A 57,671-nucleotide genomic window follows, 5' to 3' on the forward strand; every position below is an offset into this window, starting at 1 on the left:
ATCCGTACGTTGGATATTAGTATTTGCCTTTCCAAATGTTATTGTTTTCTGTATCGCGCAAACATTGCATGCATGCTCATTTGCAATGGGGCATTATGCCTTTATGAAATATTTAATCAAAAATATTCCACATGCGCAGATTCCAAAAGCACAAGGCATGTATTCAGCATTGGCACTTAGCTGGAGTACTGCGGTGTTCACGATGTTCGGCGGTTATTTATACGAAATCGAGCCAAGATACGCCTTTATCGGGATGATTGTTTGTACCATACCGTCGATGCTGCTTGCACTTGTTTATCGGAATTTGGAACATAAAAAGAAAGCAGCAGTTTTTATTTAGTTTGTTTATTTAAAACTATACGAAGCTAAACCGATCTTATATGCCGCACAAATCTTCGGATATTCAAACAGCGACATATTTTCGTATTACCTAATGCTTAAGATCATCATAGAGCATTAGGTAATACCGAGTTATTATAAAGCAGGCTTGTCCATTTTGGACAAGCCTATTAACTTACCATCAATTTTATCCCGCTATTTGTGGGCAGTAAGACCCCCACTGATGGAAGTTTCACTTTATTTAATGCATCCTTTCCTACATAAATCCTAGATCTCTTTTTTATCACTAAAAAACGCATACCAACACGCAACCTCATTTAGACAAGAAAAAAAGTGAAGCCATATTGTGCTCCACTTCACTCTTTATCTTTTTGAATTTTAAGGCTAACTTATTTTCTTTTGTTTCTGCTTTTCTATATCATGTATTTTTTCATATTTGCTATACATTAACCATGCAACAACTGAGAAAATAACGGGTCCAGCCACACTCCAAATGGTTGTTTGCATATCCCCTTCTAAAGCTGGCTGTACGATACTAAAGAAATTTGCAAGTCCAACTGTTAGAATAACAACCCATGCCCAAAGATTTGCGCTCAATTGCGTTTTATATACGATAAACGGCTTATTGATTTCCACTTTTTTCTTAAAATACGGGAATGCAAGTGCGATAAATACATACGGTATTGTCATAGCCACGTTAGTCATCGAAACGAGTATGTTAAAGAATGCGGCCATTGTGCTTCCACCGAAAGCGATTAGTGCGATCATTACACAAACAATAGCAGCTTGAATCCACATAGCATTAACAGGCAGCCCATTCTTTGTTTCACCGATTTTTCCGGGCCACAATCTCTTAGGTGTTCCTTCAATCATCTGCTTTAACGGTGAAAACATCAAGGTAAAGAACGCACCGGACAGTGCTAGGAACATTGAAAGTCCAATGTATCTTGCAACCCCAAATCCCAAATCCGTAGCTGTAGCATGGCTTGCTCCAAAAGCGGTACCTAGTGAGTAGCCTAAATTGGCCATAACTATATAACTTGCATTTCCTAGGTTAACATTCGCAATACCCATTACAGATGCCCAGTTTGTGAATATTCCAATTAATAGTATTCCTAATGAATACCCTACAGAGATTATGGCTGCAGATAAAAGAATTCCTTTCGGAAATGTTTTTTCTGGATTTTCTGTTACATCCACTAAACCGCCTACTGCTTCAAGTCCACCATAAGCGAAGAGGGCATATACTACAAATGCTAACGAAGCAATAATATCTCCTGCATATTTAGGATTTGGTGTTTGAGTAAATGAATGTAACCCTGTAATCGGCTGCGCCAAATGTCCATGATTACCTATAAGTACTACTATTGCACCAACCCAAAGAAATACATTCAATAACAAGACTGCAGTACCACCTAAAGAGGTTACTTTTTTAATTTTATCCAGACCCTTAGTTGATGTATAGGTTACTATAAGAATCCATACAATTCCTAAAACCCCCAGAACCTGAGGTCCTCGAAGATTAAATAAAGTCCAGCTTTGTGTTGTATCTTGTCCAAAGATAGCATTTGACACCGGAATCCACATACCGGATGCAACATTGACCATCCAAGTTATATAAGAAAAATACCACATGAACGTCCCTATAAATGCAAATTTTGGACCGATGGATTTTTCCATCCATGAGTAGATACCACCCTTTTCCTCTTTAAAGGCGGAACCAAATTCAGCTACCATTAATGCAAAAGGAACAAAGAAGGTTATGGCTGAAAATATGTACCAAGGAATAGCGGCATAACCCATCTTATAAAATGATCTTGGAATGTTGTTGAATCCATAAACAGAAGTAAAAATCATTAACACTAGGGATACTAAAGTCAACTTTTTGGTTATGTTTGTGTTTGACACACATTTCCCCCCTAATTATAGTTATCATATAACTTCAACACGGAATGTTTACTTCGTATAATCATACTTAATCCTACATTTAAAAATGGAGAAGCATTTCCAGCCAACGTAAGTAAACGATAAAATCGCTTTCTTTCCTTGATTTTTTATTATATCCAAGTTGCACTATAGCTACTATAATCCACTGCTCCAATCATATGAACACATTCTAATACTATTAACCCTCCCCCCGAATTCCTTTACATAGGCTTAGCATTTTTTAATTCAACAATGATTTTAGTTTTCCTGTTCTTCTCTTCTTGACGTTGAAACTAGTCAATAAAAAAACTCATTTAGATGTGTTATGGTAAGGTTCACCATAACATATCTAAATGAAGTTACTTATTTGAGTATAAATATGAACCATAATAGTGCGATATAAAAAACACTGATTATCCAGTGTACTTTATATGTAGTTATGGGATTTAATATTTTTTTTACTTAATAATACCCGTCCCTGTTATTTCTGTTTCGATTTTAGTGTTAATATTAATAGTGGGAAACGTATCTGCCCAATCAATCTCCTTCCATGTCTCAGGATGATACGCCATCACTTTCCTGCCTATTCCAAAGTAATCACAATGTGCTTGTTGTAGTTCCTTTATGACAAATTTAGCTCTTTGTGTTAATTGCTTGGAGATCTCTTTATTCAATTTCTTTATTACAGTTTGCTTGGAAAGCCTCTCTAGCGGATATTCCATTGCCGTGATATTAATTTTTAAGGTAATTTCAGCTGAGATTTTATGAAGTTTATCTACTTTCACTTTTAAAGTATGATCCTTTAAAAAAGCGATGGAGGATTTCCAAAAAAAGGATTGGCCCATTTAATCTAGTTGATTACAAAAAATGCCTGTCACTGCCTGGAATACCGAAGGTTCGATCAATTACCAGGAGTACAGGCATTTTATTTAACTATTTAATATGCATAGGAATTAATCTTTGTCCAAATACCTACACTCTTAATTTCTTTATACTCAGGTTTCCACATAGCATCTTCAATAGCATTCTCAACATCTTGAATATCTACTCTTGCAATTCCTTCGTGTATTGCAGCATGGGCTACTTCAATGGCTACGTATTTTGAGACTTCATGAAGCTTTTCAATGGATGGCAGCAGGGATGCTCCAGGTTTACTGGTATCAGACATTCTTGCAACCGCATAAGCAGCAGCAGCAAACATTCCTTTTGAGATCACTTCAGCTTTTGCAACAATCGCTCCCAAGCCTAGGCCCGGGAATACAAATGCGTTATTTGACTGCCCAATTTCATAGGAAACACCTTTGTATTCTACATTGGCAAACGGGCTGCCGGTTGCAATTAGAGCCTTGCCATCGGTCCACTTAATCAGGTTTTCCGGCACCGCTTCAGTCAGTGCCGTCGGGTTGGACATAGGCAAGATGATGGGACGCTCAACGTGCTTGGCCATTTCTTTAACAATTTCCTCAGTGAACGCGCTGGCTTGTCCGGAAGTACCAATCAGGATGGTTGGCTTCACCCTTCGAACTACTTCCATTAATGAAATGATCCCTTCCTTATTCTTATCCCAGTCCTTAACTTCATCCACCTGTCTTGTATAAGGCTTCTGGAAGTTCAGAACATCTGGTGTTTCATCTGTTAGTAGACCCCGATAGTCAACAGCCCAGAAACGATCATGGGCTTCTTCTCTAGTCAACCCTTCTAGAACCATGGCATCTGCCATTTGGTCTGCGTTACCAATGCCGGCAGCCCCTGGTCCAAAGACAACAATGCGCTGGTCCTTCAGGGATTCTCCTGTTACTTTCAAAGCAGACATAATAGCAGCAAGAGTAACAGCACCTGTTCCCTGGATGTCATCGTTGAAGGTAAGAATTTTGTCACTGTATTTGTCCAAGATTTTTCGCGCATTGACGTTGCCAAGGTCCTCCCAGTGAATGAGAACCTCTGGAAAGAACTTTCTTGCAGTCTGAATGAATAAATCAATGAATTGATCATAACGCTCACCGCGGACACGTGCGAATTTGTTGCCGATATACATAGTGTCTGCACTCAAAGCCTGATTGTTCGTGCCAACATCCAACACGACTGGCAGAACACGGCTCGGATCAATCCCAGCTGCAGCCGTGTACACGGCAAGTTTACCAATCGCAATATTAATACCGCCTATCCCTTGGTCCCCAATACCAAGAATGCTTTCAGAGTCGGTAACGACGATTAAATCAATACCATTTTTAGGCTTTTCTAGATTATAAAATGCCTTTTCAATGCCCTCAGGATCATCAATGGAAAGATATAAGCCACCTGGGCGACGGTAGCTATGGGAGTATGACTGGATTGCATCACCGACAGTAGGAGTGTAGATGATAGGGAGCATTTCTGCCAGGTGTTCTTTCAAAAGACGGTAAAACAAGACAACATTGCGGTTATATAAATCATAAAGCAACCCGTTTTTGAACAGATTCGTCGTCTGCATCGAATATTGTTCATAGATCCTATTAACTTGTTCATCAAGGGTGAGTACTTGTGGAGGTAACAGACCCTCAAGTCCAAGGTCTTCCCTTTCCTCTTTCGTAAAAGCTGTTCCTTTATTCAAAAAAGGATTGGAGAGAACTTCTTTTCCTTTTATTGTAGTAATAATAACATTCTCAGATACATTCATGGTGTTTCCTTCCTTCTATCTTAAAATAGCTATTCCGACAATACCGCAACCATGTTAATAAATTTTTCCTTATCCCACTAATTTTTTTAACTTAATGACCCTTTTTTGTAACTAAACAAAGTAGACAGTGAAATCGCTTACTGCTTTTTCTGTATTTCATTTTCAAATTGGCTTAAAAGCTTCAGCAGCATGATGGCCAGGATAACAGTAGATTTTTACTTTATCCCGCATTAACGGGCAGTAATACTCCCACCTCAAGATTCGGCGAAAGCAAAGAAGTTAGGTGGGAGATAAACTGCCCGTAAAAGCCCGATTGGTGAGGGCTGATAATCAGTGGGGGATGAAAAAAAACCCCACTGATTAAAGTTTCACTTTATTGTCATGCTGCCCCTGCAATTGATTTTTTAGCTTTTTTCTTTTCGGACATTTTAAATGCATAACTAACAATAATCGGACAGACTATTGCAGATATTACACATGCTGCTGCAACTTGTGCAGTAGCTCCTGGTGCTATTGAAGCTAAGGTTGGATCTGCTGCTGCAACAACAGCTGGTGTAGCTACAGCATTTCCGGCAGTTGACCCTGTTGCTAAACCAACGATAGGATTTTCTTTAAATAACTTCAAAAGTACGTAAGCTCCAATTCCAGTGAATGCAGCTACTAATCCTAGTAATATGCCAGGACCTCCCGCTTTTATAATAGTTGAAAGATTCATTCCTGCACCTAATGGGAATGAGAAGAATGGAATTAATAATAATTTACTGCTTCCAAGGAACTTTCTCATATCAGAATCAATATTTCCTAAAATCATTCCTATTACTATTGGAATTAATACTCCTACAAGTGTTTGAAGAGGAATTGAGGCAAGGCCGGATGCACCCAATGCAACTAATGTGAAAAATGGACCATCTTTTAAAGAAAATAAAGCATATGCGCCTACATCAGTTTCGTCACCATACGATGAAGCAAGAGATGCATATAATCCACCATTAGCATTTAATAACGCTGCAAGGATGGCTAATGGTGATAATCCTAGTACTCCGGCAGGCCCAAAAATCATTGCTACAGTTAAGCCTATACCAGCACCTATTATAAATTTTCCTGTTAATAATATTGCACCTTTTTTTATTGCCTTTGGTGCTAATTTGAAATTAATTTGTGAACCAATTAAAAACATAAAACATGCCAAAATGGTAGATGATGCTTCTTTACTGAATAATGCCGTTGTAAAACTTCCAATTTTTAAAAATTGCGGAAAAAATGTATTCGTTAATACTCCTAAAAAAAGTGGAACAACCATCAGACCACCTGGAATTTTATCAAGCGTTTTCTTAATTGGAATTTGCATTTTTAACCCTCCTAAAGTAGTTTTTATAATCTCGAAAGGAATCCGTTATTTTACCAATTATTCCGATAATTGAAGAAAGCGGTTCCGATTTTCTTGCATCTTGTACTATGTTTTAATCTCCCTTTGTTTTGTTACATGTCTATCATATTCAGAAAGAAAGCGTTTTCATAGTTTATGAAAGTTTAATAATCCTTTTTGTAAATAAAAAAAGTAAGCAGTTTCAAAAACTGCTTACAAAAAGTTTTTTATTAGGTGTTCCTTGTATTGGTTATATTCATGCTGATATACAGGCCGTCCGATTGTTCCATAGATGACTTTGACTTCAAGTATTCCTAAGTCCTTTAGGAAGTTAAGGTACTTTCTTGCTGAAACCTTTGAAATACCTACAACATTAGCTACTTCATCAGTGGAAAAAGGCCCCCGCTTCAACTCTTGAACCGCATCCCATATCTGCTTTAAGGTATCCTTGGTTAATCCCTTTGGGAGTTCCTCTGCGATTACTGCTTCTTCTCTGTGCAAAAGTAAGTGATCGAGCTCCTGCTGACTTACCGAATCCTGTTTATCAATTAACCGAGCTTGCTCAAGGTAGGCAGCAAGTGCAGCGTTAAACCGATCAAACTCGAAAGGCTTAATTAAATAGTCGAAAACACCATACCTTAATGCCCTCTTAATTCGTTCAAGATCTGAGGCTGCTGAAATAATGATGACATCACTTTCAAGATCATTTTCCCGAAGGTACGATAACAGCTCCAGGCCCTGTTTTCCCGGCATAAAAATATCCAGAAGAATGAGCTGAATATCATTCTTCCCTAAAAGTTGGATGGCTTCAGCAACTGAATTGACTATTGCAACTAAACGGAACCCGGCAATTTTAGAAAGGTACTGCATATTGATTTTCGCTACCATCGGGTCATCTTCAACAATCATTACATTAATCATTTCCATACATCCTCCGCTTTATAAGGTATATATACAGCAAAATTCGTTCCCTTTCCAGGCTTGGACGAAATAATCAGGTCCCCCTCCAGTCTTTCAATTGCCTGCGCCAACAGGTATAATCCGAACCCACGGTGATTTCCTTTCGTTGAAAAGCCTTTATTCAATATTTTGTTTTGGAGTGAATTCGTCATTCCCACTCCTGTGTCTTTAACCTCTATTGTTAAAATATCCTCTGCATAATCCAGTATAAGGTCGACTTTTTTGTTTGGACTGTCTGCAATTGCCTCCATTGCGTTATCGACGAGATTTCCAATTATCGTTATTAAATCATGTGTAATTTCCGAGTTGGCAGGCTTGGGAAGTATATTTGCGCTATCAAATGAAAGTAAGGCCCCTGATTCTCTTGCAAAGCTTAGCTTGCCAATCAGAAACCCGGCAAGAACCGGATCTTGGACTTTTTTCGTTACAAAGCCCACTTCCGTTTCACGGTGGTTAACGACTTCGCTCACATAGTTAGCAAGTGTATCGTATTGCTCAGTACGAACCAGGCCAAGAATGACATGAAGTTTATTCATGAATTCATGAGTCTGAGCACGAAGAGCTTCCGCATAATTGCGTACACCTGTAAGCTGTTCAGCCAAAACTTGAACCTCGGTTTTATCACGGAATGTTGCGATTGCTCCCACCGACTGATTTTGCACAATCACTGGTACCCTGTTTACTAGAATGGTAACCCCATGCAGGTTCTGTTCTTGGTCGATCTCTGTCTCACCCGATTTGATAATGCGACTTAACCGGGTCTCTGGCAAATAATCTTCAATGTTCTTCCCTATAGGATTCTCTCCAAGTCCGGCTTTTTTAAAAAGCTTACTGGCTGCCCTGTTTACAAGTGTGATATTCCCTTCTTGGTCGATGGCTATGATTCCCTCACGCACAGACTGAAGCATGGAACTACGTTCTTCAAGCAGCTTAGCAATAGCGATCGGCTCGAGTCCTAAAAGGATTTTTTTGATGTATCTTGCTAGGCACACTGCACCGATTACACCTATTAGGGTTCCGATTAACGTCCCTATAACGATCCCCAGTCGTCCTTTCTCTACCGCCTTTGTAACGTTCTCTAAAGTAATTCCTACAGCAACCGCACCCACTTGTTTTCCCTGTGAATTTTTTATTGGAGTAAATGCCCGCATGGATCGACCGAGAGTCCCCTTTGAAATGGACACATACTCCTTTCCTTTAAGAACTGGCCCTTCATCTTCTCCCATGAAGGGCTTTCCAACCAATTCGGGGTCCGGATGGGATTGACGGATTCCTTTCATGTCCATCACAACAACGAAGTTGACATTGATCTTTTCTCTAATTTGATTACTAAAAACTTGGACATTTTTCTTGTTTGCTTTCCCTTCAAGGGCTTCAATCACTTGCGGATTAAGGGCTACCATCTTTGCAGCATTGAGGGCCTTTTCTTTCTCTGTTTCTCCCACACTGGAAGTAATTCTTTTGCTTATTATTAAATCAGTTATTCCAAGTGATAATACGACGACAATGCAAACAAATATAATAATAATGGCTTGTAAACTAAGTTTGCCCTTCTTCATAATCTCCTCCAGGTATTATCAAAATTATAGTATGTATAAGACTTATCCCAAAAATGACAAAAGGCCGCTAAGCTCATAAAAAAGTTGTAAGCAGCCTTTATCATTAATCATCGAATTAGCAAAATGGCACCTGCCATAATTAAGGTGAGAACCATTGCATTTTTTAAAATTGACAGTTGAACATCCTCCGCTCCCAATAAACCCCAGTAATAACATAGTAGGTGTGAAATTCAAAGATGTCGCCCCCAAACACACTTTCACTTCATAAAAAGAAATTTACCCAATTATATTGTAGTACTTGAAAATGGCAGGACACTTTTTGTAATTAAAAAAAGTGTTTGGGCAGGGAAATAAAACAGAATAAAGCATATCCTTATTGGTCGACTTAATCTCCATAAAAAGTCCCTCCAATAAATTTCTTAATGGAGGGATTCATCTAAGATAGTTAATTTCACCGGTGGTTAGCTCAACTTAATGAATACGGGATCTGTCTCCACTTAGTGATGAAACCCATTATCACATTTCGTATCATGTGGCATAGGCCCGTCCAGGGAATCCAGAAAGGCAACGGCCTGTTTGAGGTTCCTCAAAAATAAATGCGCGAGATCCATGGAAAATCCATTTCGAACCACAACGCGCATAATCGTCACCGCTTCCATATCTGGAGGCAATGGATAGGCGGGTACTTGCCAGCCGAACACACGCAATTGTCGAGATAAATCATAAAGATTCCAGTTTAATGTGTAACCATCTTTCAGTCGCCAAGCGAAAACCGGAATATCCGAACCATCGGACAAAAGTTCGAACGGTTCCATCTTCTGAATCGCCTTGCTAAGAAAAAGAGCGACTTTCTGAGAAGCCCTTTGGACATCATAGTACCCACTTTTCCCCAAACGCAGGTAATTGTAATATTGCAGGAGCACTTGTGCACCAGGACGAGAGAAATTCAGGGCAAAAGTCGGCATGTTCCCGCCCAAATAGGAAACGTGGAAGATTAGATCCTCAGGGAGATCTTCAGCTTCTCGCCAAATTATCCAACCCAACCCAGGGTAGACTAATCCATATTTATGTCCGGATACATTGATGGACTTCACCCTCGGTAATTGAAAATCCCAGACTAAATCTGGTTGAAGAAACGGTGCTATAAATCCCCCCGAAGCCGCATCCACATGCATGGGAATGTCGAGGCCCGTCCTCTCCTGTAAATCGTCCAACGCTTTCGCAATGGCGGCAACCGGTTCGTAAAGCCCGGTATAAGTCTCACCGAGAATCGGTACCACACCAATCGTATTTTCATCCACGGCAGCGAGGACCCCCTGAGGATCCAATCGGGGATGCTCTGGGCTAACCTTCACATAGCGTGGTTCAACCTCCCAATAGTTCGCGAATTTTTCCCAAACGACTTGAACAGCAGAGCTAAACACAATATTGGGCCGATCCACCGGCTTCCCTTCGCTTTTGCGTGCGTTTTGCCAGCGTCTCTTTAACGCAAGCCCCCCGAGCATACATGCTTCCGACGATCCAGTTGTTGAAACGCCCATAGTCGTAAGGGGGGTGGGCGAATGCCAGAGGTTGGCTAAAATGCGGACACACCGCTCCTCAATTTCGGCTGTCTGTGGATATTCATCCTTGTCAATCATGTTCTTGTCGAATGATTTGGCATATAAGTGCTCTGCGGCAGGCTCCATCCATGTGCTAACGAATGTTGCAAGATTCAAGCGGGCATTGCCATCAAGAGCAATTTCATCATGGACGATTTGATACGCTGTTTCTGGTAACATGCCTTCATCAGGCATGTGAAAGCGCGGAACGACTAATTCTCCTTCGCGGGCAAACAGAGGATTTACAGAAAATTCGTGAGGCAGCTCCATTTGCACGTGACGCGGTAGATATTGTGGATTATCTGGCATGATCTCTTTTCCTTCGTATGCATCGTTTTGAACTTCTGCTTTTCGATCCTGTGGCATACAAGTCCCCCTTAATTAATTGTTTAACAAACATATTATTTACAAAAAAGCATTTGTTAAGCAAAGGGGACAATTCTAATAAAAGGTGCTGCCACCATTCGAATTAAAGGAGTATATTAACGTAAGCCATTCAAATAACAAAACAGCACCTCTCCAGCAAATTAGAGGGTGCTGTTGTTTTTTTGCTAAAACCTCATTTACTTATGATAAGGTTCACCGTAATGAATCCTAAATAAAAAATAGGCCTTATCGTTTTTTCGATAAGACCTATCACTCACTGCTACATTTTTAATTTTCTTTTTTAACAAGCTTCACAACATTCTCCACATGCGCCGTATGCGGGAACATATCAACTGGCTGTATATACTCCACGTCATAACTCTTCATTAACGTTTTCACATCACGCGCTAATGATGACGGGTTACAAGATACGTACACAACCGTTTCCGGTTTTACTTTTAAAATCGTTTCAAGTAGTTTATCATCACAACCAGTGCGCGGCGGATCCACAACGATGACATCTGGACGCCAGCCTTCTTTTACCCATTTTGGCAGCCATTGTTCTGCTTTTCCAGCCTCGTACTTTGTATTTGTGAAACCGTGACGCTTTGCATTTTTCTTCGCATCTTCGATCGCTTCTGGAATCACATCCATACCGCGTACTTCTGCTGCATCTTTTGCAAGCCACAGTCCGATTGTTCCAACGCCGCAATAAGCATCTACGACTTTTTCTGTCCCTGTTAAAGCAGCTGCTTTTTTCGCCTCGTTATATAACACAACGGTTTGCTCCGGATTTAACTGGAAGAATGCGCGTGCAGATAATTCAAATGATAAATCCCCGAGTGTTTCTTGAATCACTTCTTTTCCAGCTAAACGGAATGTTTTATCACCGAAGATGACTGATGTTTTACGCCAGTTCACATTTTGCATAATCGATTTTACAGATGGCATTTGTTTCTGCACTTCTGCAATAAACTGTTCTTTATTTGGCAATTCTTCTTTTGTCGTAATTAATGTAACTTGCACTTCGCCTGTTTGAACAGCAGCACGCGTTACAATTGTACGTACAAGACCTTTTTGTTTTCTTTCATTGTAAATAGAAATGTTCAGTTTTTCTAATATACGTCTGACAACTTTTGTTGCTTCGTTCGTTGCTTTATGTTGGATCATACAATGCGAGATATCAATTAAGCGATGTGAGTTTTGTTCGTATAATCCTGTGATGACCTTTTCATCTTTACGACCAACTTGTAATTGACTTTTATTACGGTAATGCCATGGATCTTCCATTCCAAGTGTTGGACGAATCACAGCTTCCATACTTCCATTCATATACTTCTCAAATGCCTGCACAACAATATCACGTTTTTGATTTAATTGTTCTTGATAATCTAAATGCTGAAGCTGACAGCCGCCGCATTTCTCATATACAGCACATGGCGGCTTTACGCGATGCGGTGAAGCTTTACGAATTTTTTTCACTTTTGCTTCTGCAAAGCCACGCTGAATTTTCGTTGTTTCTGCAACAACTTCTTCTCCTGGTAGTGCTCCTGGAATGAAGACAACCTGGCGCTTAAAGTAACCTACGCCCTCTCCGTTAATCCCAAGACGCTTAATTGTCACAGGAAACGTTTGACCAACTTCTAACTTACTCTCATGTTGTTTTTGTATCATTGTTACACCTCTACTCTATACTTTTCCATAAATATAATGATGCATAACTGCAATATGGTTCACACTCTTGTTTCATTCGTTCTAAAAATACGTCATCTGGCTTTTGTTCTAATTGAAATAGCTGTTGAAGCGCACGTTGAATCCCAATATCAGCTTTTGGAAACATATTTTGACGTCCAAGAGCAAACAGCAAGAAATTTTGTACAGTCCATGCCCCAATACCTCGTATTGGTAATAGCACCCCAGTAACTTCTTCGTCTGTTTTCTCCTCTAACTCTTCTAAGTTTAACTTTCCGTCCACAATATGCTGTGCAAGTCCAATGATATACTCTGCTTTACGCTGACTAAATTTTTGATTTCTTAATTCTTCTACTGTAATATTTGCTACTTGTTCAGGCGTCGGAAAAAAGAAAACGCCTTTTCTTTCTGTTCCATATGTTTTTACAAATTGTTCTGTAAGTGCTGTCGCAAATTTCAGGTGAACTTGTTGATGAATAATACAACGAAGAAGACAAGCAAAATAATCGAACTCTAAAATAATTGGAGTATATGCAAATGTTTCAAAAAGCGGCCGTAATGATGTGTTTAAAAAATGATGCTGAATCTCATGAAAAGGTTGATTCCATTGAAAAATAGAAGAAATACGCTTCATAATTTCGTCTTGTTTATCGCTTTGACTAGAAATCCAAAATTGCGGCTCTTCAGTTGTCCCCTTTCCTTGTACACGGACAATAACTTGCTTTCCATCTAGGGTAAGTGGGACATGAATGGTTTTATCTTCTAAATGAATGATATGTAACGGGTCAAAAGATAAACGTTTTAATACTTCTTCAAAACGATATGGATAATCTAACGTAATTTGTTCGCTCCACATGCATTCCTCATCCTTTTTACACATCATTATAGCATGAGAAAACCGCAAGCATACATGCTTACGGTTGATTGCCTTTTACTAAATCATCTAAGCTTTTAAAATGATACCCCTTCTCGCGTAAATCATCAATGATTTTCGCAAGTGCTTCTGTGTTATCTTTCGAAATAGAGTGCAGCAAAATAACCGCTCCAGGGTGAATCATATTCATTACATTATTATGAGCATATTGCCATCCTCTTTGCTCGTCTACTTTCCAATCGAGAAAAGCAAGTGACCAAAAGACATTATAGTAGCCCATATCTTTTGCAAGCGCTAAGGTACGTTCACTAAAAATACCGCGCGGTGGCCTTACATATCGTACTTCTTTTTGTCCTGTCACCTTTTTAATTTCGTCTGTTACAATTTGCAATTCTTCACGAAGCTTTGCATCATGTACCGTTGTAAAATCGGGATGACTCTGTGAGTGATTTCCAACAATATGTCCTTCATTCACCATTCGTTTTAATAAATCTGGTTGCGTTTTAATATAGTGTCCTGTCACAAAAAACGTTGCTGGGACTTTCTTTTCTTTTAACACATCGAGAATTTTTCCGGTAAAACCATTTTCATACCCATTATCAAACGTTAAATAGATATCTTTTTTCTTTGTATCCCCTAAATAAAATCCTCCGTTTTTCTGCAGCAGCTCTGTAAATTTTTGACCAGCATCCGGAGGAGTTTCATTTTTCGCGCGTGGAATTCCCCAATGATTTGGTGTATTCACATAAGCAAGCACAGAAGCCGGAACAAGTACCATCATAATTGAAAAGATAATACCAATGTATAACCAATTACGCTTCATTGTATAAGCTCCTTTTCCTATATAATCGTACTTGTAGTTTCTGTGTCTATAATTTTTTCATGCCGAACACGTTTTTCCATTTATACCAATACAAAGAAACCAATATATCAGCGCTTTTTAAGATATATCGGCGCTTCGACACAAAATAAAGACACTTCGACAACATTCGACTATCCAACGCACAAAAAAAGAGCTGACAACAGTCAGCTCCTCTTTCTTATTTAAAAACTGGTTCTTTAAACGTTGCTAACTTCTCTAAAGATGATTTATCGACATCAGCATGTAAGCTATTGCCATGAGAATCCATTGTTACAACTGCTTTAAATCCGTCTACACGTAAATGCCACATTGCTTCTGGAATACCAAATTGTAAGAAATCAACATCTTTTACTTCTTTAATGCACTCTGCATAGTACTGCGCCGCACCGCCGATTGCATTTAAATATACGCCGCCATGTTCATTGAGTGCCGCCAACGTTTTCGCGCCCATACCACCTTTACCGATAACAGCGCGAATACCAAATTTCTTCATAATATCGCCTTGGTACGGTTCTTCACGAATACTTGTTGTCGGTCCTGCCGCTTTAATTTTCCAATTGTCGTTTTCATCTTTTACAACAACTGGGCCGCAGTGATAAATAACTTGTCCATTTAAATCAACTGGGCAATCGTTATCCATTAAATGTTTATGAATTGCATCGCGGCCTGTATACATCATACCGTTAATCGTTACAACATCCCCAACGCGAAGTTCGCGAATTTGTTCCTCTGTAATTGGAGCCTGTAAGACGATTTCACGTTGCGTATTTGCTTCTTCATTTGCTTCCTCTTGTTTTAGCGTATCTTCACCTTCTTGGTATAACCGGTCAATAATTTCACCTGTTTCTGGGTGAATCGTTACACCTAGGCGGCGATATGCCCAGCAGTTATACGCAACAGAAACATAGAAGCTAGCTGGAAGACGGTTGTATACGCCAATTTTGCAGCCAAGTAATGATGTTTCGCCGCCAAATCCCATCGTTCCAATGCCAAGCTTATTCGCATTTTCCATAATATAGTCTTCAAGCTGCTTCAATTCTGGGATTGGATTTTCATCATCTAATGTACGGAATAATTGGTTTTTCGCAAGCTCATAACCAGACGTACGATCTCCTCCGATACCAACACCAATTACACCAGCACTGCATCCTTGCCCTTGTGCTTGATATACCGCATGAAGAAGGCATTTGCGGATTCCTTCTAAATCGCGACCAGCTCTTCCTAATCCTTCAAGTTCACAAGGTAAGCTGTATTGAATATTTTTATTTTCACAGCCACCGCCTTTTAAAATAAGACGTGCATCAATATAATCTTTTTCCCATTGTTCAAACTTAATCACAGGTGTTCCTGGTCCTAAGTTATTTCCGCTGTTATCACCAAAAAGAGAATCAACAGAGTTCGGACGAAGCTTCCCATCTTTCGTCGCTTGTTCAATCGCTTTGTAAATTGCTTCTTTAATTTGCAGTTGGTTTACACCAACTGGTGTGTATACTTTAAAAGTTGGCATCCCTGTGTCTTGGCAAATTGGCGAAATATTATCATCTGCCATTTTAATGTTATTTGTAATTGTGCTAAGCGCCATCGCTGAACGAGTCCCTGCATTTTCTCGTTCTTTTGCTCGTTGAATCACACGTCGAACATCTTTCGGTAAATTTGTTGACGTTTCAACAATTAGTTGATACATGCTTTCTTGAAGCTTTTTCATAATTACTTCCCCCTCAATTGTGAACGCTACCAAAACGCATTTCAAAATTTCACAATTTGATTATACTCTTTTTTTTCTATTCCTTCTATTTTTCAATAGCATCTCAATGGGATTATATTTTTTTGTATCTTTTTAAATATGCTTGTACATCCTCATATGCACCGCTTTCATTTGCATATTTAATGTAATTTTTAATTGTACGGAACCACTCTAATGTAGATGGTTTCGTTTCTAATATCGCATCGGTTAAATCCTTCATTGTAATGGTTCGCTCTATGCCCGTTGTCATAATTTCTTCTAAAACATTTTCTAAAGCTAGCTCCACTACATTCTCAATATCAGCACCAGAATAGAGTTCTGTTTCTTTCGCTAGCAAATCGTAATCTATTGTTGAAATCGGTTTGCCTGCCAACTTAATTTTAAAAATACTGCTCCGTGCTTCTAAATCAGGCGGTGAAACAAAAATCATTTTATCAAAACGACCAGGTCTTTTAAACGCAGGATCAATATCCCATGGCATATTTGTCGCCCCAATTAACAATAATTTGTCTGTATTCGTATCAATACCTTCGATTTCTGTTAATAATTGATCTATAACTGTTCTTAGTGTCGGACTCCCCATCGCTTTGCTCCGGTTAAATCCAAGCGCATCCATTTCATCTAGAAATAAAATACACGGCTTTTTGGAACGAGCATATTGGAAAATTCCTCGTATATTTTGTTCACTTACGCCAACATACGGATCAAGAATATCCGTAATACTCATTGTCGCAAAATGCGCTCCACATTCTCCTGCAGTTGCTTTTGCAATATATGTTTTACCGCAACCAGGAGGGCCATATAATAAAATACCGCCACCAACTTTTTTCTTAAACCGCTCAAATAACCCAGGTGAAGTAAAGGGTTTTATAATTTTCATTTGGATCGCTTTTTTCACATCATGCAAACCGCCAACATCCTGAAATGTAATCTGATCTTGTTCATATTTTTGTTTGCTTCTCCCGCCTTGAAGCACGTTCATCGGAATCACATTTTCTTCCGCGTTTTCATTTACATAAGCTGTATGTAACTGTTTTTCTTTTTCAGGAGATGGCTCTGCTACGTAATGCTCGTTTTTTTCAAAATGGCTCTCTTCTTCAGTTACATGTAGTGCTTCTTTCGGATTTGTAAGCGCCTGTGATAAAGCTGCAAGTTCAGCAGCAACTTTATCCTTCCATTCTTGATCACCATACTGAAGGGCTTTCGATAAAGCTTGCAGCGCATTTGCTATCTCTCCCTGCTCTTTATACTCTACCCCAATCAAATACCAAATCAATCCATTTTCTTCATCTTGTGCTACTACTTGTTTTAACACATCTATTTTATTCACCCTGCGCTCTCCCATCATGATCTTTTTATTTTTTTATATAACTTGTACATCGGTGTAGATAACCAACTCCATATACAAATGATAATATAAAATAAAAGTCCAGCTCTCAGTATAACGTCCGAATGTAACGTAGCTGATAAGCCCATCGTTCCAAAACCTATTGCCCAAAAGATAAGCGGACCACCTATTTTATCGATGAGAACATTCGGAAAGAAAATCGGATGAATCAGCTCTTCTGCTTCTTCTAAAATTTCAAGTAAATCTTTATTATTAGGCGCCAACAAGAACGCTTGTCGATAATATTTGTATGCTTCTCTATACCTTTTCTTTGATGCTGCATGGAGTCCTAACTTCACTAAAAAATTTACCTCATTATCTGATACATAATAATTATCTTTTAAAGATTCCTCTATTTCTTGTTTCGTTCCTATTGCGAGTAATAAAATAAATTGATAATGAAGAACGGTAGGATGGTTCGGATTAACTTCTACCGCTTCTTTTATGAGTTGCTTAGCTTTTTCAATATGACCTGTTTTTAATAAAATGTATGCATATTTCGCCATCGTTTGCGCATTGGAAGGGTCTGAATACAGCACATTCAAAAAACTTTGCTCCGCTTTTTCAAGTTCATTCATATATGTATATATATTTCCAAGTGTATAGTACACTTCTTCTGGGTTATAACCATGTTGCAAAGCTGATAAGCAAATCTCTTTTGCTTCATCATATTGTTCTAAATCTGCATAACAGCATCCCAAAAAGTACAATGCTCCCGCATGCTGCGGATTATGAGAAAGCAACGTTTCCAATTTCCGCTGTGCTGTTTCAATATGACCAATCTCGTAATAATGCAACGCTTCTTGCCACAACATCGTTTCACTGTGTGAAGTTGACATGGAGCATCTCCCCTCCTGCTATCAATGCCGCTTGGGCCATGATACCAACTATTCCAACGATTAAACCTATCCGGTGTAATGACTCTACATTTTCATTTACTAAATTATGAATTCGAAACCGTTCCCGCAGCGCATATACATACACACCTGTTACCACTACAGCAGCTATTCGAGAAGCAATCTTTAGCACATATATATCACCGATTAGAGCGGCAAAGATGAACATTGCTAATAAAGTCATTATTCCTATCATAAGAAGTATATATATTTTCTTTTTGGACTCTTTTAACCAAATCGCATTGCAAGTTCCTAAAATCATAATCGGAATAATCCCAAAAATAAGTCCAATAACAAAAAAGTTATAAATGTTATACGTTTTTGTTTCTTTTGCTTGTTTCCCTTGTAATACAGGTTCCATTAAGTAGTGTGACATATACTTCCTCCTTTTCCATATTTACATTATAAAGTATATTTTCATCCTATTTACAGCGAAAATAAAAAAGTCGACAACATTTGTTGTCGACTTCTGATTACTCACTCTTTTTAAATTGCTCACATTTAAACTCAATATCATCTAACATTTCAAGAAGGCGATCTACATCTTCTAGTTCCACGTCTTCTGGTTCAATTGTATCAATAACCTCTATAAACATATTTAAACGTTCTTTCAAATATACTAATTGTGAATCTTTATCATAAGTAGCATTTCCCATAGGTGCTCTCTCCTTTTTGTGCGAGTTATCTTGATTATTTCTTAAATGACATAAGTATTCCTACATATTTGCAAAAAATAATACACTTATATAACCCGATTGCTTCGACTCATACTAAGCATACTCATTCGTTTGCTTGTTGAATCTTTATTTTATTATACAGTAAAAATGATTACCACGGACATGAATTTTTGCATTAATTTGAGTAAAATGATATGTCCCGCTATTCCTCCACCTCAAAATTCAAGGAAAATCGCAGAAGGTTCAACTAGATGAATCCATTTTGATTTTTCAATATATAAATTGCAGCTATGCAGAAAAGGGCCCTGACCGCTTCTATGTATGTCCAGATGCTCTCGTCCATTAAAAAAAGAATATTTTTGATTTATAAAATCATCAGCGGGGATAACTGTCCGTAAAAGCCCGATTGGGTGGGCTAACCATCAGTGGGGATGAAAAAAACTCCCCACTGATGGAAGTTTCACTTTATAAAAAAGCAATCTTCTTCTATCATAGAGGATGGACAAATTGTTATTTCAATAGTCAAAGGAGTATTTCATAAATGGATACATCACAAAAAATGAAGCCGATTACTCCTTCTTATGATCCATGGGAAGCTTATATGGACCTTGAAGAGTATGGCAAATTATTATTAACAAACGTTGAGTTTACAACGACAACATTATGCAATATGCGCTGTGAACATTGTGCTGTTGGTTATACATTACAGCCAAAAGATCCGAATCCACTTCCGCTTGATTTATTATTACAACGATTAGATGAAGTTCCGCATCTCCGTTCTTTAAGTATTACAGGCGGCGAGCCGATGCTTTCCAAAAAATCTGTTGATAACTATGTAACACCGCTCTTAAAATATGCTCACGAACGAGGCGTTCGTACCCAAATTAATTCTAACCTAACTATAGATTTAGCCCGTTATGAACAAATTATTCCTTATCTAGATGTTTTACATATTTCTCATAACTGGGGAACGATTGACGATTTCGCCCAGGGCGGATTTGCGATGATGGAGCGCAAGCCATCATATGAACAACGTGCCAAATTATTTGAACGAATGATTTCAAACAGTAAAGCATTATCAGAAGCGGGTGTTCTTGTTTCTGCTGAAACAATGCTCAATAAACGTACACTTCCGCATATTGAACATATTCACCGTCAAATTGTTGAAGAGATGGGATGTAAACGTCATGAAGTACATCCAATGTATCCAAGTGATTTTGCCAGTAATCTTGAGATTTTAACGAAAGATGAAATTCTTAGTGCAATTTCACACCTTCTAGATATTCGAGATGAAAATGTATGGATGCTATTTGGAACGTTGCCATTCTATGCATGTAGCAATGACGAACGCGATTTAGAAATATTCAAAAAGCTGCATACAAGTAAAAATGTAACAGTACGCAATGACCCAGACGGTCGTTCTCGCTTAAATGTAAATATTTTTGATGGCAATATTATCGTTACAGATTTCGGTGACATCCCAGTGCTTGGAAATGTCCAAACAAACACACTGCAAGAAGCTTATGACAAGTGGGGCTCCTCACAAACAGCAAAAGAATTAAGCTGTCATTGTCCAGCTGTAAAATGCCTTGGACCAAACATTCTTGTAAAAAATAGTTATTATCCAACAGAAGATTTCTTAACAAAACAAGCAAATATCACATTATAAGGAAAAACGTCAGCGTAATATTATGCTGACGTTTTTTTTCTTAACCTTTACTTTGGATCAGGAGACGAAATAAACTTAAAAGAAAGATGATCTTGAATTGGTATGGATGCTCCAATTCCTTGTGATGTGATATTTTTAATCATCAATTTCCGCTGGTTCCCTTTTAAGACAAGATATACTTCTCCAAATGTTACTTTTCCTTTTTCGTTAACTGCTGGCGTATACGTATATAAATATCCAAGTTGTTTCGGACTAATATTATATACTCGTTCATGCTGGGTTCCATAACCAATGATTGTTTTAAACGAAAGAGGTAAACGTACTTTTTCCATCGCTTTTAGCATCATCATCTTCTTCACATCTTCTGCATTCTTAATGTAAGAAGTGAGCCCACCTTCCACTAGTTTTTGTGCTTCTTGTCTATAGCGAAGTGGGTAGTATCCCTGTCCACCGCGATTATCATGAACATTCCGATTGACTTGCCTGTATTCCCAGTTCACAGTCGTTTCCGTCGATTCATAATTTAAAGGCCATTGCCCTAAATAAATTTTAGCGCGGTATCCTACTGCAAGTGGTGCATTAGAAATAGATGTTTCATTAAACATTCGAATTAAGTCCGGATTTTCAATCTTTATTGGCGATGTCTCAAGCAACGTTTTTGCTAGTTCACTCGGTTGTAAGCGCGGCAGGTCCTGTGTTGGATTTGGATACGTATTTTCTTTTGAAATGTTTAAAACAGATGGTGGAACTTTCACATTCAATTCTGTCTTCGCAAAGCTATTACAAGGAAATAAAAAGATAAACGAGAACATAATGGTGATACAAATATTGTACACTCGTTTCATCCGTAAAGCTCCTTCCTAATGGGACTATACGGTTATATTCTTTTCCCTGCTCTCTATTGTTATCCAAACTTTTTATAATAAATAAAAACCGATTCCCATAATGAGGTATGCTGCAAGTAATGTTAAACCTTCAAACCAGTTCGTATCGCCATCATTTGATATGGCAATTGTCAAAAATACAGCTGTAATCATTGCCACTAATTCTGGAAAAGTAAATATAAGAGGCATTTGTATGGCAAAAAACATAGAAAGAATAACAAGTACAGGCGCAACAAACATGGCAATTTGTAATGTTGAACCAACTGCAATTTCAACTGCAATGTTAATCTTATTCTTATACGCCATAATAATAGCCGATGCATGTTCTGCTGCATTTCCGACAATGGCTACAATAATGATCCCGATAAATAATTCACTCCAGCCAAATGCCTTTGCAACTGTTTCAAACGTATGTACAAGCGCCTCTGATACATAGGCAACTGCTGCTGTCGCAATTGCTAAAATAAACAACGCCCTTCTTTTTGACCATTCCGGTTCTTCGTCATGTTCTTCTATTTCTTCTTCTTTAGGCTGATACACACCTCGATGCGTGACAAGTTTAAAATATAATGCAGCTACATATAAAATAATCATAATAATTGAAATGCCAATACTAAGTTGGAACGTTTTCCCCATGTTCATTTTCGTTGAAAATATTTCTGGAATCACAAATGCAACAACGACTGCAAAAATTAATAACGTTGAATTATGTCTCGCATCATATACATTGAAGCTTTGACGTTTATATTTTAAACCACCAACAAAAAAGGAAAGACCGCCAACTAACAATAAATTACCGAGAACAGAACCTGTTAGCGAAGCGAGTACGACCTCTGTTAATCCAGCTTGTAGTGCAAAAATAGAAATAATAAGCTCAACCGCGTTACCAAATGTTGCATTTAACAAACCACCGATACGCGGTCCAGACACAATCGACAAACTTTCTGTCGCTCTCCCCATAAAGCCAGCAAGCGCAATAATCGTCACACAATATACAGCAAACATAATGGTTTGTGGCCAGTGCATGACGTTACCGACAATGGAAAGCGGCACACCGATGACGACAACGAGGAAAAAGATTTTATTAAACATTCTTTTCATCCCTCCACTTTTTATCAATTATCCTTTGTTTTATCATTATTCTTCTAACTTACCCATTTTTCATGATATTTACGTTTAAAAAAGAGCATTGAAGAAAAAAGTAAGAGTGAACAAAACCAATTGAAATCTTATAGAAAATTCTACTTCAAAAAATATGAGTTACTAAAAAGGGGCGTAAACAAATGCATATAAAAGAAAAAATAGAAAATATTATTCAAAACAAACGAATTGGTGTCCTAGCAACAATTCGTGACAACAAACCGTATAGCTGCTTTATGATATTTTTTCATGAAGATTTCGTATTGTACGCTGCAACAGATCGGCAATCAAAAAAGATAACAGACATAGAACAAAATGCAAATGTCCATGTTTTACTTGGTCGCGAGGGAAAAAAATGGGACGAAGAATATCTTGAAATAGAAGGTATTGCTTCTATTGAAGAAGACAGTACGTTAAAAAATAAATTTTGGACAAATAGCTTGAAACGTTGGTTACTTGGTCCTGAAGACCCAAATTACGTTTTAATAAAAATCAATCCTGAAACAATTTATTACATTGATAGTACTGGTACAACACAACCAGAATTTTTACGTCTGTAAAGTGAAACTTCCATCCAGCAGTTATCCCCACCTATCTTCTTTAGAAAAGCGGAAGTGGCTCGTTCAGAATGTGAGGGGGGATGGAGCTTCTGACGTAGAGGTGTTTTTTACCTCGTAGGAAGAAGCGAAGCCACTGAACATTCTAGCCACTGAAGCTGGACAACGTTCTTCTCTTAATCTTGAGGTGGGGGGCTTACTGCCCACGAATAGCGGGATAACAAACAAAACGAGACCTCACAAAATATGAGGTCTCGTTTTGTCGAAAAGTTCTTTTCCAAAAAAAATTGAAAAAGGTGGAACTTTCTAAAGATTCTGTTATATAATAGTACTAACTTAAATAAACTGTATTAAAACAGATTGAGAGGAGAAATAAGCATGATAAAAAGAGAAGAACGGAAAAATATGATCGAATTTATTGAAAAGAAAAAAGGAATTGAACGAGAAGAACTTATGTATATGACAGATGACGAGGTAGAACATATTTATAATGTGACGTACTTCTTATATGAAGAAATTGCAGAGTAACATATAAAAAAACCGCTATATACATTAGCGGTTTTTCTTAGCTTTTTGTATTTTTACATATGTATACACAATCAAAGCGATGATGATTGAAACAATAAAAATCCAAAATCCATATCGATGGAAATTGTACTCTACATCTCGCCATTTTTCTCCTAATTTCCACCCAAGTCCAATAAAAACACTCACCCAAATCAAAGCACCGCCATACGCATATAAACAAAACTTACCCCATTTTAAGTCGGACATTCCTGCAAAATAAGCAGTTAAATGTCTAACACCAGGTACGAAATAGCCAATTACTAATAAAAAAGGACCATACTTCTCAAATAAAATATGCGTCTTCTCAATTTGTGCTTCTTTAATCCCCACCTTAGAACCATATTTTTTCAATACAGGGAGCCCTAGCTTTAAACCAAGAATATAACTTAATGTAATCCCAATTATAGCCCCAGCCATGCCGCTCGTAAAAGCCTCTGTTCCTGACATATATCCTTTTGAAATATTATATCCAACAAATGTAAGTAAGAATTCATCTGGTATCGGTAATCCAACGATTCCTCCGGCAAGCGCAATAATAATTCCATAATAACCGTAGTGTGCGATTAATTCACCAATATGTTGTTCCATTCGCACGACACATCCTATACGTTATCGTTATTCCACATTGTACCCTCTCCATCAATAAAGCAAACATGGTATACATATTCACTATACATTGTTTTTATGACGAACTCTACATCCAATGTTACAACTTCATGTAGAATATTATATCCTTATTATGTTATTAAGAAGAGTTAATGTTGTTTCAAAACTGAAAGGAAATTGAAAAAAAATGAAACTTTATGCATGAAAATTCAATCCTACTCTAAAAATGAAAGGAAATTGAAATTTTTCAAAAGAAAATCTTTGTTAGAATTAAAAGCATCAATGCAAGAAAGTATTGACATATAAAGGAGTATTCATTTTTTAAGATATAGTGGAGGAAAAACATGACACTAGAAAAACAGTTAATAAAAAAAATATATTATGAAACATTTCTAATGGAAAATGAAACACATCCGCCTCTTCAAGTACTTGGAGAAGCTTATTTAGCTGAACAAAAAAATGAATTTTCGAATGGATCTTATATTCGTTTTGCACAAGGCGAGTTTTATTATCACCATCAAGATTTTGAATCAGCTATTTTTAAATGGGAGAAAGTCAATAATGAATTAGAACCATGGGCACAAAAGAATATTGCAGATGCTTACTTCGAGCTCAATCAATTATCAGCTGCCGAAAATGTTTATACGTCCATTACCACTGATAATAAAATACTTATGACCGAAATTTCATTACAATTACTCTCTCTTTACATAGAACAAAACAAACTTGATTTAGCTTTCGCAGTTATTAAAGAAGCTGTTTCTGTAAATCCCGATTACCCAAACGTTACAACCCTTGCTCGTTCCTTTTATGAAGAACAACAAGATTGGGATAGTGCGGTGGAACTTGCTGTAAATGAAATGATTCGAACAGAGTCCTTCCAATGGTTTGAGATTCTAAAAGAATATATTGATAAAGGATTTACGAAAACCATTTCACCAGATTATTTTTACAAAGTATTAGTTACGTTACATCATGTAGACCGAGGACAATTTACACAAATTGTTTCATCACTTTGGCACAGCTATAAAACCGAACAAACGTATTTGTTGTGGCTTAAAACAATAAATGACTTTTTCTCACATATCGAAGTACATTCAGCCGATGGATGGGACGACGTTTCTTCTCTTTACGAAGAAACATATTTTGAATTAATTCAAGGTCAGTATATGCTGAGACAATTGCATGATATTGTTCCGAATATTTTAATGAATTGGTTGAAAATGGTCAATCCTTCTCACTCTGTATTTCCATCTGCAGCAGTATTGGCATGGGATGAGATTTTCCCTTCTAAAATAGATTCAGCAGATGTGGAACACGCAGAAAAACTACTGTTACATTCTACCAATTACACAAATGGCTTAGAGTATAGTTTACATCTTTTTGATTCTATTACACAGTGGGCACAAAAAAATGATTTAGAAGTGGGACATCGCTTTAAATGGTTAGTCTGTGAGCTTGCAGATTTAAGAACAAATCGTCTTTTAGTAACAGGAACTTCAGGAAATGGAAAATCTTCATTTATCAACTCTGTACTAGGAGAAAATATATTAGAAGACTCAAGCTCAAATACAGTTATCTTTAAAGATGACGCTCATACAGAAATTAATGCAATAACAGATGCGGCAATTTCAACGACTGATAATTTCTCAGATTTCCATAACATGATGTCTATGCATCGACAAACATATAGAGAAAAAACATGTATTGAATTTAATTTACCTTGCAAGTTTTTAAGTAAAAATAAACTAGCATTCGTTGTTACACCTAGCTTTCATAGAAACAGCGATATTAGAAATGAAACGTTCGGCTATTTAAACTCAGTAGACAGTTTGTTATTCGTGTTGAATGCAGATTCTCCTTTTACTGACAAAGAACGTGATATTTTATTAAACATTCAAGAGCATGCACCAGATTTACAAATTCATTTCTTATTAAATAAAATTGATAACATTTACAGCGAAGCAGAAGTAAAACGAGTTATACATGATACGCAAACAAGAATAAACACATATTTCCCACATGCGAGGGTTTTACCTTATTCATCGTTATATACAAACAGTCAACAGCTAAACGAATTAACTGATTTTATCCATTTTAACTTTGAGTATAAAAATCTTGATCAAGAACGTACGAAAAAAATACTATTTTTCATTCGAAAAGCAATTCAATATCTTTTAGATAAACGAGTTGAGATGGAAAATAACTTAGTGGATTCTATTAGTTGGAATGAAGATATTTTAGTTAGACTAAATGGCTTTATTAATAACCTTACTGCTTTTGAAAAGGAAAAAATTCATTTTATTACAGATTCATATCGTACAATGAAAAATAAAATCAACAATGATCTTACAGAGCATATTCCGAATTTATTGCAAAGTTGCTCTGATCTAATCAGTGAAGACAGCGATTTTAGACACATTGATATTGAATTAAATGCAGCAATGAATGAAAGAATTCGAAACTATCTAGAACAAACTGTGTTACCTAACTTTGCTTCATCCATGCAGAATTGGATTGAAACTTCTAATAATGAGTTCCTTCAAAGCCAATCATACTTAGAAGAAATAAGTGAAGGACTCAACTCTTTATGTGGAGAAAATCGAATCCAGTTAAAATGCGACTTTAAAATACTTGATGATTGGCGCCGAGATACGGATAGAATGACGAGTAGAATACAGATGGAAGAAGTAAATATCTTCCGCCGATTTACACCGGCGCAATTTTTACTAAAAAGTGCAGGTAAATTATTCGGAGCTCTTCCTAAAAATAAAGCAATGCTATATAACAAATACAAACATTATTTAGAAAATGAAGATTATACTGATATAACTACTTCTAGTATAAACAAGTTTTTCTTACAGTTTGAGCTATTTGAAAATGCACTAGAGCGAGATATTACTATGTTCTTTAGAGATCCGTTTAGCTCATTGAAACAAACTGTTGAACACATACATTTAGAAATACAAGAACAACAAAATGCACTGCATAAAATGAAATCAAACCCTGAAGTTTATCGTGATCCTGTAACACTATTTGAATTGAGATTGCGTCAATATGAAGTAGTCTTAAGCATAGATGCACGGAATATTGATGCAGAGCCAATGTTTGAAACAAATATTGAGGAAACACCAACTTTTTAATTGTAATAAAGTGAAACTTTAATCAGTGGGGGTTTTCTTCATCCCCCACTGATTATCAGCCCTCACCAATCGGGCTTTTACGGGCAGTATTACTGCCCACAAATAGCGGGATAAATCAACAAAGCAGCCATTATCGGCTGCTTTGTTATTAATTTCTTATACGTGATTAATCCTGCTATATATCCCAAATCACATCATCAACTTTTGCTTCAATACGGATTCGCTGGATAAATTGCTTACGTTCGTTTTCATTACGAACTAGTTTATGTACATACCTCCGTTTACTCAACAAGTGTAGATAACGTTCGTCTGTATGAATGACATCTCGGCATTTTACATCTTCATATATTATTTTGAACCAATCGTATCCTTTTAACTTTTCCACATGACGAGCAAATCTTCTTTGTTTTCGCTTTTCTCGTCCTTCTATCATTTCTAACGCTAACTCTACAAGTTCTTCTGCTACAGCTTCTCCTATAACTCTTACAACTCCGATTGTTCCTCGAATGATAACTTTAGTAGCATCTGCCGCTACTTCCCCAAGTGCAACTGCCCCCCGTGCGATTCCAGTTAAAATATGGCCGACAATCTCTTCCATAGCTTGCCTCCTTCTAATCTATAATCTGCAACCGGTTAAAAGGATAATAGATTGCAACTAAACTTCCTAATACATTATCTTTATCAATTAAGCCTAGTGCATTACGACTATCACGACTAACTAATCGATTATCTCCCATTACAAAGATTTTATTCTTCGGAATTTTCATCGGACCAAAATCTTCTGTTAAGTTCACCATAAGTTGTTTTGCATACTTCTTATTTTTTTCTAAATAGGGTTCCTTTTGCAATTGATTGTTGATATACAACTGATCGTTTTTCATTTCAATCGTATCTCCAGGTAAACCGATAATGCGCTTCACATAGTAATTATCCGTCTTCACGACAATGACATCACCATGATCATAACTATCAACTTGCTTTGCTACCTTATTGACAATGACTTTATCCCCTTCATGAAGTGTAGGCTGCATAGAAGATCCTTGCACGGTCGTTGGAAAAAATACAAATACCTTCATGAAAAAAGCAATAACACATGCAATCGCAAACACTTCAATGAATTCCCGCAAACGACTTTTCTTCTTCATACACCTCTCCTTTACCCGTCTATTACCTATATTATAAAATTTTCTTGTAAATAAATTCTATCATATCTTTCGAGAGGACTCCCACCTATAAACATATGTGAAGGTGGTGAGGTGAATCGGAAAAATATTTTATTTTCAAGTAAAATGATAGAAACGTATGTTCTCGTTTTGGTATAATATCCTTAACGAGGAGGTGAAAAAATGACAACGGAAAATCAAATAAACTATAAAACTTTTCAGATTTGGATTAAAAAAGGACATCGTATGTATTCTTATTTTCAAGAATCTTGTCAAAACGCTAAAAATATGTACAACACGACAAACTTTTATATACGACAAGTGTATACAGGTTTGACACAAGATAAGGAATTACAACCTTTACAAAAAGAAGTTTTAGATACAATTGATAAAAACATTGGGAAGATGAATGATTCACAACTTCTTGCCTATCAAAAGAAATTGGAAAAAGAGAAAACAAAACCAAAAGAAAAACAAAAAGAAGTGAAATGTAATTCGTTTTCAGAACCAACTATAGAAAAACCTTATGTAGATTATCATTTTCTGGATGCATTATTTAAAGCGATGGTTCAGAAAGATTATCGTGCTTTGCCTACGCAATCTAGTCAATCAATCATGAAAAATGTATTCCAAAATTGGAAGTCTTTTTTTGCTAGTTTAAAAAATTATAAAAAGAATCCCAACAAATATACTGGAAAACCTAGAATTCCAAAGTATATTCGTTCTTCTGAAAAGGAAATCTTGTATACAAATCAAGATTGTGTCATTAAAAATGATAAGTTTTTAAAGTTTCCAAAGACAAAATTGCAATTAAATATTTGGGAAATGGGGGTTTACTGAAGGTAAACTGAAGCAAGTTCGTGTTATCCCAAAATACAATGGATATGTGGTGGAGTTAGTGATAGATGTTCCTTCAGAACAACAATTCGTTGAAGAGAATGGTCGTTATATGAGTATTGATTTAGGGATTGATAATCTTGCAACCATCGTAACAAACACAGGTATAAAGCCTGTACTTGTTAAGGGCAAACATATCAAAAGCATAAATCAATATTACAATAAAATGAAGAGCCATTTTACAAGTGTTCTAAGGCAAGGTAAACAAACAAATGAAGGATCTTTTACTTCTAAAAGAATAGAAAAACTTCATCAAAAGCGTTACCTGAAAATAAAAGACATCTTCCATAAAGCGCGTCATCATATTGTAAAACTAGCTCAAGAAGAGGAAGTTTGCAAAATCGTTATTGGTCAAAATAAAAGTTGGAAACAAGAAACTGATATGGGAAAGAAAAATAACCAAACATTGTGCCATATCTCGCATCGTTTATTGATTCAAATGATTACATACAAAGCAAATGCGGTAGGCATTCAAGTTGTTGTAATCGAGGAATCTTACACATCAAAAGCAAGTTTTCTAGATCATGACTTTATTCCAACGTATGGAACAAATGACCAAAATGCAACTTTTTCAGGAAAACGAATGAAGCGTGGTATGTATCGTTCTGCAAAAGGAATCGGAATCAACGCAGATGTAAACGCTGCGGCTAATATTTTACGAAAAGTAGTCCCGAATGCATGGACAAACGGGATAGAGGGGTTAGGCGTGGAACAGCTCGCTAGTGTGTTAACTCCACTGACGTTAATCGTCCGTTAGGTCGAAACGTTAGAAACCCCCACTTCAAGCTTTGCTAAGTGGGGGAGTATTCATATTATCAGTAAATTACCTGGTCAATCCATTCCATAAAATCTAACATTCCCCATTTTAATTTTTCGACATATAAATTGTTGTTATGCAAAATACAGCATAACCTCCGCTCGCTTGCTCCCTTTGTTTTAAACCTCGCATGTGGCAGGAAAAGGCCCTGACCGCTTCTATGCACGGCCAGATGCTCTCGTCCCCCCCTAAAGTTTTTATATCATTTTTTTAACTTGTATATAGAGAAGTCACTGCTATGCATGCTTATGTCTTTTTCTTTGCATGTATTGTTTAATAACAAAAAAGAACTGCTCTCAAGCAGTTCTTCTTTCACATTCTATATACCAACATAAATGATACACATTTGTGCTAACACATATGTTGCCCAAACTAAAAGAGGGTCATATTTTATATTCCGTCCACCAATATCAGTAACTCCAATAATAAAGTCAGAAATGACAAATAGAAAACCACCCAACGCTGGAATCCACCACATTCCTTGACTCAAATAAGCAAGCGCAAACGCAAAACACGCCATTCCACCAACCCAAAGTCCGTATACAAGTGCTCCTATTGTAAATAATCGATCCTGCTTCTGATTTCGAATAAAAAAGAACCAACCAATAATTAAAAACAAGCCGTATCCCGCTAAACCAATATATAAGCCATTCCACGAAATACCCGTTTCTAAAAAGGCAGTAACATATAGGCAATGCGCAATAGCAAATGTCACCATTCCACCAATGAGACGATGCCCAAATGGAATTAAACCGGCCATAAACAAATCACCAATTGTTGATAAAATCATACCAATTGCAACCCACTGACGATAAGGTGTCGCCGGGTCCTGTACCCACATCCATATCGCAGCTCCAGTTAACGAGAAAGTGAGAAGTAAACGAATGAATAAGGGCAACGGTTCATTTTTCTTTGTTTGTTCTGATTGTCGTATTGCATAACTGGCCCCGAACAAAAATAAAATTACTTGTCCTATTAACAGTACATACATTTCATTCATATTTTTCTCCTTGATGAATTAATATTTCTATGTAATTCGATATAAAATCATCATTTTCCTTTCTTTTATCTATAATTCCCATCAAAAAAATTGTCCAAACTTTACTCTGCTATTCATGGGCGTCTCGCTTTCCATATGAAAAAGAGGCTCTTCATGAACCTCTTTACACTACGTTACTTTTTGCATTTGCTGTGTTTCTTTCACTACGTGTACGATTCACGACAATAATTCCTGTCGCTACACATGCCAATCCAAACAATACGAAAGAATGAATTGCTTCGCCTAAAATCAAGTTTGATAATATGACACCAAATACAGGAATGAAAAACATATACATCGATACTTTTCCAACTTTGTTGTATTTCATCACTGTATTCCAAATACAAAATCCCGCTGCTGATAAGAATGATAAGTACAGTAGCATAAGCAACGTTTGCATATGAAATGTAAATGGCATAAATCCAACTTGTAAAATCCCGATGAACAATAAACCTAGAGAACCGATAACCATCTGATATGCGGTCATATAACCTACATCCATCGTTTTACTTCCTTCTTTCGCCAAAATGTTACCGTATGAGTACAGCATTGCCGCACCTAATAATAACAATTCACCAATGCCAAAGTGAAAATGCATATTTCCTTTTGGAATATTTACAAGAATGACACCGCAAAAACCAATTGATACACCAACAATTTTTCTCATATTTAATGAATCATCTTTATATAGAAAATGTGCTAATACAATTTGAAAGAATGACGATGTTCCAGAAATAACTGCTCCTTCAATCCCAGTACTATAGCTCATACCGATATAAAAACAAACATACTGTAGAAACGTTTGAAACAGGCCAATCTGGACAAGCTGCTTCATTGTACCTTTTTGATAAGATACCTTTTTCCCTAACACTTTAAAAAAGAATAAAAGCATAATTCCTGCTAAGAAAAAGCGATAACCTGCAAATAAAATTTGCTCGCCCACTTCATGAGGTTGAATGTCTAACTGTATATAACTTAATTTAATAAATGGAAATGCACTGCCCCATAGAAAAGTTGCACTTAACGCTGCAACAAATACACCGAACGGATGTGTAAAAAATCTTTCTGTTCTCACTAAATGTCTTCCTTTCCGTACTTTTTATGAACAATATTTATATATAACAAAGCGGAGTCAAAAAGACAAGTATTTTCACTTCTACTTACAAGGTAAAACTTACCTTCTCTGCTTCTTCTTCAATCTTTAGGCGGGAACTTACTCCCCCACAAATAGCGGAATAAGTAAAAATCTTTTCCTATATGGAAACATATGTTACAATCTAGAATAGTAATAATAATAAAGTAAATAACTACACAGAGTGTGTTTTCTAAGAAATGCTGCTATCCGTATGGATGGCAGCTTTCGTCGTTTTATAAGGGTTTCGATGATGATTCTTTTTCTCAATGAGAGGAGTGGAACGAGATGAATTCACCAGTAAAAATATTTGAAAAGCAAACGAACGTTGCAACTTAAAAGAATGCTGCTATCCAGATGGATGGCAGCTTTCGCCGTTTTATAAGGCTGTCGATGATGATTCTTTTTCTCAAATAGAAAGGAGCAAAAAACGATGAATGCTGAAATAAAAGCATTATTAAAGCAAACGGAAACGCCACCTTAAAAGAAAATAAGAGTTTCCATAATAAAATTCTTCTCAAATAGAAAGGAGCAAAATAGCTATGAATTCTGAAGTAAAAGTATTATCAAAACAACAAGAAACTAAAACTTCCTCATCTTGGTTTGCAACATTTCAAAAACATTATGAACTCATTTTTGCACTTACATCCGGAGTTTTCATTTTAATCGGTTGGTTATTAACAAAAAATGACATGACAACAACCGCAACCATATTTTACGTATTCGCTTATATAATTGGAGGTTATGCAAAAGCAAAAGAAGGTATTGAAGACACAATCGCAGAAAAAGAGTTGAACGTCGAAATGCTCATGCTTTTTGCAGCAATCGGTTCAGCAATTATCGGCTACTGGACAGAGGGTGCCATCTTAATTTTTATCTTCGCCTTAAGCGGCGCTATGGAAGCTTACACAATGAGCAAAAGCCAAAAAGAAATTTCAGCACTGCTCGACTTACAACCAGAAGAAGCACTGCGCATCTCTAACGGAGTGGAGGAGCGTATTCCAGTTGAACAACTGCAAATCAGGGACATCATTTTAATTAAACCAGGTGAACGCGTTCCTGCAGATGGCACGATTCGCACGGGTGAAACGAATATCGATGAAGCTGCAATTTCAGGTGAACCAATTCCAAATGAAAAAAAACCTGGTGATGAAGTATTCGCCGGAACTGTTAACTTGCGCGGTGCCATTGAAGTAGAAATTACAAAACATAGCGATCAAACATTGTTCCAAAAAATTATTCGCCTCGTTCAAAATGCACAAAGCGAAAAATCTCCTTCACAGCTTTTCATTGAAAAGTTTGAAGGAACGTATGTGAAAGGCGTACTTCTCGTTGTATCACTCATGATGTTTGTTCCTCACTATGCGCTTGGCTGGAGTTGGAATGAAACATTTTACCGTGCGATGATTCTACTCGTTGTTGCTTCTCCTTGTGCACTTGTTGCAGCTATTACGCCAGCTACATTATCGGCGATTTCTAACGGTGCACGCCATGGCATCTTATTTAAAGGCGGTGTTCATTTAGAAAGATTAGCTTCATTAAAAGCAATTGCCTTTGATAAAACAGGGACATTAACACAAGGAAAACCCACAGTAACAGATGTATATACGCGTGATGGAGTATCTGAAAAAGAGTTATTACACATTACAGCATCCATTGAAAGTCATTCTACACATCCTCTAGCAGAAGCAATTGTGAACTATGCAAAGGATGCATATGATATTACGTTAACAAAACCAGAAAACGTAGAAGATGTTACAGGGTTTGGTCTAAAAGGAACATTGCAAAATAAAGCGTACAAAATTGGGAAGGCTGGTTTTATTGGAGAAGAAACAAAAACTTTTCATAACGGCATTTCCGTGCATCTAGAACCAGAAGGAAAAACGGTTGTATATGTAAGCGATGAAAAAGGGATTCTTGGTCTTATTGCCTTAAAAGATACATTGCGCCAAGAAACAATTGCAGCAATTCACGAACTGCAAACTCTTGGCGTCAAAGCAATTATGATTACAGGTGATAATGAACAAACAGCAAAAGCCATCGCTGCTGAAAGTAATATTCAAGAGTATTACGCATCTTGCTTACCGGAAACAAAAGTAGAAACAATAAAACAATTGAAAGAAAAATACGGTACAGTGGCAATGGTTGGTGACGGAATTAATGATGCTCCTGCCTTAGCAACGGCAAGTATTGGCGTTGCGATGGGAGAAGGAACTGATGTTGCTTTAGAAACGGCAGACGTTGTTTTAATGAAAAGTGAACTTTCCCGCTTAGCACAAGCAATTCGCTTATCCAAACGAATGAATCGCATCGTAAAGCAAAATGTTATCTTTTCATTGACTGTCATCATGCTGCTCATTTGCTCAAACTTCCTGCAATTTTTAGCACTTCCATTAGGTGTCATCGGTCATGAAGGAAGTACGATTCTCGTTATTTTAAATGGATTACGGTTATTAAAAGCAAATAATTAAAAGGGTTCCAATATGGAACCCTTTTTTTAATGATAACTGTTATGTCCGTTTGCACTGCTGCTCGTTTTATGTTTTGGCTGCGAGCTGCTGCGTTGTTTGCGTTGATTTTTATCATTTTTGCTATTACCAGTTTTATTTTGACCCATGAATAATCCCCCCTATTCCCTCTTAGTATGGAACAGAAGATTATTTTTGATTACGGGAATTATTGTCACTCGTTCGATAACAATTTAAAAGTGCATTAATTTCTCCGCCCAGTAAAATTACCCAAGCAGTTAAATAAAACCATAATATTAAAATAATAATACCACCGAGGCTGCCGTATGTATTAGAATAATTTCCAAAGTTATCGACATAGTATGCGAATGAATACGATACCACAATCCATCCGATTGTAGCAAATAATGCCCCTGTCGTCACTTCTCTTCTCTTTACATGACGATTTGGTGCAAATTTATACAAAAAGCAAAACAAACCAAATAATACGAGAAAACTTAGTAGTAATCGAACAATACTCCAAACAAACGAAAATTCCTCAGATAAACCTAGAACTTTAAAAATTGCTGATCCAATTAATTGGCCAAACACAGGTAAAATTAAAGCAAAGACAATCATAAAAATTATTGCTAATGTTACTACAATGGACAATGCTCTTGTCGCAATAAAGGAACGTGTTTCATTAATATCGTAGGCACGATTGAATGCCTTCATCACCGCATTGACACCGTTGGATGCAAACCATAACATGGCAAGTAAACCAAACGATAATAATCCACCATTTTGCTTATTCACTATTGTATGTACATTTACTTCAATTAAACTCATTGCATCTTCAGGAGCATAATCCTTTAAAAAGGCTAATACATCTTCCGTCTCAATTGGAATATATCCAAGAAGCGTTATTAAAAAAACGAGCGCTGGAAAAAGGGAAAGCAAGAAGAAATAAGCGAGCTGTGCTGCTAAGCCCGCCACATCATCTCGTATTGTTCGATCATACAAGTCTTTTCCAAATGTGAAAACATGATGAGATCTTGCTTTTTGTAAAAATGTTTTCATCTTTTTTAGACGCTTTGCTTTTCTTCTTTATTTTGTTTCAACTCAATAAACGCTTCTGATTTCTTCTCTTCTGCAATAGGTTCCTTCATACCCTGATCTTCTGCTGTAATCCGCTCTTCTTCTGATTTTAATTCTTCAGTTGGCACAATCCCTTGAATTTCAATTGTTTCTGGTTGTTCTTTCATCTTGTTCTTCTTACTAAAAATATCTTTCGTTTCTTTTAAAGTTTCAACAACAGCTGGCGTTAACTTTTTAATTTCTGCTACTTTTGCTTTTACAACATTAAAGTCAGCAAATTCACGACCTTTATCTGTAACTGTTTGTACTTTTTCTTTTAGCTTTGCATTTTCACCAATTTCAATCATTTTTGTTTTTGCTTTTCCTGCTGTCTGCTTTACCTTTTCACGATTTTCCTTCTTTAACATAGAAACCGCCACACCTGCTGCGACACCAATCGCAATATTTCGTACAAGATTTCCCTTCTTTGCCATATTCCTTCACCCTTTCATCTATTTTGTTAGAAAGTTATCTCACTCTAACGAACAATAAAACCTCAAAGAAAAACACTTGAGATCCCTCTCCATAAGAGCTTGATTGGTGTAACTAATCACCACTGGAGACCACCGATGAAAGTTTCACATTATACTTTCTGAACTAACATCCTTATATTCCCTGCTCATGTCGAATGAACGCTAACAATTTTGCACATCCTTCCGTTACAAGGTCATATACTTCTTGAAAGTTCCCTGTAAAGTATGGATCCGGAACATCTGTCCAGCCGCCGTCCGGAACAAAATCGGATAGTCTGCCAATATAGCCGCCTGCTTTGCCTAAAGCCTTTAAATCGTCTAAATTTTTATTGTCCATTGCAATAATATAATTAAACTTTGTTAAGTCTTCTTTTTCTACTTGACGAGCTTTAATTCCTTCAAAGGACACTGTATTTTCCATTAAAATTTTTTGTGTGCCATGATGAGGCGGATGATCGATATGCCAATCCCCAGTTCCAGCCGAATCAACAGTAATTATTGTTTCTAATTTTTCTTTTTTTACAAGCTCACGAAAAATTGCTTCTGCCATCGGAGAACGACAAATGTTTCCGAGACAAACAAATAAAACTCGAACCATATTTATTTCTTCCCTTCACGATGCATTTGTTATATTTAGTATAAACAATCAACAATTACTTATAAAGGGAATAGGTGCTAATTTAACAAAAGTCCAACAGAGGTCCTCTTCCTCAAGCACGTGCAGGGCATAGCACACGCGGTAGAGAGGGTCATTCACTATGATTGCAAACTTCCATTAACGAAAATGATAAAAAAATGTTAAGATAAGTCTATGCTATTTTAAAGGGGGACACTTCCGTGGATTTATCCGTAAAAACGCAAGAGAACGTTGAATATATGGTAGAAGCAATTAAAGAAAAATTACGCATGGTAAATGCTGGTGCAATGAGAGCTTCAAACTTCAATGAAGACATGTATGAAGACTTACATGACATTTATGAACACGTTATGAAACGCGACACATTTAGCATTAGCGAAATGCAAGCTATTACAGAAGAATTAGGCACACTAATTAAGAAATAGGCAGTGAGGGATCTCCCCTCACTGCCTTCTCTATCTTTATCCTTGCATTTCCTTCTTAATTCTATCCGTTAATTCTGCCATACGCTTACGGCTTTCCTCACGTTCACGTTTATTTTGTTCTTCAATTTGTTGTGTTTCTTGCACACCTTTAGAGATAATATTCCAAGTTTCTTCAAGAGTCTCCATCTTAATACTTGAAGAACCCGCTAGTTTCGCTACCTCTACACTTTGCGTTGCAATATTTTGTGCATTTCTCTTCAATAACTCGTTTGTGCGGCGGTCAAGTTCTGCCATTGAATCCGCAACAAGCTTTTGACGTTTTGCATTTACAGCTTGAATAATACCATTTTTAAAAATTGGGATTGTCGTAATAAACGCTGAATTAATTTTTCCTATTAACTTATTGTTACCACGTTGAATCATACGAATTTGCGGTGCTGTTAATAGTGCAACCATACGCGCCTTTTCTAAATCGTCAATGCGTTGCTCTAAAATCTCTACAGAGTTTTTTAATGATTCCAGCTCAATTCCTGCAAGTTGATCATTGCTCTGAACGCGCTCTTCATACATTGGAACTAATTCTGTTTGCAGACGCTCAAGTAGCATTTCCCCCGCAACAACGTACTTCTCTAAATCTAAATAGTATTTTAAGTTTTGCTCATACAAACCATCTAACGTACCGATTGAACGCTTCATTTCATCTTGATATTTCGTGATTTCCACGTATACTTTATCCATTTCGCGTCCCATCGTTTGATACTTGTTAAAGATTTGTTCAATCATTTGATTTCCTTTTTTAAATATACGAGAGAGAAAACCGCCTTTTTCTTCGACGAAATCTTTACTGTCAAACTTGTCCATAATTTTCCCAAGTTGCTTTAATAGCTGACCGGAATCTTCTACCTTAGACAATGTCATCGTATGCAAAATTTGATCAGCAAACCTTGAAATCTCTACAGATGGCTCTTTTCCTAGCTCAATTAGTTCCAATTGATCTTTTATATCTACCGAATTATAAATGCGTTGTACCTCAGAATCTTGTCTTAACTGCAGACGAATATTTTGGGACGTTTGTTCAGTCAATTCTGTTGTTGGATCTAATACAATCGGATTCATATATGTATCTCCCTTTCTTTATAAAAACGGCTTAAACAACCCTTTTAAAGTATTTGATAAATTTTTATAAGACGAAACGCCGTGAAACTCTACATCAAAGCTTACTTCTTCTAACCAATGGGAATCAAATGCGCCTGCTTCAATATACTGCTCGATATCATTACGTCCTGTCGGATTGAAATGTAATACATCGACACCAATTTGATTTAAAAAGAGCATGACTACCGCATCAGAACGAGTCAGTTCTCCACTTTTTTCATTGTTAAATATGACTATTTTCGGCACTTCTTGCGAATAATCAAATTTCTCAAGCTGCTCAAGTATGTTCGGTGGGATTTGCGAAAGCTGCGCAAACACATATAAAGCAACATCTTGCTCTTTTTCAGACCCCACTCTTTTGCAGAGCCCACTTTCACATGTATGAATGATTGCCTCTGCAATGCCATATTGCAACCCTTCCGGTAAGCGCTTATGCGGCCACCAATGGCTTTGAATGATATTCTGTGCATCAAGTTTTCCTGAACGGTTTAACGCATCACGATAATGAAATTGAAAATTCGCTTTCTGTTCCTTTGTAAATGGAAATTGATTTATTAATAGACTATTTTCATATGATGTTAACGTTTTTAATCTTTGAAAATACTCTTTCTCATTTTTAGAGACACCAGACACTTTTGCAAATAACGATGGGATATAAATATGTTGATTTTCTACAAAGAATGTTGGTCTTATAAATGCTTTTTCTTTCGTAATAATAAACAGTTCATCATACGTTGTCTTTAACGTACGGGCAACTGGCGTATACGCCCTGAATTGCCATGGTTTATACAAGAGTGAATTATCATGATGAAGCACCTGCTCAATCTCTTTTGAGGCTTGATAGGCAACAGTTGCAACGCGCTCCCTCTTTTTATCTGGAAACGGTTCTAATGAAATTCGGCTTGGATGCGAAATCACAAATGTCCGATTTTCTTCATCGATTTTTTCGAAACCATCTTTTCCTTCTGGATGATAATACAATACGTCACATCCAAGCATAATAAGAAAGTATAAAAAGTAAATTCGACTTTCCGACGCATCACCGTACCATATAATTTGCGGCATTTGTACTTTATAATCCTTTTGTGAAAACCATTTCGAAACGTAATTTTCACTTAACTTAATCATATCAATTAAAAAACGGCGAAAACCTTCTGTTTTTAATGATTGATTATGCTGTTTTTCGTACAGCTTTAAAATTGAAATAAAAGTTGTATGTATGTAGTGTTGTATATCCGGATGATCAACTTCGGGCAATAAACGTTTTCCCGATAAATGAGCAACGAGACGATTTACAGTTAAACCGTTTGCTGCTTGTTGATGCTGCGAAAAAACTTCTTGAATATCACGAAGCTTCTCTGAAGGAATGACTTTATTTAAATTTTGCTCATGAAGCACAGTAAGATTCTCATTTTGACTATACTCAAATAACCGGTTATAGTATTCATCCGCATCATTTGGCACACCAAGAATGCGACATCCTATATAGCTAAAATGCAGATCATTTTCCGTCACTTCATAATGCGGACGCTGCGCTAAACCAACTTCAAATTGCTTAAACCCTTCTTCCCCGCCTAATAGCTGTGGGTGAAATGTAAAACGTGAAAACACACTCGTTCACCTCCAAACGAAACATTTATAAAAAATGGGCGCCCATATGATGAGCAAACCCATTTAGTCTATTAACCTATTAATCTTCTTTCTTAGAAGCTGCCACCTCTTCACGAGTTTGGCGAGATGTTTTCATATAATGTAAAATAAATGTCGCACCAAATGCAATAACTAAAATCACAAAGAATAACCAATGCGGCATTTCAATATGAATGACAGAAAGCAACATTTTCACAGCAATAATAGCAATTAATATATATGCTGTCGTTTCAAGTTCTGGAATACGCTCTAGTAATTTTAAAAATACACCTGCAATTCCACGCATCATTAAAATCCCAAGCATTCCGCCAAGAAGTAAAATCCATACTTCATTTGAAACACCAAATGCCGCAAGAACGCTATCTACAGAGAACGCAATGTCCATTAACTCAACCATTATCACTGTTCCCCAGAACATGCCGAACATTTTAAATAGCACACTATCTTGCTTCATACCATGCTCTTCTTCGTCTTCTTCATTTCCTTTAGATTTATCAATGAAGTATTTCAAAGAAAGCCATGCAAGATAAAGAGCACCAAGTACTTTTACCCACCATAATTTAATTAAGAACATACCAATTCCGATGGCAATAAAACGAAATGCATACGCACCAATAAGTCCGTAAAATAAAGCTTTTTTACGCTTTTCTTCTGGAAGATGTTTTACCATAACAGCTAATACAAGCGCGTTATCAGCAGATAGCAATCCTTCCAAAATAACAAGCGTACCAATTAATCCCCAAGATACTGGATCTTGTAATACTCTTACCCACATATCTAAATCAAAGAATTGGGCATACGTATCAAGAATTCCTTGTAAAATCTCCATACAGCTATTGACTCCTATTCTGTTTTAATTTCTAAAAAGCGGAAAAGAAGGAAACGAAAGTCGCTTCCTTCTTATGCATCCAAGCCGTACGCTCTTACAAGCGCACCTAGTCCACCTTGGAAGCCACTTCCGACAGCATTAAACTTCCACTGTCCATTATGACGGTATAATTCACAAAAGACAACTGCCGTTTCAATGGAGAAATCTTCCCCTAAATCATAGCGAAGCACTTCTTCATTTGTTTCTTCATTCGCTAAACGAACAAATGCGTTAGCAACTTGGCCAAAGTTTTGGCGGCGTCCCTCTGCATCATAAATTGTAACTGTAATAGCAATACGGTGTACATCAGCTGGGACTTTGCTTAGATCAACAACTAATTGTTCATCATCACCTTCACCTTCTCCAGTTCGGTTATCACCTGTATGTGTAACGGAACCACAAGGAGATTGTAAATTGTTATAAAAGATAAAGTCCGTTTCTTTCGTACATTTACCTTCTTGATTTAATAAGAAAGCAGATGCGTCTAAATCATAGTCAGAGCCGCCATCATATTGTTTAATATCCCAACCAAGACCAATAATCGCTTTCGTAAGGCCTGGGCTTGTCTTACCTAAATCAATTTTTTGTCCTTTTTGTAACTGAATGACCACAGCGATTCACCTCGATTTACATAGATTCTTTAGCCCGCTTTAACGGGCAGTAAGATCCCCACCTCAAGATACAGAGAAAAGCGAGGAAGATAAGTGGGGGATGGACCCTTCCCACTTATGGAAGTTTCACTTTACTCTACATCTAAACCAAAGTTTTTACATAAAGATGCTAATCCACCTTGGAAGCCGCTTCCAATTGCATTAAACTTCCAATCGCTGTTATGACGGTATAATTCACCGACTACAACTGCTGTTTCAATGGAGAAGTCTTCACCTAAGTCATAGCGAATTAGCTCTGTGTTCTTCTCTTCATCTAAAATACGAACAAAGGAATTAGATACTTGTCCAAAGTTTTGACGACGACCTTCTCCATCATAAATTGTAATCGTAAAGCAAATGCGTTCGATATGCGCAGGAACATTTTTCAAATCAACTTTGATTGTTTCATCGTCCCCTTCGCCGTCTCCCGTACGATTATCACCTAAATGATGTACAGAACCATTTGCTCCCGTTGGATTATTGTAGAAAACGAAGTCTTCTCCTCCGCCAACTTTACCATTTGCTCCAACTAAGAAAATACTTACATCCAAATCAAAATCAGCCTGTCCATCATACTTATTTGTATCCCAGCCAAGACCAACAATTACTTTTGAAAGACCTGGATTTGTTTTCGTTAAATCTACTTTTTGTCCTTTTTGTAATGAAATAACTGCCATATATAGCGCCTCCTTAAAAATTATCCCGCTCTAACGGGCAGTAAGATTCCCAAACCTCAAGGTGTAGAAAAAAATGAGGAAGATAGGTGGGGAATAACTGCCCGTAAGAGCCCGATTGGTGAGAGCTTTCCATCAGTGGGGGATGAAGCCTCTCCCCACTGATGGAAGTTTCACTTTATTGATAACGCGTAACGATTTCACTTAAATTTTTATCTTGCGTTCCTTCTCCGACTGCCGAGAACTTCCATTCATTGTTATGGCGGTACATTTCACCAGCAATTAAAGTTGTCTTCCCACCGTAGTTATCCGTTAAGTTATAACGTACTAACTCTTCGCGTGTTTGTGGATTTTGAATACGAATATACGCATTGTGAATCATTCCAAAGTCTTGGCGACGGTTCACGCAATCATAAATATTTACAACAAAAATTAGGCGGTTCACTCTAGATGGAACTTTTTGTAATTCAACAAAAATAGTTTCATCATCGCCTACACCTTCACCTGTTAAATTATCACCCGAATGAGTAACACTTCCACAAGAAGATAATTTATTTCCAAAATAAATTAAATCATGTTTATGTAAAAACCGATCATTCTCAAGCATGATCACAGATGCATCACAGTCAATATTTGGCTTACTTCCAAACAATGAAGACAATAATCCACCCGATTTTCCAATTGGATCCCATCCTAGACCAACTTGTAATTTTGTTAACCCTGGTTGTCCTTTTGTTAAGTCGATCTTCTGTCCTTTTTCTAAAATAATAGGCATGAAGTCTCTTCCTTTCTACAAATCACTTTCCAGCTAGGAAAATATTGTATTCTTTCTTTATATTGTAGCATTTTTCATAGATTGAAAAAAAGAATAAATTTTCGATTATATGAAAACATCTATTTTATTTCTCTGCACTGATGTAAGAAGTGAAAAACCCAAAATTATCTCCTCATATTATATCGGCGAAAATGGTGAATTTATCGGCGCTTCGACAGAATATAAAGACCATTCAACAATAGGCGAGATAAATCGTTCATCCGCCGGAACTAGACCCTACCGAAAAATGAAAGGAGTTGACCAAAAAGTCCACTTTTTGGTCAGTTCCTTTACCTATGCCAAACAATCAAGAATTCGTTTTAATTCACCTATTTCCCTGTAACATTATGAATCTAGCTATTTTTTAATATGAAGATATAAGTTTTACAGAGCTTGCTTTCGCATACACACTATTATACGCTGTGTTATCAGAAACTAGCTCATAGAATGTTCCATTTGAAGTTTGAATTGTGTTCTTAATTGCAACTGTAATATTACGAGGTGCTACACTTACTTGTTCTCCATCTATATTTTCAAATAACACGGATCCTTCTTGCAGCATACCTAGCTGATATTTATTCAAATCTTTTCCACCGTTCATGGCATCAAGTCTATTCATAAGAGAGGCAATTTGTTGACCCCAATTCTCATCACTTGCATACATAACGTTCATACCTTGTGATTTATCTCCCAAATTCCCGCCATTATATGTCCAGCCATTTGGATTTAAATAATTTTGATCAATATACGAAGCGCAGAAGTTAATGCCTTCTTCCCATGTTTTAAATGCCGTTGCACCATTATACGGATTAGAATCTACCGCTCTAAAACCAAATAAATTTTTCTTATCTTGTGCAATACGACTTTTTCCCCAACCGGATTCCAAAATGGCATGAGACAATAAGTACCCTGCATTTAGATTATACTTTTGTTCTGCCTTAACAAAATATTGTCCAGTTCCAATCAACGGGCTGTCTTCACTATGTTTCCTTACAAAATCATCAATGTCTTTCGCTGTATAGGTAGATGTAACGCGAATCGGCACATACTCAAAATATTGATAACTATCCTGTCCACCGATTTGCGTTTTATCAAATGCCTCATAACGTTGACCTTCTTGTAAATGCCTCGGTGCATTGCCGATTTTATATGTCACATACTCATCCTTAGAATTATCATATACATAGTGATAAAGACTTCCATTTTTCACTGTATAATATGACGTTGATTCATGAAGCATATTGGGAAATAAAGTAACGTCATCTATATTGACATATCCTGTCGTACCATGAATTTTCACATGTACACGATCTCCATCCACTTTTACAAACTTCAAGTCAGCTCCCTCTCGTACATATGTTAACTTTTTACCAGTTGTAATATCATAAATATTAATCACACCATTTGTTCGTACAAAACCTTGTTTCATATTCACAACTTTACCATCGCTAACAATATAACCATCTTCTTGCTTTGTTTGCAGCTCTTTTTCTGCTTCCATCCCATTCGATTTTTGAACTTTTCCTGCCTCTGTAACCACTTCATAAGAAGATGCTTGTTTTAACTTTAAGAACTGTAAAGAAACATAACCTTCTACGCCGTTTATTCGAACTTTCGCCCAACCGTTTTCCTTGCCTAGTATTGAAACTGACTCACCATTTTTCAGGCGCGTCACAATTGAAGTATTTGTTGAAGGACCTTGACGTACATTTAATAAAGATGTATTTACAATTCCTCTTTCTTCTGTTACTTGTCCATTATTTTCATTGTTAGCATTCGAACTTGTACTAATTTGTACAAATTCTAGCGAAACATAGCCTTCTTTTCCTTTGTATGTAATCTTTGCCCAGCCGTTTTCTTTCCCCAGTACCGTTATTTTCTCGCCTTGTTTTAAATTCCCGAGAATAGCACTATTTCTGTTTGCTTCGCTTCTTACTCGCAGACTTGTCGCTGTTATTGTTCCTTCCTCTTGCTTACCTGTCACAACATTTTCTGCCGGCTTACCTTCTAACTTCACAAACTCTAGCGAAACATAGCCTTCTTTTCCTTTGTACATAATCTTCGCCCAGCCATTTTCTTTCCCTAGTACCGTTATCTTCTCCCCTTGTTTTAAATTCCCGAGAATGGCACTATTTGTGTTCGCTGCACTTCTTACTCGCAGGCTTGTCGCTGTTATTGTTCCTTCCTCTTGCTTACCTGTCACAACATTTTCTGCCGGCTTACCTTCTAATTTCACAAACTTTAACGAAACATAACCTTCTACGCCGTTTACTCGAACTTTCGCCCAACCATTTTCCTTGCCTAGTATTGAAACTGACTCACCATTTTTCAAGCACGTCATAATTGAAGTATTTGTTGAAGGACCTTGACGTACATTTAAGAAAGATGTATTTACAATTCCTCTTTCTTCTGTTACTTGTCCATTATTTTCATTGTTAGCGTTCGAACTTGTATTAATTTGTACAAACTCTAGCGAAACATAGCCTTCTTTTCCTTTGTATATAATCTTCGCCCAGCCGTTTTCTTTCCCTAGTACCGTTATCTTCTCCCCTTGTTTTAAATTCCCGAGAATAGCACTATTTCTGTTTGCTTCGCTTCTTACTCGCAGGCTTGTCGCTGTTATTGTTCCTTTCTCTTGCTTACCTGTCATAACATTTTCTGCCAGCTTACCTTCTAATTTCACAAACTTTAACAAAACATAACCTTCTACGCCGTTTACTCGAACTTTCGCCCAACCATTTTCCTTGCCTAGTACTGAAACTGACTCACCATTTTTCAAGCACGTCACAATTGAAGTATTTGTTGAAGGACCTTGACGTACATTTAAGAAAGATGTATTTACAATTCCTCTTTCTTCTGTTACTTGTCCATTATTTTCATTGTTAGTATTCGAACTTGTATTAATTTGTACAAACTCTAGCGAAACATAGCCTTCTTTTCCTTTGTATGCAACCTTCGCCCAGCCGTTTTCTTTCCCCAGTACCGTTATTTTCTCACCTTGTTTTAAGTTTCCGAGAATAGCACTATTTCTGTTCGCTCCGCTTCTTACTCGCAGACTTGATGCTGTTATTGTTCCTTCCTCTTGCTTACCTGTCACAACATTTTCTGTTGGCTTCTCTACTGCTTTCCCTTCTAATTTCACAAACTTTAACGAAACATAACCTTCTTTTCCTTTATATTCAATTTTTGCCCAACCATTTGCTTTTCCTATAATGGTAACACTTTCTCCTTTTTCAACACTTCCAAGAAGAGTGCTACCTACATCAGGGCTATTACGGACATTTAAATATATTGCTGTTACAAAACCCATTTCACGTTGTCCATTATTAATACTTGGTTGTTGCTTCGATTCTATTGTAGTCGTTGTTCCTGCTATCTTTAAAAACCGTAGTAAAACATATCCTTCTTTACCATTGTAAGAAATTTTCGCCCAATCTTTTTGTACTCCTAATACCTTTACAGGTGTTCCTTGCTTTACTTGTCCGACAATTGGACTTTGTGTTGTTGGTTGTTGACGTATATGTAAATTTGTCGCGTTTACTGTAGCTGTGCTTTCTTCTTGTGCAAAAGCATTTGTAGAAATAAGAGATGCCGCTGTCGCTATAAACGTACCTGCTATTATTTGCTTTGTTGTTCGTTTCATACTTTATTAGAATATAAGGATTTTATATTCTTAAGTCACTTCCTTTCCTTATTTTCTTATCTAAAATTATAACATACATACCACCGATCTTTACGTTTGAAAATTTTAAAAAATCTTTCAAATTATGTTCGTATACAAATTCATATCAACAAAGTGAAACTTCCATCAGTGGGGGTTTTTTCCTCCCCCACTGATGGTTAGCCCGCCCAATCGGGCTTTTACGGGCAGTTATCCCCCACCTATCTTCTTTAGAAAAGCGGAAGTGGCTCGTTCAGAATGTGAGGGGGGATGGAGCTTCTGACGTAGAGGTGTTTTTTACCTCGTAGGAAGAAGCGAAGCCACCGAACATTCGAGCCACTGGAGCTGGACAACGATTCTCTCTCAATCTTGAGGTGGGGGTCTTACTGCCCACGAATAGCGGGATAAAAGCAAAGAAAATGCACTTTACAATACGAAAAAGGTTAGCATTTCGCTAACCTTTTTCCATTTACTTCCGTCCAAGTAACTATATCCATTCTTTAATATGCTTTACCCCAATACACCATATGCTTTGCATCTTTCTCACAGCACACACAACGCTTAGCTAATTCTTCTTGTTCAAATGGCATACAACGTGATGTAACACCTGCTTCTTCTTTTAACTTTTCTTCACAAGCAAGACTTCCACACCACATCGCTTTAATAAATCCTTGCTTTTCTGCCGCTACTTGCTTCATCTCTTCAAAAGTAATAGCTGTATACGTTTTGTCTTCACGCAACGCTTTCGCTTTTTCAAATAGGGACTGCTGAATATCCTCAAGTAACTTTGTAATACGTTCCTCTAATTCATGTATAGCTACAAATTCTTTTTCTTTCGTATCACGGCGTACAAGGACAACTTGATTTTTTTCAATATCTTTCGGCCCCACTTCTAAACGAACTGGTATACCTTTCATCTCATATTCATTAAACTTCCAGCCTGGTGTTTTGTTGCTTGCATCCATTTTCACGCGCGCAACTTTTTGAATACAAGCTTGAAGCTCAGCTGCTTTTTCTAACACGCCTTCTTTGTGCTGGGCAATTGGTACAATCATCACTTGCGTTGGTGCAATCTTTGGTGGTAATACAAGTCCATTATTATCACTATGCACCATAATAAGACCGCCGATCATTCTTGTTGATACACCCCAAGATGTTTGATGCGCATATTGCCACTTCCCATTCCGATCTAAAAACTTAATATCAAATGCTTCTGTGAAGTTCGTGCCAAAATTATGCGACGTACCCGTTTGCAATGCTTTGCCATCATGCATTAAGCTTTCAATCGTATAAGTCGCTTTCGCACCTGCAAATTTTTCTTTTTCCGTCTTCTGCCCTTTTATAACCGGAATCGCTAAATACTCTTCACAAAACGACGCATATATATTTAAAATGTTAAGCGTTTCTTGCTGTGACTCTTCCGCTGTTTCATGGATTGTATGACCTTCTTGCCATAAAAATTCGGTTGTACGTAAGAATGGACGTGTCGTTTTTTCCCAACGGACAACAGAACACCATTGATTATATAGCTTTGGTAAGTCATTGTACGACTGTACAATTTTCGAGAAATGCTCACAGAATAACGTTTCTGATGTCGGACGAACACAGAGACGCTCAGCTAATTCTTCATCCCCTCCGTGCGTTACCCACGCTACTTCTGGTGCAAAACCTTCTACATGGTCTTTCTCTTTTTGAAGTAAACTTTCAGGAATAAACATTGGCATATACACATTTTCATGGCCTGTTTCTTTTAACCTTTCATCCATTACTTTTTGAATGTTTTCCCAAAGTGCGTACCCATAAGGACGTAAAATCATACATCCTTTTACACTTGAATAATCAACAAGTTCTGCTTTTTTTACGATATCCGTATACCACTGTGCGAAATCGTCTTCCATCTTTGTAATGGCTTGTACTTGTTCTTTTTTCATTTTCTTTTCCTCCTTCTAAAAATAAAAAAAGCCCGCATCCCTAAAATAGGGACCGAGCTTTTTGCCGGCGTTACCACCCTGATTCATATACAACATGTATATGCTCTCTTGTTCGATAACGGGAATATCCCGCTGCATATGCAGAACTCAAAGGTAGGTTCCATATTGTCTTTTAAGAATCTCTCAGCCACTGGATTCTCTCTCTGCAAAAAGATTGAACATGTACTAATCCTTTTTCATCGTCATCACAATATAAATTTGTTGATTATCATAATACACACTCAATTATAACGCAATAGAGAATTTTTAAATTTTTATATATTATTTTCAGTTTATTTTGTTTTATACTCTTATTACATATATTTCTTTCGGAAAAATTTTACGATTTGATGAAGTAACATCCCAATAATTGTTCCAATTAATATAAAAAAACAGAGAAAACCATATGCCATACCTTCCCATCCATCAATAAAAAATAACGTAAGTAAAAAACTAATCAAGCAAATGAAAATCATAATAAGTCCGAAAGTAATATCAAGCGAACGATTTGGAAAACTTTTGCGTAATGTGAACGAAATCAAAAAAACAAGAACCATTGTGATTATGCTACTCATTAAAAAAAATCCCATCATTTTCACTCCCTTAATTATATTATACGTTTATAAATCTCAAAATTCTAAAAAAACTTTCTTTTTAGTAGTAGTTTTTATCACCAAGTGTTAATAGTAATATATAAAAATAGGTTGTAGAACTTTTGGAGGTATTATTCTATGAACAAACCTGCAACAAAACATGTTATTGTTTTATCTTTTGATTGTTTATCAGCTTTAGATCTTCCTATATTACAAAACCTTCCTCACTTCCGTTCTTTACTAAAACGTGGTGCATACGCTGAAAAAGTTGAAAGTATTTATCCATCTGTCACATACCCATGTCATACAACAATTGTGACAGGAAATTATCCTGCGAAGCATGGGGTTGTAAACAACACTCTGCTACAACCCGGGAAAGAATCACCGGACTGGCACTGGTATCGCCGCTCGATTCGAGGAACAACTCTTTATGATGAAGCGCGAAAAGCAAACTTAAAAACAGCTGCACTTCTATGGCCTGTAACAGGAAAAGCAAAGATTGACTACAACATGCCAGAAATTTTTCCAAATCGTCCATGGCAAAATCAAGTGCTCGTCTCCTTATTCAGTGGGAGCCCATTGTATCAACTAGAGCTAAATCAGCGTTTTGGTCACATTCGGAATGGTTTGTCACAACCAGAGCTAGATGATTTTGTGCTTGCTTCTGCAGTACACACGATCCAAACGAAAAAGCCAAATCTTATGTTTGTTCATTTTACTGACTTAGATACACAACGCCATTATCATGGATTTTCTTCTGAGGAAACAGTCGCAGCGATTCATCGCCATGACAAACGTCTAGGTGCAATTGTTGATGCGCTGCGCGAAAGCGGTATGTATGACAGGGCGACGATCATTGCACTTGGAGATCATAGCGCATTGGATGAAAATAAGGCTATCCAATTAAATGTCTTATTACGCGAAAAGGGGCTCCTTACTGTAAATCAGAAAGGAGAAGTAACAAATTGGAAAGCTTATTGTCAAGGCTGTGACGGCTCAGCATATGTATACGTAAAAGATAAAAATGATACAGAAACAATTGGAAATGTACACCGTTTACTGCGAGAACTCATGCAAGATAAACAAAACGGCATAGAATTTCTATTAACCGATGAGGAAGCAAAAGATTTAGGTGCTGACGGAAATTGCCTCTTTATGCTTGAAGCACGGGAAGGCTATTACTTTTTAGAAAATCATACTGGAGACTTTATAAGAGAGATTACAAGAAAAGATGTGACCTCTAATAAAAAATATACATTTGGTACCCATGGCTATTCTCCATCAAAACCAAATTACGAAACTATTTTCATGGCAGCCGGTAAAGGAATTCGTCAAGGTGCGATTATTCCGCACATGCGACTTATTGATGAAGGTCCTACAATTGCAAGATTGCTTGGATTACATCTTGGTGAAACAGACGGCACTGTTATAGAAGAGTTATTGCAATTGTAAAGTTACGTAAAAGTTATGTAAATTTTCAGTTAGTTTCTCTTTTTTACAAATACCTTTTTGTACAATAACATTACATTGATTAGAGGAGGAACATATATGAAAAAAATGTCCAGGCAAGAAAAAAGCTGGATATTATATGACTGGGCAAACTCAGTATATTCACTCGTTATTACAACTGCTATATTCCCAATCTACTTTAAAGCAGCCGCTAAAGAAGCTGGACTTGCTGGTACAACATCAACTGCATATTGGGGGTATGCCAATTCCCTGGCGACACTTATGGTGTCTATACTCGCTCCCATTCTTGGTACAATCGCTGATTATAAAGGATTTAAGAAACGTTTCTTCACATTCTTTTTCCTATTAGGCATTATTTTTACAGGGATGTTGGCAGTCGTACCAACTTCACAGTGGATTCTCTTACTTTGCTGTTATATGTTCGCTTTAATTGGATTTGCAGGAGCAAATATTTTTTACGATGCTTTTTTAATAGATGTGACGACAGAGGACCGAATGAACCGTGTTTCAACACGCGGCTTTGCCCTTGGCTATATTGGGAGCACGATTCCATTTATCGGCTGCATGGCCCTTATTATTCTTTCGCAAAAAGGTATCCTCCCATTATCAGTAGGCGTGACAAGCCAAATTTCATTCGCAATTACAGCGCTTTGGTGGGGACTCTTTACAATCCCTATGTTAAAAAATGTTGAACAACGTTATTTTATTGAACGTGATCCAAATCCTGTTGTGACAAGTTTTAAACGCCTTGCTTATACATTTAAAAATATCCGTCAATATCGAACAGTTTTTTTCTTCCTCCTTGCCTATTTCTTCTATATTGATGGAGTCGACACAATCATTACTATGTCAACATCATATGGAACAGACCTTGGTATTAGCGCAACAAGTTTAATAATTATTTTATTCGTTACACAAATTGTCGCCTGCCCATTCGCACTATTATATGGCAAGTTATCTGAAACATTTACCGGAAAGAAAATGCTATATGTTGGTATTATTATTTATGTTATTATTTGTATATACGCTTATTTCCTAAAAACAACGTTAGATTTCTGGATTTTGGCGATGCTCGTTGCTACTTCACAAGGTGGTATTCAAGCGTTAAGCCGCTCCTATTTTGCAAAGCTCATTCCGAAAGAATCCGCAAACGAATTCTTTGGATTTTATAACATATTTGGTAAATTCGCAGCAATTATGGGCCCGGTTCTCGTCGGTGTCACAACGCAGTTAACTGGTAAAACAAACGCCGGTGTTTTAAGTATTGTCGTACTATTTATAATAGGAGGATTTCTGTTAACACGTGTACCAGAGAGTTCTTCGCCTTCTGTAACAGAACCTTCTCAAAAACCAGAAACATTATAATCAAACGCTCTCCCAACTTTTATGGGAGAGCGTTTTTATGATAGATTTACTTTTTCAAAATGGTGTATCCTCTCTTTTACCCTTCTTGTTTTTGTGTCATTTTCATTCGAAGTACTGGTAAAACAGCTACTAATCCTAATACCGCCGCTATGCTAAACACGATTACGAGCGAAGTTGTCTCTTTCAATACTCCTCCTAGCGAAACGCCGATTAACATCGTGCTCATAAATAACGGTAATATCGTTCCATTTACCCGGCCAATCATGTTTTCATCTACAAGTTGAATCATAAACGTTCCGATTATGATATGTACACAAGCTAAACAAATTCCTGTTATAAGCCGCATACATACCGTAATCCAAAATGAAGTTGAAAATCCTTCTACAACAAACGAGACAGCTAAAATGAGCATGCCAAAAACAAGCAAATGCTTCTGCTTTACTTTTGCAGCAACCATAGCTGCCACGCCGCCCCCAATTAACATCCCAATGCCATCAGCTGCAGTTAAATATTGTACAGCCTCTTTCTCCATCCCTAATCGCTCCACAACGAGAAAGATTTCAAGCGGTTGTACTAAACCTGCTGCTAAACCAATGATCGAAAAAGTAGCCGCCAACATTCGTAAAGGATTGGAACGTAACACATACAACCAACCTTCTTTTATATCATTCCATAATGAAGATGACACCACCTCTTTATCTTGTAACCATCGCGGCAGAAATGAAAGACAAAGAGCTGATAAAGCAAAAATAATGATTAAGCTGTACAATGATACAAATAACCCAAGCTGTGTATATACAAATGTCCCTACAACCGGACCAAAGATAAGAAACAATGATTGTAAACTTTGAGATATGGCAATGGCCGCACTAACATGTTCCTCTTCGACATGATGTTTAAACACTCGTGAAGTTGCTGGCTGTGAAAATTGGCTGACAACCGCTGACACAAATGTTGCAGCAAATAATGCTTGCCAATAACCAATCTTTAATAATAAAACAATCATGACGATAGATAGTGCACTTAATATATCCCCTGTAATCATTGTTCGCTTTGGATTCCATCTATCAGCCAAGGCACCTCCAACAAATGAAAAGATGAATATAGGTGCATATTCCATGACAGACAATAAAGAGACAGCAATAGGATCATTATTTGTGTGCTCCATAATAAAAAACAAAAGCGCCATATTTCGAATCCAAATTGCAAATTGTTGTAAAATATCAGAAGCGATTACGAGCATAAACACTCGATTTTTTAACAAAGCATTCATCATATCTCCCCCTTTACTAAACCGACCGTTCAGTCTAATTTGTTTTAAAAGAAAAGCTGCTGACATTACGATCCAGCTGCCATTCCCTGTAATAAAACATCAATTGCTTTTTTATAAATCCGTTTCATTTCCTCTGCATTCATTTCATAATATAATGGTCCAAGCCCAGCTAATAGACCGTTCACAACGTACATGAGATCATTTACATCGTCTTGGCGAAATTCATCTGATGCCATCCCTTCTTCGACTAGCTTCTTGAAAATGCTATACGATTCACGAGTTAAGGCTATCATTTCATCCATTATATCTTTCCTTACAACTTGACTCGTTAAAAATTCTTCAATTGTGCTAGAAATTGGGTTTTGGACATCCTCCACATAATATTCAGCAAGGCCATATAGTTTTTCCGTACTTGTATGATACTGTTTTTCTTTTTCGGACCATTTTTCCAGCCAATCGTACGTATGCTGCTTCACTACAAATAAAAACAATTCTTCTTTACTTTTAAAGTGATAGTAAATACTGCCCTTACTCCGCTCAGTAACTTCACAAATGTCTTCCATAGATGTTGCTGCATACCCTGTTTTTGAAAATAATTCTTCTGCTTTATAAGCAATTTCTCTTTTAATTTCTTCAGCACTCTTTCTCATTATTGCACCTCACTAAACCGACCGTTCAGTTTAATTTTAACGAAAATGCCCCTTCCTTACAAGAGGAAATTTTCTTATTTTTGGTCACCATATAGGACTACTTTGCCCCTTTTTACAAGAGCCCTATAGCATATAGATACGATTCTGTTGGGGATATATGCATTTTATTCTCTTTTTTGCACCAGAACCTAAATGACTGTTCTTTTTCCATACTAATCACACACCTTTTGTAAAGTAATAATATCAGTATATCCAAGATTTATAAAAAAGAAGTTCCTTTTTTCTGAAAAATGTATATAAATGCAAGATAAATAATAAATATACGAAAAGGATTTTATATTTCCTTAATCTATTCCTTTCCATCTACATGAATCATTTATTACAACAGTTTTCACGTCTAAAATAAGATGTTTCAGCAAAGGAAAATATAAGTATCTTTATAACGGTTTACCAATATAATCAATGTGTTAATCAAAGGAAATCTGTATTATTTTTTCTTTTCTATTAACTAATACAGTTTCAAACAATGGACACAATTGCTACATGCCAAGTGTAATTTATTATCTATTCAAGATTCTGTTTATTCATTCTTTCTAAAAATAAAAAAATATTAATTTTATAAATATACAAGTTATAATGAGGGCGTCGAGAGATAATCTATTACCTCCAGAGAAAATATCAACCTGGTTCTGGTGCAAAAATTCTAAAGACCTTGCAAGTAACCTTCTAAAATTGTACATACTGATATGATTACTCTAAGAAAGTGTGTGATCAGAAGGAAAATTTATTCAACACGAAAATGGAAGCGTTATCAATCAGGTCTTATTTTGAATTGGTCATTCTAATAACTTAGATTCAACCGCAATTAAAAATAGTAAATTATGGGGGTGCTTATATGAACATGAATGTAGCATCTATTAAAGAAAAAAAGGTTGTTAAATACAAAAGTTGTTTTGATGTGATTGGGCCGATAATGATAGGTCCTTCAAGTTCACATACTGCAGGTGCTTTAGCTATTGGAACAGTTGCCAATAAATTATTTCAAGGTCTTCCAAAAAAAGTCGTGGTAAGGTATTATGAATCATTTGCTGAAACCCATAAAGGACACGGAACTGATTTTGCAATTATTGCTGGGATATTAGGCTTTGCTGCCGATGACAGCAAAGTGCCAGATGCTATTAAAATAGCAGAATCTAAAGGAATTGACATTACCTTTATTGAAAAAGCAGGTGATAGTCCTGCTGGTCATCCAAATACAGCAGATGTATCTTTAGAGGATGAAAGTCGAAGTATTAGAACGATGGGTATTTCGGTCGGCGGCGGATTAATTGAAGTCAAACATGTTGAAATTGACGGATTTAGCTTAGATCTGCAGGGGCCACTGCCAGTTATTATTGCAATTTCCGAAAAAGCTGACTTTGAATTTGTCTTACGCAGGATCTTTAAACAATATGATGTGGAAATTAACAATTTCCACAGCTTGGTAGAAAACGGAAAATATTTATGTGCATTTGCTTTGGATTCGCTATTGCCTGGTAATGTTCAAATGGAATTGGGAAGTTTAAGCAATATAGCTAATATCGTTATTCTTTAGTACATTAAGAGGTGAAAAAATATGTATATGTCTATAAAAGAAATTGTGGATGCAGCTAATAAAAGCCAAAAGCCAATTTATGAATTAGCAATCGAACAGGAAATCGAACAAACTAAAACTTCTTATGAAGAAGTTTGGAGTAAAATGGAAAGAAATTTAACAACTATGGAAAATGCCATAAATAAAAGTATCGAGGGCGACGGGGTATTTTCTCCAACTGGTTTAACCGGAGGCGATGCTGTTAAAATAAAAAAATATCGAGAAAATGGAAAAACTCTTTCTGGAGATTTGATGGTGTTAGGGATTCAAAGTGCTATCGGTGTTAATGAAGTAAATGCTGCATTAGGAGCTATTTGTGCAACTCCAACAGCAGGTGCGAGTGGGACGATTCCGGGAGTCCTATTTAGTATTAAAGATACGTTGCAGTTAAGTCATGAAGATATGATCCATTTTCTATTCACTTCAGCGTTATTTGGAACGATAGTCGCAAATAACGCTTGTATTGCCGGAGCGTACGGAGGATGTCAGGCTGAAGTAGGTAGTGCCTCAGCAATGGCGGCTGCAGCAGCGGTAGAAGCTGGCGGAGGAACACCGCAGCAATCTTCTGAAGCTTTCTCAACCGCATTACAAAATTTACTCGGTTTAGTTTGTGATCCGGTCGCTGGTTTGGTAGAAATTCCTTGTGTAAAGAGAAACGCCATTGGAATGGCAAATGCTTTAGCAGCAGCGGACATCGCATTAGCCGGCGTAAACAATATCATCAATTCTGACGAAGTTATTGAAGCGATGTATAGAGTTGGAAGACAGATGCCTCGCGAATTAAGAGAGACAGGTTTAGGCGGAGTTGCGGCCACACCTACAGGGATTTCCATTAAAAATAAAATCTTTGGAGAGAAACAATCAAATCAATAAACAGTTATTGGTAATATTGTGAAATAGTTAACAATTCTATTCTCTATCGTTCTCTTAAGGATGCTTATATATTGAGAGCCATTAGCACTAAAATATACTATTATACATTTAAAATGTTTTGTGAGCGCTAACAAATTCATCAGGTTGATGACTAGCAAATTTTTAGATTTCGATCAACTTAGAAGAAGGACACAAGGAGGAATTATTATATGAATGGGAATACTGCAAAAAAAGTAGAATTTCAAGCTGAAAATACTGCAGTGAAAAATGGGAAATATCCAGACCCTAAAAAGTGGCATAAACAGGATACTACCTGGGCATTGAGCCTTTTTGGAACAGCAATTGGAGCAGGAGTACTCTTTTTACCTATTAATGCAGGTTCAGGTGGTTTATTATCATTACTGTTAATTACCATACTTGCATATCCTGTTATGTATTACTCACATAGGGCGCTTGCTAAAATGATATACGCTTCCAATTCTGCTGAAGAGGGGATTACAGGTACAATAAGAGAGTATTTCGGACATAAGGCAAGTAGCATTTTTAACATCGTATATTTCGTCTCAATTTATACGATCGTGCTGATGTATTCGGTTGCACTTACAAATACTGCAAGTAGTTTTATCGTGAATCAATTGCACATGAAGGAGCCTCCAAGGGCCATTTTATCGCTTGTATTAGTAATCGGTCTTATAGCTATACTAAATTTTGGTCAAGATATCACTGTAAAGATA

The 57,671-nt window shown here is 36.9% G+C and carries 48 protein-coding genes, 1 pseudogene and 1 other annotated feature (2 of these 50 cut by a window edge); of the genes and pseudogenes, 13 read left to right on the forward strand and 36 right to left on the reverse strand.

All coding sequences use genetic code 11. The features are described from left to right. Window positions 1-340, forward strand: partial view of an MFS transporter gene (locus MR076_RS11575; RefSeq protein ID WP_242220670.1) — the end only. It extends 833 nt beyond the left edge of the window; only the last 340 of its 1,173 coding nucleotides appear in the window; its start codon lies beyond the left edge, outside the window; the stop codon is at window positions 338-340. Between the two features lie 383 nt (window positions 341-723). On the opposite strand, the gene yjeM is transcribed toward MR076_RS11575, so the two are convergent. From yjeM to MR076_RS11650, 15 genes are all read right to left on the reverse strand, one after another. Then, window positions 724-2,247: a glutamate/gamma-aminobutyrate family transporter YjeM gene (gene yjeM / locus MR076_RS11580; RefSeq protein WP_242220671.1), complete on the reverse strand. Its 1,524-nt coding sequence runs from the start codon at window positions 2,245-2,247 to the stop codon at window positions 724-726. Between the two features lie 476 nt (window positions 2,248-2,723). Then, window positions 2,724-3,050, reverse strand: coding sequence for a Ger(x)C family spore germination C-terminal domain-containing protein (locus tag MR076_RS11585; RefSeq protein WP_242220672.1), 327 nt, complete (start codon window positions 3,048-3,050; stop codon window positions 2,724-2,726). A 152-nt stretch (window positions 3,051-3,202) separates the two neighbouring features. Further along, window positions 3,203-4,921, reverse strand: a complete 1,719-nt coding sequence (locus tag MR076_RS11590; protein ID WP_242220673.1) for an NAD-dependent malic enzyme — start codon at window positions 4,919-4,921, stop codon at window positions 3,203-3,205. A gap of 379 nt (window positions 4,922-5,300) precedes the next feature. Next, window positions 5,301-6,269: a 2-keto-3-deoxygluconate permease gene (locus tag MR076_RS11595; RefSeq protein ID WP_242220674.1), complete on the reverse strand. Its 969-nt coding sequence runs from the start codon at window positions 6,267-6,269 to the stop codon at window positions 5,301-5,303. 231 nt (window positions 6,270-6,500) lie between these two features. Next, on the reverse strand, window positions 6,501-7,208 hold the full coding sequence (locus tag MR076_RS11600) for a response regulator (protein ID WP_242220675.1): 708 nt from the start codon (window positions 7,206-7,208) through the stop codon (window positions 6,501-6,503). Beyond that, window positions 7,205-8,806, reverse strand: coding sequence for a DcuS/MalK family sensor histidine kinase (dcuS, locus tag MR076_RS11605; RefSeq protein ID WP_242220676.1), 1,602 nt, complete (start codon window positions 8,804-8,806; stop codon window positions 7,205-7,207). The genes MR076_RS11600 and dcuS overlap by 4 nt, the downstream gene beginning before the upstream one ends. Before the next feature lie 497 nt (window positions 8,807-9,303). Continuing rightward, window positions 9,304-10,773, reverse strand: a complete 1,470-nt coding sequence (locus MR076_RS11610; protein ID WP_242220677.1) for a glutamate decarboxylase — start codon at window positions 10,771-10,773, stop codon at window positions 9,304-9,306. 288 nt (window positions 10,774-11,061) lie between these two features. Next, window positions 11,062-12,447: a 23S rRNA (uracil(1939)-C(5))-methyltransferase RlmD gene (gene rlmD / locus MR076_RS11615; RefSeq protein ID WP_242220678.1), complete on the reverse strand. Its 1,386-nt coding sequence runs from the start codon at window positions 12,445-12,447 to the stop codon at window positions 11,062-11,064. Between the two features lie 10 nt (window positions 12,448-12,457). Next, window positions 12,458-13,321, reverse strand: a complete 864-nt coding sequence (locus tag MR076_RS11620) for a DNA-3-methyladenine glycosylase family protein (RefSeq protein WP_242220679.1) — start codon at window positions 13,319-13,321, stop codon at window positions 12,458-12,460. A 58-nt stretch (window positions 13,322-13,379) separates the two neighbouring features. Continuing rightward, window positions 13,380-14,162, reverse strand: coding sequence for a delta-lactam-biosynthetic de-N-acetylase (gene pdaA / locus MR076_RS11625; protein ID WP_242220680.1), 783 nt, complete (start codon window positions 14,160-14,162; stop codon window positions 13,380-13,382). Window positions 14,163-14,379: 217 nt separating this feature from the next. After that, window positions 14,380-15,906, reverse strand: a complete 1,527-nt coding sequence (locus tag MR076_RS11630; RefSeq protein WP_242220681.1) for a fumarate hydratase — start codon at window positions 15,904-15,906, stop codon at window positions 14,380-14,382. Between the two features lie 112 nt (window positions 15,907-16,018). Next, on the reverse strand, window positions 16,019-17,275 hold the full coding sequence (locus tag MR076_RS11635; RefSeq protein WP_242220682.1) for an ATP-binding protein: 1,257 nt from the start codon (window positions 17,273-17,275) through the stop codon (window positions 16,019-16,021). Window positions 17,276-17,289: 14 nt separating this feature from the next. Continuing rightward, complete coding sequence (locus MR076_RS11640; RefSeq protein ID WP_242220683.1) at window positions 17,290-18,171, reverse strand: tetratricopeptide repeat protein; 882 nt, start codon at window positions 18,169-18,171, stop codon at window positions 17,290-17,292. Beyond that, window positions 18,152-18,604: a hypothetical protein gene (locus MR076_RS11645; RefSeq protein WP_242220684.1), complete on the reverse strand. Its 453-nt coding sequence runs from the start codon at window positions 18,602-18,604 to the stop codon at window positions 18,152-18,154. Before MR076_RS11645 ends, MR076_RS11640 begins: the two co-directional genes overlap by 20 nt. A gap of 97 nt (window positions 18,605-18,701) precedes the next feature. Continuing rightward, window positions 18,702-18,884 (reverse strand): SE1561 family protein, encoded by a 183-nt coding sequence (locus tag MR076_RS11650; protein WP_020061169.1) that lies wholly within the window; start codon window positions 18,882-18,884, stop codon window positions 18,702-18,704. Window positions 18,885-19,446: 562 nt separating this feature from the next. Here MR076_RS11650 and yfkAB point away from each other — a divergent pair. Continuing rightward, on the forward strand, window positions 19,447-20,574 hold the full coding sequence (gene yfkAB, locus MR076_RS11655) for a radical SAM/CxCxxxxC motif protein YfkAB (RefSeq protein ID WP_242220685.1): 1,128 nt from the start codon (window positions 19,447-19,449) through the stop codon (window positions 20,572-20,574). Window positions 20,575-20,621: 47 nt separating this feature from the next. Here the strand turns inward: yfkAB and MR076_RS11660 are convergent, their stop codons facing one another. Next, window positions 20,622-21,419, reverse strand: coding sequence for a YfkD famly protein (locus MR076_RS11660; RefSeq protein WP_242220686.1), 798 nt, complete (start codon window positions 21,417-21,419; stop codon window positions 20,622-20,624). Between the two features lie 72 nt (window positions 21,420-21,491). After that, entirely contained in the window at window positions 21,492-22,550 is a 1,059-nt protein-coding gene (gene cax / locus MR076_RS11665) for a calcium/proton exchanger (RefSeq protein WP_242220687.1), read from the reverse strand. A 191-nt stretch (window positions 22,551-22,741) separates the two neighbouring features. On the opposite strand from cax, the gene MR076_RS11670 reads away from it, so the two are divergent. Both MR076_RS11670 and MR076_RS11675 read left to right on the forward strand, forming a co-directional pair. Next, window positions 22,742-23,158: a pyridoxamine 5'-phosphate oxidase family protein gene (locus MR076_RS11670; RefSeq protein WP_242220688.1), complete on the forward strand. Its 417-nt coding sequence runs from the start codon at window positions 22,742-22,744 to the stop codon at window positions 23,156-23,158. 378 nt (window positions 23,159-23,536) lie between these two features. Beyond that, entirely contained in the window at window positions 23,537-23,683 is a 147-nt protein-coding gene (locus MR076_RS11675; RefSeq protein WP_028411195.1) for a BH0509 family protein, read from the forward strand. A 24-nt stretch (window positions 23,684-23,707) separates the two neighbouring features. Here the strand turns inward: MR076_RS11675 and MR076_RS11680 are convergent, their stop codons facing one another. Beyond that, window positions 23,708-24,310 (reverse strand): DedA family protein, encoded by a 603-nt coding sequence (locus MR076_RS11680; protein ID WP_242220689.1) that lies wholly within the window; start codon window positions 24,308-24,310, stop codon window positions 23,708-23,710. A 362-nt stretch (window positions 24,311-24,672) separates the two neighbouring features. On the opposite strand from MR076_RS11680, the gene MR076_RS11685 reads away from it, so the two are divergent. After that, a complete protein-coding gene (locus tag MR076_RS11685) occupies window positions 24,673-27,471 on the forward strand; it encodes a dynamin family protein (protein ID WP_242220690.1) in 2,799 nt (932 codons plus the stop codon). Between the two features lie 175 nt (window positions 27,472-27,646). On the opposite strand, the gene MR076_RS11690 is transcribed toward MR076_RS11685, so the two are convergent. Both MR076_RS11690 and lepB read right to left on the reverse strand, forming a co-directional pair. Beyond that, entirely contained in the window at window positions 27,647-28,069 is a 423-nt protein-coding gene (locus MR076_RS11690) for a hypothetical protein (protein ID WP_242220691.1), read from the reverse strand. A gap of 13 nt (window positions 28,070-28,082) precedes the next feature. Continuing rightward, window positions 28,083-28,616: a signal peptidase I gene (gene lepB / locus MR076_RS11695; RefSeq protein WP_242220692.1), complete on the reverse strand. Its 534-nt coding sequence runs from the start codon at window positions 28,614-28,616 to the stop codon at window positions 28,083-28,085. Window positions 28,617-28,817: 201 nt separating this feature from the next. Here lepB and MR076_RS11700 point away from each other — a divergent pair. Further along, a pseudogene (locus MR076_RS11700) lies at window positions 28,818-30,288 on the forward strand (RNA-guided endonuclease InsQ/TnpB family protein). Between the two features lie 379 nt (window positions 30,289-30,667). On the opposite strand, the gene MR076_RS11705 reads toward MR076_RS11700, so the two are convergent. Together MR076_RS11705 and MR076_RS11710 are read right to left on the reverse strand one after the other, a co-directional pair. Then, window positions 30,668-31,348, reverse strand: a complete 681-nt coding sequence (locus MR076_RS11705; protein ID WP_242220693.1) for a lysoplasmalogenase — start codon at window positions 31,346-31,348, stop codon at window positions 30,668-30,670. Between the two features lie 163 nt (window positions 31,349-31,511). Next, window positions 31,512-32,462 (reverse strand): DMT family transporter, encoded by a 951-nt coding sequence (locus MR076_RS11710; protein WP_242220694.1) that lies wholly within the window; start codon window positions 32,460-32,462, stop codon window positions 31,512-31,514. A gap of 599 nt (window positions 32,463-33,061) precedes the next feature. Between MR076_RS11710 and MR076_RS11715 the strand changes: the two genes are divergently transcribed. Next, window positions 33,062-34,990 carry a heavy metal translocating P-type ATPase gene (locus tag MR076_RS11715; RefSeq protein ID WP_242220695.1) on the forward strand — a complete coding sequence of 643 codons (1,929 nt, stop codon included), beginning with the start codon at window positions 33,062-33,064 and terminating at the stop codon, window positions 34,988-34,990. Window positions 34,991-35,176: 186 nt separating this feature from the next. Here MR076_RS11715 and MR076_RS11720 read toward each other — a convergent pair whose 3' ends face one another. The 3 genes from MR076_RS11720 to MR076_RS11730 all read right to left on the reverse strand — a co-directional run bounded on the left by MR076_RS11720 (window position 35,177) and on the right by MR076_RS11730 (window position 37,174). After that, window positions 35,177-36,046, reverse strand: coding sequence for a YihY/virulence factor BrkB family protein (locus MR076_RS11720; RefSeq protein WP_242220696.1), 870 nt, complete (start codon window positions 36,044-36,046; stop codon window positions 35,177-35,179). Between the two features lie 5 nt (window positions 36,047-36,051). Beyond that, a complete protein-coding gene (locus MR076_RS11725; RefSeq protein ID WP_242220698.1) occupies window positions 36,052-36,537 on the reverse strand; it encodes a DUF4075 domain-containing protein in 486 nt (161 codons plus the stop codon). A 172-nt stretch (window positions 36,538-36,709) separates the two neighbouring features. Continuing rightward, complete coding sequence (locus MR076_RS11730; RefSeq protein ID WP_242220700.1) at window positions 36,710-37,174, reverse strand: low molecular weight protein-tyrosine-phosphatase; 465 nt, start codon at window positions 37,172-37,174, stop codon at window positions 36,710-36,712. A 239-nt stretch (window positions 37,175-37,413) separates the two neighbouring features. Between MR076_RS11730 and MR076_RS11735 the strand changes: the two genes are divergently transcribed. Continuing rightward, window positions 37,414-37,638, forward strand: coding sequence for a DUF1128 domain-containing protein (locus tag MR076_RS11735; RefSeq protein WP_242220702.1), 225 nt, complete (start codon window positions 37,414-37,416; stop codon window positions 37,636-37,638). Window positions 37,639-37,674: 36 nt separating this feature from the next. On the opposite strand, the gene MR076_RS11740 is transcribed toward MR076_RS11735, so the two are convergent. The 9 genes from MR076_RS11740 to MR076_RS11780 form a co-directional block, all read right to left on the reverse strand. Then, a complete protein-coding gene (locus MR076_RS11740) occupies window positions 37,675-38,754 on the reverse strand; it encodes a toxic anion resistance protein (RefSeq protein WP_242220704.1) in 1,080 nt (359 codons plus the stop codon). Between the two features lie 18 nt (window positions 38,755-38,772). After that, on the reverse strand, window positions 38,773-40,404 hold the full coding sequence (locus tag MR076_RS11745; protein WP_242220706.1) for a YceG family protein: 1,632 nt from the start codon (window positions 40,402-40,404) through the stop codon (window positions 38,773-38,775). 79 nt (window positions 40,405-40,483) lie between these two features. Continuing rightward, window positions 40,484-41,272, reverse strand: coding sequence for a TerC family protein (locus tag MR076_RS11750; protein ID WP_242220708.1), 789 nt, complete (start codon window positions 41,270-41,272; stop codon window positions 40,484-40,486). Window positions 41,273-41,343: 71 nt separating this feature from the next. Continuing rightward, complete coding sequence (locus MR076_RS11755) at window positions 41,344-41,922, reverse strand: TerD family protein (RefSeq protein ID WP_242220711.1); 579 nt, start codon at window positions 41,920-41,922, stop codon at window positions 41,344-41,346. Window positions 41,923-42,053: 131 nt separating this feature from the next. After that, window positions 42,054-42,638: a TerD family protein gene (locus MR076_RS11760; protein WP_242220713.1), complete on the reverse strand. Its 585-nt coding sequence runs from the start codon at window positions 42,636-42,638 to the stop codon at window positions 42,054-42,056. A 175-nt stretch (window positions 42,639-42,813) separates the two neighbouring features. Next, complete coding sequence (locus MR076_RS11765; RefSeq protein WP_242220715.1) at window positions 42,814-43,410, reverse strand: TerD family protein; 597 nt, start codon at window positions 43,408-43,410, stop codon at window positions 42,814-42,816. Window positions 43,411-43,813: 403 nt separating this feature from the next. Beyond that, window positions 43,814-47,092 carry an SH3 domain-containing protein gene (locus MR076_RS11770; RefSeq protein ID WP_242220717.1) on the reverse strand — a complete coding sequence of 1,093 codons (3,279 nt, stop codon included), beginning with the start codon at window positions 47,090-47,092 and terminating at the stop codon, window positions 43,814-43,816. Between the two features lie 518 nt (window positions 47,093-47,610). Then, entirely contained in the window at window positions 47,611-49,041 is a 1,431-nt protein-coding gene (gene proS, locus MR076_RS11775) for a proline--tRNA ligase (RefSeq protein ID WP_242220719.1), read from the reverse strand. 44 nt (window positions 49,042-49,085) lie between these two features. Continuing rightward, window positions 49,086-49,290: a binding site (T-box leader), on the reverse strand. Between the two features lie 104 nt (window positions 49,291-49,394). Beyond that, complete coding sequence (locus MR076_RS11780; RefSeq protein ID WP_242220721.1) at window positions 49,395-49,670, reverse strand: YesK-like family protein; 276 nt, start codon at window positions 49,668-49,670, stop codon at window positions 49,395-49,397. Between the two features lie 141 nt (window positions 49,671-49,811). On the opposite strand from MR076_RS11780, the gene MR076_RS11785 reads away from it, so the two are divergent. Both MR076_RS11785 and MR076_RS11790 read left to right on the forward strand, forming a co-directional pair. Beyond that, window positions 49,812-51,125 carry an alkaline phosphatase family protein gene (locus MR076_RS11785; protein ID WP_242220722.1) on the forward strand — a complete coding sequence of 438 codons (1,314 nt, stop codon included), beginning with the start codon at window positions 49,812-49,814 and terminating at the stop codon, window positions 51,123-51,125. Window positions 51,126-51,221: 96 nt separating this feature from the next. Then, window positions 51,222-52,508 carry an MFS transporter gene (locus MR076_RS11790; RefSeq protein ID WP_242220724.1) on the forward strand — a complete coding sequence of 429 codons (1,287 nt, stop codon included), beginning with the start codon at window positions 51,222-51,224 and terminating at the stop codon, window positions 52,506-52,508. A gap of 76 nt (window positions 52,509-52,584) precedes the next feature. Here the strand turns inward: MR076_RS11790 and MR076_RS11795 are convergent, their stop codons facing one another. Continuing rightward, on the reverse strand, window positions 52,585-53,781 hold the full coding sequence (locus MR076_RS11795) for an MFS transporter (RefSeq protein WP_242220726.1): 1,197 nt from the start codon (window positions 53,779-53,781) through the stop codon (window positions 52,585-52,587). A 65-nt stretch (window positions 53,782-53,846) separates the two neighbouring features. Beyond that, a complete protein-coding gene (locus MR076_RS11800; RefSeq protein ID WP_242220728.1) occupies window positions 53,847-54,431 on the reverse strand; it encodes a TetR/AcrR family transcriptional regulator in 585 nt (194 codons plus the stop codon). Window positions 54,432-55,326: 895 nt separating this feature from the next. Between MR076_RS11800 and sdaAB the strand changes: the two genes are divergently transcribed. The 3 genes from sdaAB to MR076_RS11815 form a co-directional block, all read left to right on the forward strand. Next, entirely contained in the window at window positions 55,327-56,025 is a 699-nt protein-coding gene (sdaAB, locus tag MR076_RS11805; protein ID WP_242220730.1) for an L-serine ammonia-lyase, iron-sulfur-dependent subunit beta, read from the forward strand. A 21-nt stretch (window positions 56,026-56,046) separates the two neighbouring features. Next, window positions 56,047-56,937 (forward strand): L-serine ammonia-lyase, iron-sulfur-dependent, subunit alpha, encoded by an 891-nt coding sequence (gene sdaAA, locus MR076_RS11810; protein WP_242220732.1) that lies wholly within the window; start codon window positions 56,047-56,049, stop codon window positions 56,935-56,937. A 209-nt stretch (window positions 56,938-57,146) separates the two neighbouring features. Beyond that, window positions 57,147-57,671 carry the start of an amino acid permease gene (locus tag MR076_RS11815; protein ID WP_242220733.1) on the forward strand. It continues 795 nt past the right edge of the window, so only the first 525 of its 1,320 coding nucleotides appear in the window; the start codon lies at window positions 57,147-57,149; its stop codon lies beyond the right edge, outside the window.

Origin of the sequence: Bacillus cereus group sp. BfR-BA-01380, assembly GCF_022663535.1 — a bacterium.
GTDB classification, from domain to species: Bacteria; Bacillota; Bacilli; order Bacillales; family Bacillaceae_G; genus Bacillus_A; species Bacillus_A cereus_BB.

Bases quoted from the DNA above. Each gene is read 5' to 3' on its own strand.
- MR076_RS11645 (WP_242220684.1), bottom strand. From the start codon at position 18,604: ATGTCACACTACTTAATGGAACCTGTATTACAAGGGAAACAAGCAAAA.
- lepB (WP_242220692.1), bottom strand. From the start codon at position 28,616: ATGAAGAAGAAAAGTCGTTTGCGGGAATTCATTGAAGTGTTTGCGATT.
- sdaAB (WP_242220730.1), top strand. From the start codon at position 55,327: ATGAACATGAATGTAGCATCTATTAAAGAAAAAAAGGTTGTTAAATAC.
- MR076_RS11800 (WP_242220728.1), bottom strand. From the start codon at position 54,431: ATGAGAAAGAGTGCTGAAGAAATTAAAAGAGAAATTGCTTATAAAGCA.
- MR076_RS11720 (WP_242220696.1), bottom strand. From the start codon at position 36,046: ATGAAAACATTTTTACAAAAAGCAAGATCTCATCATGTTTTCACATTT.
- pdaA (WP_242220680.1), bottom strand. From the start codon at position 14,162: ATGAAGCGTAATTGGTTATACATTGGTATTATCTTTTCAATTATGATG.
- MR076_RS11725 (WP_242220698.1), bottom strand. From the start codon at position 36,537: ATGGCAAAGAAGGGAAATCTTGTACGAAATATTGCGATTGGTGTCGCA.
- MR076_RS11680 (WP_242220689.1), bottom strand. From the start codon at position 24,310: ATGGAACAACATATTGGTGAATTAATCGCACACTACGGTTATTATGGA.
- dcuS (WP_242220676.1), bottom strand. From the start codon at position 8,806: ATGAAGAAGGGCAAACTTAGTTTACAAGCCATTATTATTATATTTGTT.
- MR076_RS11685 (WP_242220690.1), top strand. From the start codon at position 24,673: ATGACACTAGAAAAACAGTTAATAAAAAAAATATATTATGAAACATTT.
- MR076_RS11790 (WP_242220724.1), top strand. From the start codon at position 51,222: ATGAAAAAAATGTCCAGGCAAGAAAAAAGCTGGATATTATATGACTGG.
- MR076_RS11785 (WP_242220722.1), top strand. From the start codon at position 49,812: ATGAACAAACCTGCAACAAAACATGTTATTGTTTTATCTTTTGATTGT.
- MR076_RS11765 (WP_242220715.1), bottom strand. From the start codon at position 43,410: ATGCCTATTATTTTAGAAAAAGGACAGAAGATCGACTTAACAAAAGGA.
- MR076_RS11750 (WP_242220708.1), bottom strand. From the start codon at position 41,272: ATGGAGATTTTACAAGGAATTCTTGATACGTATGCCCAATTCTTTGAT.
- MR076_RS11595 (WP_242220674.1), bottom strand. From the start codon at position 6,269: ATGCAAATTCCAATTAAGAAAACGCTTGATAAAATTCCAGGTGGTCTG.
- MR076_RS11770 (WP_242220717.1), bottom strand. From the start codon at position 47,092: ATGAAACGAACAACAAAGCAAATAATAGCAGGTACGTTTATAGCGACA.
- MR076_RS11590 (WP_242220673.1), bottom strand. From the start codon at position 4,921: ATGAATGTATCTGAGAATGTTATTATTACTACAATAAAAGGAAAAGAA.
- MR076_RS11660 (WP_242220686.1), bottom strand. From the start codon at position 21,419: ATGAAACGAGTGTACAATATTTGTATCACCATTATGTTCTCGTTTATC.
- rlmD (WP_242220678.1), bottom strand. From the start codon at position 12,447: ATGATACAAAAACAACATGAGAGTAAGTTAGAAGTTGGTCAAACGTTT.
- MR076_RS11630 (WP_242220681.1), bottom strand. From the start codon at position 15,906: ATGAAAAAGCTTCAAGAAAGCATGTATCAACTAATTGTTGAAACGTCA.
- MR076_RS11620 (WP_242220679.1), bottom strand. From the start codon at position 13,321: ATGTGGAGCGAACAAATTACGTTAGATTATCCATATCGTTTTGAAGAA.
- MR076_RS11670 (WP_242220688.1), top strand. From the start codon at position 22,742: ATGCATATAAAAGAAAAAATAGAAAATATTATTCAAAACAAACGAATT.
- MR076_RS11780 (WP_242220721.1), bottom strand. From the start codon at position 49,670: ATGGGATTTTTTTTAATGAGTAGCATAATCACAATGGTTCTTGTTTTT.
- MR076_RS11600 (WP_242220675.1), bottom strand. From the start codon at position 7,208: ATGATTAATGTAATGATTGTTGAAGATGACCCGATGGTAGCGAAAATC.
- sdaAA (WP_242220732.1), top strand. From the start codon at position 56,047: ATGTATATGTCTATAAAAGAAATTGTGGATGCAGCTAATAAAAGCCAA.
- MR076_RS11640 (WP_242220683.1), bottom strand. From the start codon at position 18,171: ATGTCAACTTCACACAGTGAAACGATGTTGTGGCAAGAAGCGTTGCAT.
- MR076_RS11650 (WP_020061169.1), bottom strand. From the start codon at position 18,884: ATGGGAAATGCTACTTATGATAAAGATTCACAATTAGTATATTTGAAA.
- yfkAB (WP_242220685.1), top strand. From the start codon at position 19,447: ATGGATACATCACAAAAAATGAAGCCGATTACTCCTTCTTATGATCCA.
- MR076_RS11705 (WP_242220693.1), bottom strand. From the start codon at position 31,348: ATGAATGAAATGTATGTACTGTTAATAGGACAAGTAATTTTATTTTTG.
- MR076_RS11610 (WP_242220677.1), bottom strand. From the start codon at position 10,773: ATGCCACAGGATCGAAAAGCAGAAGTTCAAAACGATGCATACGAAGGA.
- MR076_RS11795 (WP_242220726.1), bottom strand. From the start codon at position 53,781: ATGAATGCTTTGTTAAAAAATCGAGTGTTTATGCTCGTAATCGCTTCT.
- proS (WP_242220719.1), bottom strand. From the start codon at position 49,041: ATGAAAAAAGAACAAGTACAAGCCATTACAAAGATGGAAGACGATTTC.
- MR076_RS11715 (WP_242220695.1), top strand. From the start codon at position 33,062: ATGAATTCTGAAGTAAAAGTATTATCAAAACAACAAGAAACTAAAACT.
- MR076_RS11760 (WP_242220713.1), bottom strand. From the start codon at position 42,638: ATGGCAGTTATTTCATTACAAAAAGGACAAAAAGTAGATTTAACGAAA.
- MR076_RS11690 (WP_242220691.1), bottom strand. From the start codon at position 28,069: ATGGAAGAGATTGTCGGCCATATTTTAACTGGAATCGCACGGGGGGCA.
- MR076_RS11730 (WP_242220700.1), bottom strand. From the start codon at position 37,174: ATGGTTCGAGTTTTATTTGTTTGTCTCGGAAACATTTGTCGTTCTCCG.
- cax (WP_242220687.1), bottom strand. From the start codon at position 22,550: ATGTTTAATAAAATCTTTTTCCTCGTTGTCGTCATCGGTGTGCCGCTT.
- MR076_RS11740 (WP_242220704.1), bottom strand. From the start codon at position 38,754: ATGAATCCGATTGTATTAGATCCAACAACAGAATTGACTGAACAAACG.